This is a genomic window from Cucumibacter marinus DSM 18995 (assembly GCF_000429865.1).
GTDB classification, from domain to species: Bacteria; Pseudomonadota; Alphaproteobacteria; order Rhizobiales; family Devosiaceae; genus Cucumibacter; species Cucumibacter marinus.
Map to the genome: position 1 here is coordinate 1 of NZ_AUCR01000009.1, position 55,876 is coordinate 55,876.

The following is a 55,876-nucleotide window of genomic DNA, read 5'->3' on the forward strand; positions in this document are numbered from 1 at the left end:
TACTCGACGATTTTGGAGACGACGCCGGACCCGACGGTGCGGCCGCCTTCACGGATAGCGAAGCGCAGCTTCTCTTCCATGGCGATCGGCACGATCAGCTCGACATTGATCTCCACATTGTCGCCCGGCATCACCATCTCGACGCCGTCCTTCAGCGTCACAACACCGGTCACATCGGTGGTGCGGAAGTAGAACTGCGGACGATAATTGGTGAAGAACGGGGTGTGACGGCCACCTTCATCCTTGGTCAGGATGTAGGCTTCGGCCACGAACTTGGTGTGCGGGGTCACCGTGCCGGGCTTGCAAAGAACCTGGCCACGCTCGACCTGCTCGCGGTCAACACCGCGGATCAGCGCACCGATATTGTCCCCCGCTTCGCCCTGATCGAGCAGCTTGCGGAACATCTCGACGCCAGTCACCGTGGTCTTCTGGGTGTCCTTGATGCCGACAATCTCGACTTCCTCACCCACCTTGATCACGCCACGTTCCACACGGCCGGTCACAACCGTGCCGCGGCCCGAGATCGAGAACACGTCTTCGATCGGCATCAGGAACGGCTGGTCCTTCGGACGCGCCGGGGTCGGGATGTAGGCGTCAACAGCCTTCATCAGCTCGAGGATCGCATCATGGCCGATCTTGGCATCGCCGTCTTCGATCGCAGCAAGCGCCGAGCCCTTCACAACCGGAATGTCGTCGCCCGGGAACTCATAGGACGAAAGCAGCTCGCGCACTTCCATCTCGACAAGCTCCAGAAGCTCCTCGTCATCGACCTGGTCGACCTTATTGAGGAACACAACAATCGCCGGAACGCCAACCTGACGGGCAAGCAGAATGTGCTCGCGGGTCTGCGGCATCGGGCCATCGGCAGCCGAAACCACCAGGATCGCGCCGTCCATCTGCGCCGCACCGGTGATCATGTTCTTCACATAGTCAGCGTGACCCGGGCAATCGACGTGAGCGTAGTGACGCTCCTCGGTCTCATACTCAACGTGTGCCGTCGAAATCGTGATCCCGCGCGCCTTCTCTTCAGGCGCCTTGTCGATCTGGTCATAAGCCTGGGCAGTCGCACCGCCAGTCTCCGCCAATACCTTCGTAATCGCTGCCGTCAAAGTCGTCTTGCCGTGGTCAACGTGACCAATCGTGCCAATGTTCACATGCGGCTTCGAACGATCAAACTTTACCTTCGCCATGTTTCCCGTGCCGGTTTGGGGTCAAAAACAACGCGCCGTTTACAATTTTGGTCCGGTCTAGACAAGCCCAAAGAGACGCCGAGACCCGCCCGGAACTGCCCGGACGCCTGATCGGGTTCAGCGCCCCACCCGATCCGATATCTCCTCGACTGCCGAGATGATTGCCTGCGGCGCATCGATATGCATGTTGTGCCCGGTTTCGGGTACAACCACGCGCTCACCGCGCGTCGAAAGCGCCGCCTGGCGTTCCTGTGATGCAAAGATGGCCGCCGCGACAGCGTCGTCTCCAGCAGGTTCGGCGCTGAGCATGATGAGCGGCAGATCGCCGAGCGGATAATCACCCTCGCGCGCATCCAGCACCTCTTGTGTGCTTTCGGTCACGGCTTCGATCTCGGCGATCGCCGAATCCCAATGCGCCGACCGCTGTACCAGCGTCATGTACTCATCCGAGAGCTCGGGCAGCGCCGCGGCCACCGGAGGCAAGGCCTGATCGCCGGCAATTGGTGCCAAGACCCGCATGATGCCGGAGCCGATCACGGTCTTCATGACCGTGTAAAACCCGATACTGCCTTGAAGACCCGCGACGAAGTCCGGATTGCTCCCGAGATCCGGCGCCGGGCTGTCTACGAGAATGAGGCCGGCCACGTCCTCGGGATAGCGCAAGGCGTAAAGCTCCGCATGCCAGCCGCCCAGAGAGTGTCCGACAAGGATCACCGGTCCCAGCGACAGGGCCTCGACAAGCGCCCGCAATTCGCTGACCGCCTGATCGGCATCACGTGGCATTTTGCCCGCATCGCTTTGTCCATAACCCGCTCGGTCATAAACACAGACGCGATGGGTTGCCGACAGTTGCTGCTGTATGGGCCGCCACTCGGTCGACAGCGAGCCGTTCCCCGTCTCGATCAGCACCGTTGGCCTGCCGGCCTGTGCGTCGCCCCGGCAGTCCACATAGACCTCCCGCCCCTCGATCTCGATGATCGAGCCCGGGCGCTCCAGCGCTGCCAGTTCGGCCCTTGCGGCCATGCTCTGATAGGTCGCCAGAGCGGCAAAAAGCCCGATGATCACAACGATCACCATGGCCAGGGTGATGAGAAGCCGGACAGTGCGTCCGCGCCGGGAAGTCAGTGCATTCACGGGGAATCAGTCTCCGGTGGGTTCGGTCACGCAGCCGCAAATGATGCAGCCGCTCTACAACGAACCAGCGGTATATCCCGGATTGTGTGACGAAATCATGCCCGCGTGTCCCGACCGGAGATTTGGAGCGGGTGAAGGGAATCGAACCCTCGTCGTCAGCTTGGAAGGCTGCTGCTCTACCATTGAGCTACACCCGCATGCCGCCTGTGCGGCTTGGGCATTCGTGCCGCCTGTGCGGCTTGGGCATTCACGTTCTGGAACAGGCTGGTGGAGGGGGCTGGATTCGAACCAGCGTACGCGTTAGCGGCCAGATTTACAGTCTGGTGGATTTAACCACTCTCCCACCCCTCCTTGGCCAGTCCCGGCACCGCGACACGGCGGAGCCGCTCCAAAAGCAAGCGGAGCAACAGGCGCGGTTTATCGTCATCTCAAAGCGCCCTGTCAACCGCCAAGTGCCATACCAAGTGCACAAGTTTCAAATGTTTCTTCTTGCCCATGCCGCTCATCGCTCTTGCCCGCCCTTGAGCCAGCGGTTACGCAGTCTGCATGAACAAGCGCCCTCGCCCCGGCGGCAAGCCGAACCACCGGTCGAACCGTCACAAATCGCAGCCGCCCGAGCGTCATTTCATCTATGGCTTGCACGCGGTAAGGGCGGCGCTCGACAATCCAAGGCGCCAGAAACGCAAGTTCATGGCGACCCCGAACGCCCTGCGCAGGCTGACCGAGGATGCTCCCCTTCCCGCAGGCACCCCCGAACTGGAAGACACGACGCCGCGGCAGCTCGACAAGCTGCTGGGCGCGGATGCCGTGCATCAGGGCGTGGCGCTCGAGGTCGAACCGCTCGACCGCGAACCGTTATCATCCTTCAGGGACGGAAGGCTGATCGTCATTCTCGATCAGGTCACCGATCCGCATAATGTCGGCGCGATCCTGCGCACCGCCTGCGCCTTTGGCGCCGACGCCTTGCTCACCACGGCCCGCCACGCCCCGCGCGAAACCGGTGTCATGGCCAAATCGGCCTCGGGCGCGCTCGATATCGTGCCCTTCATAGAGGTGCGCAATCTCGGGGACGCCATGGAGGAATTGCAGGCCCTGGGTTTCCGCTGCATTGGCTTTGATTCCGAGGCCGCCGAGGAACTGGCCGCCGGCGGCGCAAGTGAGCGCACAGCCATCGTTCTGGGTGCCGAAGGCAAGGGCCTGCGGCAGAAGACCCGCAGCCTTTGTGACCGCCTCGTGCGCCTCGACATGCCCGGCCCGATCAAGTCGCTCAACGTCTCCAATGCCGCCGCAATTGCCCTGTTCGCGGTGACCCGGGGATAATAGTGGACCGTGCTGGCACCGACGGATTCAATCAGCTAATTAACGTGTTCAATAGTTTTGGTCTGTGCCCCGCCCTTGTCCAGGCAAGGGACCGACACAACACTGGCCGCCGACAGAATACCAAGGAGCATTCCTGTGAAGGTTCTCGAAATCAACGACCTCAAGATCCTCGCCCAGCGCCGCGTTCCCCGGATGATCTTCGGATATGCGGATTCGGGATCCTTCACCGAAAGCACCTATCGCGCCAATGAAGACGATTTCCAGAAAATCAAGCTGAGGCAGCGCGTTGGCAAGGATATCTCCGGTCGTAGCTTAAGAACCACCATGCTCGGCCAGGACTACGCCATGCCCTTGGCCATTTCGCCCACCGGCTCGGCCGGCATGAACTATCCCGACGGGGAGATGCTGGCGGCGAAGGTCTGCGAGACCATGGGAATCCCCTATACGCTGTCGACCATGAGCATCTGCTCGATCGAGGATGTCGCCTCGGTCACCAAGGCGCCGTTCTGGTTCCAGCTCTATGTCACCAAGGACTTGGATTTCACCTATGGCCTGATCGACCGCGCCAAGGCTGCGGGCTGTGGCGCGCTGGTGCTCACCCTCGATCTCACTGTGCTCGGCCAGCGCCACAAGGATCTCCGCAACCAGCTCTCGGCTCCGCTCAAGATCACACCGTCAACGGTCATGCAGTTCGCAACCAGGCCGCGCTGGTGCCTTGATATGCTCACCACCAAGCGCCGCACCTTCGGCAATGTGGTGGGGCACGCCAAGGACGTCACCGATCTCGGTACCCTGGCGAGCTGGACCGAAGCCCAGTTCGACCCGAGCCTGAGCTTCAAGGATGTCGAGTGGATCAAGAAACGCTGGGGCGGCAAGATCATCCTCAAGGGCATTCTCGATCCCGAGGATGCACAGGCAGCCTATGACGCGGGCGCCGATGCCATTGTGGTCTCCAACCATGGCGGAAGGCAGCTCGATGGCGCCCCCTCTTCCATCGCCTCCCTGCCAAAGGTTGTTGACGCGGTCGGCAGCAAGCTTGAAGTGCATATGGACAGTGGCGTGCGCTCAGGCCAGGACGTGTTCAAGGCCCGGGCCTTGGGCGCGCAGGGTGTGTTTATCGGCCGCCCCTATCTCTACGGGCTTGGCGCCATGGGCAAGAAGGGCGTCGAACTGGCCCTCAAGATCATCCGCAAGGAGCTCGACATCACCATGGGGCTGTGCGGCGAGACCGACATCAATGATGTCGGCCGTCACAACCTGATCGAGAAAAGTCTCGATTCGCTGATCGCCTAATCGAGGCCCCAGGGCCCGTGATGGGCGCCCTCTGCATCGATCCGCTCGAAGGAATGCGCACCGAAGAAATCGCGCTGTGCCTGGATGAGGTTCGCCGTACCCCGGCCCTGCCGGTAGCCATCGAAATAGGCAAGCGCCGCCGATAGCGCCGGCACGGCAATACCCGCTTTCACGGCGGTCGAAACGATGTGACGCAACGAAGGATGGGCACTCTTCATCATCGCCACGAAATCCGGCGCCATCAGCAGATTGGACAGATCCCGGTCTTTTTCGAAAGACGCGGCGATATCATCGAGAAACTGCGACCGGATGATGCAGCCAGCCCGCCAGATCTTCGCAATCGTGTCCATGGGCAGGTTCCAGCCGAACTCATCGGAGGCCGCCGCCATCACCGCGAAGCCCTGCGCATAGGCGCTGATCTTGCCGGCGAACAGCGCCAGTTCGAGATCGTCGATCAGTTCGTCACGGTCGAGCAGGTCCAGCGCCCCGCGGCCCGCCCCGTAAACATCTTCCGCCGCTTCACGTTCGGCCTTGGCCGCCGACAGTGAGCGGGCCGCCACAGCCGCCTCGATCACGGTGGCGGGCACGCCCATCTGCTGGGCCTCGATCACCGACCAGCGGCCCGTGCCCTTTTGCCCGGCGCGATCGAGAATGATGTCAGGCACCGGCTGGCCGGTTTCGGGGTCCGTCGCCTTGAGCACCTTGGCTGTGATTTCGGTCAGGTAGGAATCAAGGCGACCATTATCCCAGCGCGCGAACACGTCGCCGATCTCAGGCGCCGTCATGCCGACCCCGTCCCGCAGCACGCCATAGACCTCGGCGATCATCTGCATGTCGGCATATTCGATGCCGTTATGGATCGTCTTGACGAAATGCCCTGCCCCGTCGGTGCCGAGATAAGCCGAACAGGGCTGGCCCTTGTATTTGGCCGAAATCGCATCGAGCATTTCAGAAACACGGTCATAGCTTTCGGGCGTTCCCCCGACCATGATCGAGGGGCCGTGCCGTGCACCCTCTTCGCCGCCCGAGACACCCATGCCGATAAAGGTCAGGCCACTATCCTTGAGGTCGTCGAACCGACGTTGCGTGTCCCGGAAATTGGCATTGCCTGCATCAATAATGATGTCGTTGGCCTCAAGCAGCTCCTTGAGCGCCGCTATCTGCTGATCAACCGGGTCCCCGGCCTTCACCATGATGATGATCGGACGCGGCGGCCGGATCGCCGCCACCAATGCCTCGAAGCTCTCGCAGGGCACGATCTTGTCTTGCAAATCCCCCGCTTCGGCGTAGAAGGCCTCGGTCTTTTCTGTGGTGCGATTGTAAACCGCGATCGGAAACCCGTTTTCCGCGATATTGAGCGCCAGATTGGCGCCCATGACCCCGAGCCCGATGAGCCCGACTTCCGCCTGTGCCATTTCCTGTTCACCTGATTTGCCCTGATGTGACCAGAGCTTAGACGCTGCGCGTCACCTCCGGCAAGCGGCAGGACAACCGGATCGGTCAGCACATTGTGATCAGCGGGTCAGTGACCCTGCGCAACGCCCCGGACCTCGGACGGCGACAGGCCGAAATGCTCCTTGAAGGAGCGCGAGAAATACGCCTGGCTGTTGAAACCCCAACGGTAGGAAATCTCCGCCATTGTGTCATGGCGAGACACGGACTGCTCGATATCCCGGCGCGCGCGTTCCAGTCGTTGGGCGATGATCATCGATTTGATCGACTTGCCTTCAAGCGCCAGCAATCGGTTGAGATGCCGAACGCTCATCCCCACTTCCTGCGCGACCATTTCGGCCGAAAGGTCGGCCTTGGAAAGGTTGGCGCCGATAAACTTTTTCGCCCGGATCAGCGCACCAAGATGATAGGCGCTGATATCGGTGTGCCCGTTGATGATGCCATAGGCGCTTTCGAGCGCCGCCCAGACTTCATCGACAAGTGTCGGATCGGGTGCCAGATATTTGCGCGACAACACCTTGGAGAACGTACTTCTGAGCGCTTGCGCAATCGAGATTCCCGGCCCGCTCGAACCGTTCAGCCGAACCGTCTCGAACAACTGCCAGCTTGGAAAGCGGGCCCGGAACTCATCACCCGGCAGATCGAAAATCACATGACGCATGGCCGTCGGGAAGCCGTGCATATAGGGCTTGTTGGTGTCGTAAAGAACGCAATCGCCCTGATTGACCAACACGCATTGATTGGCGCGGTTCACGAATGACGAGCCGTGCATGAGAATCGCGAAGAAAACCGAATCCTTCTCGCGGGTGCGTACGAATTCCGGCGGGCGCTCGATGACGTGCTGTTTGCCCTCGATGTCGAATACCGAGAACGAGCCGAAATCGAAATGGTCGAAGCGGGCCTGAAAGCCCTCCTCTTCCATGCTTGAACAGGAAAGGCCGACCACGTCGGCCGAGCACTTTTCTTCCCAGAAATCCAGCCGGTGCCGCCTGGGAACGCTGCGGGTATCGAAGGTCGTCTTGAGCGCTTCCTGCATTTCAAACATTCACCCCTCCCACGCATCGCCATTGTGATGCCCGTTGTCGGGCGCGATTTATTTCACGCGTTAATTATCTCTCAACGGCATCACACTGTAAAGCGCAGCGGGTCGTTACGCAAACATATCACTAATGTCGCAAATTATATTTCTATATTAGCAATACTGAGTAACGCTGCCATCCGCCATCAAATAGCAAAATCCCGCCCCGGCTAGACCGGGACGGGATCAAACACTGTTCAGGAATGCGAAATGAGCGGGTTATTCGGCCGCTTCGTCCGCTAGATAGGCGCTGTGCAGGATGTCCGGCCGTTCCTTGAGTTCGGCCGACGAGCCCTGATAGACCATGCGTCCGCGTTCCATCACCAGCGCGTTCTTGGCCAGATCGAGCGCCAGATGGGCGAACTGCTCGATCAAGAGCACACCGATCCCTTCGTCCGCAGCCACTTTCAGCGCATCGGCAAGGCGATGCACCACCGTTGGCGCAAGACCGAGTGAAAGCTCATCCACCAGCATGAAGTCCGAGCGGGCGATAAAGGCCTGCGATACGGCGACCATCTGCTTCTGCCCGCCGGACAGATCGGAGGCACGCTGTTTGAGCCGTTCCTTGAGTTCGGGAAAAATCGACAGCGCATGCTCGACATGCCCGTCGATCTCGGCCTGCGTTTTGCCCATAGAGGCGACCCGCAGATTGTCATGGACCGACAACCCGCCCAGCACCCTGTGCCCTTCCGGAACCAGGGCCACACCGCGCTGCCGCACCATGTCCGGCGACAGGCCGACCAGGCTCTGGCCATTGACCTCGATCGTGCCGCTGTCAGGCTTGAGCACCCCGGCCAGGGTGAGCACCGTCGAGGATTTGCCGGCACCATTGGCGCCCAGCAGCGTGGTGATCTCCCCCTTGGGCACCGAGAAGCCGATGCTGTGGAGCACCTTCTTGCCGCCTCGGCTCACCACCAGGTCTTTGACTTCGATCGTCGCGTTGCTCATCTCACAACTCCCCGAGATAGGCCTGGCGAACGCTATCGCTTTCAAGCACTTGCGCGGTGGGCCCGAGGGCCAGCATCTTGCCGTAGTCGAGCACCAGCGTCTGTTCGCACATCGCCCGGATCAAGTCGACATCGTGGTCGATGACCAGCACCTGCGCCCGGAATTGCTCCGGGATGCCCAGGATGATGCGCTGCAGCTGCTCGCCTTCCTCGTTGGAAAGCCCGGCCCCAGGCTCGTCAAGCAGCACCAGCTTGGGCTCGCCCACCAGGCATTTAGCAATCTCAACGAGGCGCCGCTGGAACAGATTGAGCGAACCGCCCAGTTCGTCCCGCACGCTTTCGAGCCCGGTATACTGCAGGGCTTGTGCAACGCTGGACCGGGCCGACGACCCGAGCGCCAGGTGATCGGCGATCGCCTGAACGTTTTGCACCACCGTGAGATCTTCCACCACCTGCTCGGTCTGGAAGCTCCGGCGCAGGCCACCACGCACACGCTCGACCGGGGAAAGGCCGACAAAGCTCTTGCCATCGATGGTCACCGAGCCGCTCTCGGGCCGCACGAAACCGGAGATGACGTTCAAAAGCGTTGTCTTCCCTGCCCCGTTCGGACCGATCAGCCCCGCCACGGGCGCATCGATCCGCGCGGTCAGCCCGTCGATCGGACGCACCGAACCGAACCGGACCGTAAGGCCTTCAGTTTCAATCACGAGCGCCTCCCTCGGACATGGCATTTTGTGGGGTGGACTTCTGGGGCATGAGCTTCTTGCGGAACCAGCCAAGGATTAGCGAAAGCCGCCCGGCGACGCCGGTAGGCTCCATGGCCAGCGCCTGGAACAGTGCGGCACCGAAGATGCCGACACTCAAATAGGCGCCGAAATCCTGCAGGGCAGCCGGCAGGAACCTGAGCGCCAGACCGGCGATCAATGCGCCATACCAGTTGAAAACACCGCCAACCACGGCAAGCGCGAACAGGTTCAGGCTTTCCGATGCGCCGAAAGAGCGCGAATCGAGCTGCCCGGCAACGCCCGCCAGAAGGCCGCCCGCCACACCGGCAAGGAAACCGGCGAGCGCGAAAGCCCACAGCTTGTACAAAAGGATATTGACCCCGGATGCGAGCGCGGTGGTCTGGCCCTTGCGGATCAGTGCCCAGGCCCTGCCCGGCTTTGCGTTGCGGTGCCACTGCGCCAGCATGTATCCAAGCGTCACGATGATCACCACATAATAGAAATAGGCGATCGGGGTCGGTGCCAGGCTCGGCTTCTCGAGAATCTGGCGACCGGCGCCCGCAGCACGGCCAATGAAGCCGTCACCTCCATCGGGAAAGTTCCAGGCCGTGATGATGACCTGAAAGATCCCGGCCAGCATCAGGGTCACGAGCGCTAGGTAAAGCCCCCGCAGGCGAAGTGCCGGCAGGCCGAAAATGATACCTACGATCGAGGCCCCGATCCCGGCGATCAGCAGATTGAGCTCATAGGGCAGATCGAAACCGTGGCCGAGCCGCAGCGTGATCCAGCCGCCAACACCCACCAGCGCAAACTGGCACAGCGAAACCAGGCCCAGCTGGCCGTAAAGGATCGCCAGTCCGGTGATCGAGAGTGAAATGGCAACCCCCGATGTGGCCGCGGTCAAATAAAAGGAGTTGGCGAAATTGCCCATGATCAGGGCAAAGATCGCCATCACCACTGGAATCGCCAGGATCTGGAGCCGCGAAGCGCGCAGCGCTGCAGCCATCGGATTGGCTTGAGAGAATGAGGTTTGTGCGATATCGGCCATGTCAGCGATCCTTCGCGCTGGCAGAGCCAAGGAAGCTCAATGCCATCACCGCCAGCACCGCAATCAGATACGGCGCCATGGTGCGATAGTTGGAAACCGGCTGAACCACGGTGAGAACGGCCTCGACAATGCCGACACCAAAGCCGGCAATCAGCGTCACCCAAAGCGAGCGAAGCTGCCCGAGCACTGCAGCCGCGATGGCCGGGATTACCATGAAGGTCAGGAACACGGCTTCAACCCGCAGCAGGTCGGCCAGCAGCAGGCCTGCAAAACCGGCAAACAGCCCGGTCATCACCCAGGCCGCGGTTTCGGTCTTGAGCACCGGCACGCCGAGGATCGAACTCAGATCGCGGTCATTGGCGAGCGAGCGCATGTAGAGCCCGAGCCGCGTCGTGGTGAGCAGCGTTGTCACCCCGATGACCATGGCCAGGGCGAGCGCAATCGCGATGATACGGGTATAGGTGAAGCGGACCCCGAACAAATCGAGGAACATCCGGTCCGTGGGGAAAGTCATGCGCTTGGGCACGTTCCCCCAAATCAGGCCGATGGCGCCCATCAGCACCATGGCCAGCGCCAGCGTGCCGACCGCCCGGACAACCGGGTCGCGATAGGCCAGCAGCGGCGCCAGGAAGCGACCGTAGAGGAAACTGATCAGCGTGGAGACGCCCACGCCGGCGATAATGGCCACTGCCAGCGGCCAGTCCATATCCATCAGTTGCCAGCCGACAAAGGCTCCGGCAGCGCCGATGGCACCGAACGCGAAATTCAGGACACCGGTCGCCCGGTAAAGGATAACCAGCCCGACGCCGGACAGCGCATACACTGCCCCGATCCCCAGCCCCGAAATGATAAACGGCAGGTACAGGTTGATATTCATTATGCGCCCCTCCAAAGGGCGGCTTGTGCGGCTAAAGGGCGGCCCTCGCGGCGATGATACCGCGAAGGCCGGAGTTCTTGTTGCTGTTTGTGGCGCCGATTACATCGCGCCGAGGCCGTTTTCGGCCTCATAGGCCCGCACATCGTCGAGCTGCGGGTCCGGAGACGGCGCACACTCGGAGATCACGGTCCATTCGCCGCCATCCGCAACGGCCATCCGGGTATGCCAGTTGGCGTTGTTGCGGCCGAGACCGTCAGCGAAGTACCAGGGAGTGCAGAAGATGTCGCTTTCGAAACCTTCCACGCCCTGCACCGCTGCAGTCACGTTGTCACGGTTGATGGCATCGGCCTCAAGAGTATTGAGAGCCTGTTCGGCGATGCGGGCCGCCAGATAGCCGGCCTGCGCAAAGGTGTCGCGCGGGTCGTCTGCATTGGCATAGGCATCCATCACGGCCAGCCAGTTCTGGTTGTCTTCGCCATCCGAATTCAGATCGTTGAATTCCATGTTGGCGTAGAAAGCCTTGTCCCAGCCTTCGCCGATGGTGTCGGGAACGGTCAGGTCATAGGCCGAGGCAGCACTGGTCCAGTTGATCGACTGGTTGAGGCCCTGCTCTTCGGCAGCCGCCAGGATCGGAATGGTCAGACCTTTGGGGAAGCCGAGAACAACAGTGTCCGGACCGTAAGAAGCGGCCTGCAGGACAACCGAGGTGAAGTCGCCGGTCGCCGGATCCATCAGGATCGAGTTGGAGGTAATCCCCAGCTCTTCGGCAGCGGCTTCGAGACCTTCACACGACCAGTCGCCGGCGCCCGGAATATTGGTGGTCATGCAGACCACGTTTTCCGCACCCAACTCGTCGATCGCATAACCGAGCGCACCCACCATGGACACGCGCGGGCCGGCATTGGTCGGTGCGATATGCGAGGCAAAGAAGCACTCGCGCGGCACACCCACGCCTGCCAGATCGATGATGTTGTTATCCGCAAAGAACTGCGCATTGGCCCCGCACGAGACAAAGCTCGCCGAACCAACCAGCATCACGGCATTGTCGTCATTGACGAGCTTGGCCGCGAGCTGAGACGCGATTTCCGGATTCCACTGGTCGTCTTCGATGATGTACTCGATTGGACGGCCATGAATGCCGCCATTCGCGTTCACGCAATCGAAATAGGCCTTGGCCCCTTTGGTGGACGCAGAAAAGTCGTCCGGGCCGGTCTGACCGGTGATGGCACCGATGATGATGGGCTCGCCAGTCGCGGCGTTGCCCGAGTTGTCGCCGCAAGACTGCGCCATGGCGCCGCTCGCGGTAAACATTGCAAGGGTCAGAGCCCCTGCGAATGCAGCTAACTTCAGTTTCATGCCTAGTCCTCCCGTTGGCTTAGAAGTCAACATGTCCTGGTCCGCCGAACTAGCCATTCGGCGAAACAAGGATCTTCACCGCTCCTCCCTTGGGATCGAGCAGGCGTTCAAAGCCCATCTCGACCACACGGGAGAGGTCGGTTTTCGCAGTCACGATGCGCGAAGGATCGAAAAGCCGATCCGCCACCATCGCGATCAGATCCGGATAGATGTTGCGGTAGCCGACCGCAGAGATCACATCGATCTCGCGCCCGACCAATGCCGCCGCATCGATCCTTGGATGAGTGTCGAATTGCCCCACAAGCACCAGCCGGCCGCCCTTGCGCAGCCCCATCAGTGCCTCGTCGAGCGAGGATTGCAGTCCCACGGTTTCGAAGGCGATATCGACGCCCCGCCCGTCCGTGGCTTCCGCCGCCGCTTCCCCAAGGCTCTCCTTGGTGACATCGACCGCACGTGTCGCGCCCAGCTCACCGGCCAGCGCCAGCCGTTTCGGCGTCACATCCGAAACGATGATCTCGCGGGCGCCGGCCACCTTGGCCAGTTGGACGAGCAAGAGACCCATCGGGCCCGCACCGGCGATCAGGCAGGTTTCTCCCGCCGAGAGCCGTCCGCGCCTCAAGGCATGCAGGCACCCCGCGGCCGGCTCGATCACCGCCGCCTGTTCGTCACTGACCGAATCCGGCAGCGCATGAACCATATAGGCGGGCACGACCGCCTCGTCGGCCATTCCGCCATGCCCGGTCAGGCCGGCAAAGCCCGTATGCTGGCACAGATTATAGTCGCCCCGGCGGCAGGCATCGCAGCGCATGCAGCGATATTCCGGCTCGATCACCACGCGCTGCCCCTGGACAAAATCGTGAACATCGTCTCCCGCCTCCAGCACCCGGCCGCAAAACTCGTGACCAAGGATGATCGGCGCCTGCACCCGCGAGACCGGATGCGGCGCATAGATCGGAATGGCATGAGGACCGGAGGCATATTCATTCAGGTCGCTGCCGCAGATGGCGCAATAGGTCACAGCGATCCGGATGTGATCGGCAGGCAAGGCAAGCCGAGCGCGTGTCTCCACTCGCACATCCCTCGCTCCGTACCAGACCGCTGCTCGCATCGCGCCTCCCCCGGTTCCGTCTCTACCGGAACAGCTTGTCGACGTAGTCCGCGCCAATCCCGACCTGGTCGTAATGGCGGCGGCACATCTCGATATATTTGTGGACGTCGAAATACCCGTCGGGCTCGCCATCTTCATCGAGCCAGATCAGCGGACCATGCACCTGGAAGAACACCTTCATCGGCTGTTCGTGCTCATAGGCCACAAGCGTGTGGCCCTCGCCCGGCGTCTCATAGATGAAATCGCCCGCCGTGGCGGTCCAGTCGTGCTCGAGATAGCCCCACTTGCCCGAGATGGTGTAGGCGAACACTTCATGCGGATGGTAGTGCCGGTTCACCAGCCCCGCCTTCTTCGCATAAAGCACGTCGCACCATTTGTTCTGCTGCGGCGAAATCCAGAGCGGACGCGAGGACACCGTCTCGGTGAACGGCACGTAGTACCGCTCGTCATCGGTGGCGATGTTGGGCATATACACTTCCGGCAGGGCGTCCGGCTGGAACACCTTGTCGATCGGTTTGATGTCCTTCCAGAATTCAGATTCCGCGGCTTCGGGCATGACCTCTCCATCAGTCTTTGTCCGCACGGGCCTACTCTCGCGCGGATCATCTCGACCCGGACGCTATCAGGCCCTTTGAACCGCGTTTTTCCGGAACAGGACAAATGCGTTGCATTTTTCGGCCATCCGCCATGCCGAAACCGCATGGATCGCAAAACCCACGCTCAACACATTGAAAATGAATTGGTTTTTGGGCACCAGCAAGCGCCGAGGCAAGCGGGAACCCCGAAAACAAATGCTTCAGCCCGTTTTCGGCGCCCCGCAAACCGCCCGCATCAACCCGCTTGCATCAAAAGGGGGCCAGTGCTAGCTAGCGCCCGGCGCCGGCTTAGCTCAGTTGGTAGAGCAACTGATTTGTAATCAGTGGGTCGCGGGTTCAAATCCTGCAGCCGGCACCAGTTTTCCCGAACACCTCACACCGAGATCGTCGCCCGTCCAGGAGCGTGCCCCCTCACCCGGACAAGAGCCACAGGCTTGACCGTGCGCCGAAGCCCTAGTGCGCGCCGCCCCGGAACAACACCGCGCCGACCGTCTTGAACAGGATCAGGAGATCGAGGTCCAGGGACAGGTGCTTGATGTAATAGAGGTCGTAAGAGAGTTTTTCGATTTCCTCTTCGGGGCTCGCGGCATAGCGGAACTGAACCTGCGCCCAGCCGGTTATGCCCGGCAGCACGAGCGTGCGAAGGGCGTATTTGGGGTCCAGGGCCTCGCTGTCGTGAGCAATGTATTCCGCGACCGGACGCGGGCCGACAAGACTCATCTCACCACGCAGGATGTTCACCAATTGCGGAAGCTCATCGAGGCGCAGCTTTCGGATGATGCGGCAACCCGGCATGATCCGCTTGTCCTGACGCCGCGTTGCACCGCCCGAACTGCCTTTGTACATGGTGCGGAACTTGAACATCCGGAACGGCTTGCCGCGATAACCCCGCCGGTCCTGCACGAACAACACCGGGCCGCCGTCGAGAATGCGGATGTAAAGGGCAACCAGGCCCCCGATTGGCAATGTCAGCGGTAGCGTGACAATGACGGCAAGGACGTCGAGCCAACGCTTGATACGGGCGTAGAGAAGCTGACTGGGGCTGTAAGCGATGTGTGAGACATCGAAACTCGCCACATCAAGCCGCCCCGTTTGCACTTCCTGATATCGGGTCCAGGGCAGGATCTCGATGCCCCGCAAATAGCATTGAGCAAGAAGGGGCGACCACTCCTCCCGATGGTGCTCGACCGGATCGATAAGCAGCGACTCGATATCGTCGATCCTGGCCTTTGGCCCCTCGATGATCGGTATGCCGCCCAACGCCTCGGAAACCGCCCGGGCGCGTGAAAACGGCGCAAGGGAGGAGCGGGCGAACAGCCTTTGGCGAAAACGAATATTCGCATAGACCATGAGAACCATGGTCGCCGGCAGGCAGAGGGACAGGGCAAAATAGCTCACCGGGATACGCAGTGCCGACAAGGTGCTGATCGCGACGCTGAACAGGGCCACGCTCACCACACTGGCGACGATGATCGGCGCCTCATTGTGCCGGAAGCCCGTCAGGACGGCCGCGGAGACGATGGGCACGAAGGCCAGCACGCCGACGACGAGGGCGATGTTCTCCCAGTCTGTCCGGCCGGCCTGGGCCAGAATCGAGCCGTAAATCAAGGTCTGTACGATTACGGCTAGAACCACCGGGCCGGCGAAACGGCGAATATCACCCAGATATCGATGCTGACGGAGCCTGCCGCCGCGCGCCGTGACATAGGTGAGATCCCGAGCCAGATGGGCCGGCTGTTCGCGGCGTCGCGGTTGTCTTGCCGGCATATCCATAAATCAATTCCGCGAAATACCGGGGCCCGTTACGATTCAGTTACTTCTACTGGTTTGATTTTGCTTACAAACCCATGATCTTCATCATGCGTGCATTGACTTTATGCACGTCGAAGCGCTCTTGCGCAAGAATACGGCTCTCACGCCCCATGTCCATAACCAGATTAGGCTCAAGAACAAACTTTCTCATTGCATCGGCCAAAGCCCCTGCATCCCGGGGCGGTACAAGAAAACCATTCCGGCCCTCGATCACCGTTTCCCGGCATCCCGGCGCATCGGTCGTGATGATAGGCCGCGCAGAAGCCATGGCTTCCTGGATCGAGCGGGGCACACCCTCACGGTAGTAGGACGGCAAGACGAACACACTCACTTCGGCGAGCCATGGACGCACGGGAACGTGTCCCGGCCACTCCAGGACCCCCTCGGCGACCCACCCCTCCACTTCGGCCCTTTTGATGCCGTCGGGATTTGAATCGAGACCGCCGAGAAGCACGAAACGCACGTCCGGGTGTTCGGCCTTGATGATCCTTGCTGCCTCGACATACTGACGGATACCTTTCTCCGCCAGCAGCCGGGCCGCGAGGACAAAGGTGATCGGCTTGACCATCGTCGGATGGGCCACCCAATCATCCAGATCTACGCCGGTCCCGTTGACACCGACGATCTTGTCGCGGCCAACGATGCCGAGGTCCACGAAATCATTGGCATCGTCAGGATTCTGCATGAAAACCGCATTCGCCTGCGACAGTGCCGTGCGATAGAGCATGCGAGCCGCATGGTGCACTGCCCTGCTCCGAAAGCTGGATCGGGCGCCGTCACCAAAGGCATAGCCGAGCCCTGCGATCAGGGCATAACGGTGCTTCACACCGGCCATGCGGGCAGCAAGCGTGCCATAGATCACGGGCTTGATGGCAAAGGACAGGACACAGTCGAGCTCCAACCCGCGCAAAGCGCGCACCAGCGAGACAATGTCGATTGCATCACGGACGGGATTCAGACCGGTGCGCGAGAGCGAGATATCCACCGGGGTTACGCCCAGTGCGACCAACTCGTCACGAATGTGAGCATCGAAATCCGGAGCAAGGGCGAACACGGTATGTCCACGCTCTGCAATCTCGGAAAGCAGCGGCCCCCGAAAGTTGAGGACCGAAAAGGCGTTGTTACCAATCAGGGCGAAGCGCATAGGACCTATGTGCTGCCCCCAAGCTGCTCAATCAGCAGGGCGCGCTCGGCCTCAGTTGGTCCAGGCGTGCGTTGGGACCTGCTGCTCCCCCCGAAAAACACGCGCCGAAGCCCCGCTGCCTTGGCGGCATTGATCAGGCCATATAGGCCCAATCCACGCAACCCGTAGGACAGCCTGCGACCAAGCTTCGCGGCGAAATAGGATGGTGGCACCGCTCCCATGTTGCTTTCACGCAAAAGCGCCTCTGGCACCGGCAAATAAGGAATAGAGAGCACGTCACAAAGCTCTCTGACATAACCGTCGCTATCTGACTTCAACAGGTCGAGATTCAATTCGTGGATTAGTGCATCCGGCAGAACGTCGCGCCATCGGGCGATTTGCTGGTCATATTGGCTGGCCGCTATGATTGCGGGGAAATCGCCAATGGCCTCGGCCAAGGGCTTCTGCGTATATCCGTAACGTCGAAGATGCATGTAGTGCGACCATGAGCGCGCAATGGGATCACGACGCGCCACAATAAGCGGTATCTGCCCGAGCTCTCGCTTGATCCTGCCAGGTGCTTCCGCAGAGTGAAACAGACTGGGAGCAACCTCAACCCTGATCCGATGTCGGTCTGGATCGAATTGGCGGAAGTGATCCTCGTACCAGTCAAGCCCCTTGTCGTGGTAACGGTCGAAATAGAATGTTTCCTTCACACCCAAAGGCAGGCACACGTCACCGCGCGCGGCAAGGTAGTCGTGCATCCAGGTGGTCCCGGCTTTCATGGGGCCGATGATCAGCATCCTAGGTTGCATCACCAGACACATTCCTTGAAAAGGTCCGAAACCTTCGACAATAAGGTGTCGATTCCCTGCGCAAAGCCAGACACAAATCAAGCTACTACCGAACAGTCAACCTATATATGGCAGAAGCATGAAGACAGAAGATTTCTATAAACACAACGATGGGAAAAGCTACCACAGCAAGCGCTTGGTACCGGAGAAATCTCTGCCTCGAATCTACAAGACTCGATCAAAAAAATTCCAAAAATACATAGATCCAAGAGACACTGTATTTGAATACGGGTGCGGTAGCGGCTGGAATTTGGCAGACCTCCAAGTTGCTAGAGCAATCGGCTTTGACATTTCGCCCATTGTGGAACGAGATGTTGTTCGCTGCGGCATCGAATGGTGCGCCGATTCAAAAGAAATACCCAATGAAACTGCCGACGTTGTCATTTGCCACCACGTCCTTGAACACGTTCCCAATCCTGCCGCAACACTTGAAGAAATCCATCGTATTTCCAAGAAGGATGGATCACTATTGCTCGTAGTACCGTTGGAAAAGGGAAAGAGAACTCGGACATTTGTGCGCGGCGAGAAAAACCATCACGTATACAGTTGGACAGTACAGACCATCGGGAACTTGATCGAAGATTGTGGCTATCGCATCGATACCATCACAGTTCAAGCTGGAGGATTTGATCGAATTGCTGCGGTTTCCACAAACCGCCTTCCCGAGTCTATATATAAATTTGCTCTTTGGATGCTTCAGACATTCGGCGGACGTCCCGAAATATTTGTTAAGGCGAACGCCATCGAGTGAACCACATCTTCCCCTGACTGATTACGTAAATGACAAGACAAGCAAAAATGTAAAACACTCCAATTACAAAATCTTCAAACACAAAATACCCCCTGATGCTTGCCGTACCAAGCACCCAGACCACCGATAAATAAAGTGGAACTGAAGCAAGTCCAAGCACTCTTGCCTTGACAAAATATCGCCAGGTAACGGCCGAACACGCTCCCATTGCAGCTCCACCAATCATAATTCCTGGATACAGGAAGTTCATGTAGAGGTCCCCCGCTTTGGTGGGAGGGAACCCCACGTGCACCTCCTTCAAACCAAGCAAGGAGCGCATGAATTCTTCCCGCGTTGATGCGCCTCCATCAAAGCCCAAATCATCCAGAATGGCGTTGACCCAGCCAGCGCCACCTAACATGTTTTCGCTCGAGTACATCTGCAAGGCGGACACTAGGTTGTAGAGCCCATCAAAATTTCGACCATTAGCTGGACTGAAGACTAGAAGGATTCTCTCAAACCCTTCCCCCCCTTGAAACATTCCATCAAGCGCCAAAGCAAGCGTCAGAACAAATCCGCCAACGATTGCGGCATTTAATAGTGAAATTCGCTTAAAGTTATAGTGAAATGCAAACACAGCACCAAACAAAGGCATTAGTGCACGCTCTCGCCCCCCCATCTGCCAAAGAACGAGTGAGAGTAAGGCGCCCAAACCAATCAAGACTACCGTTGAGTATAATAGCCTGTGGCTTGTATTCTCAGGCTTAGCGACACGCCATTCCGCAGCGACGGCGCAACAGAACACCCAAAAAGTCACTATTGAAAACACGACACACGAGAACAGTAACTTTCCATGCAAACCAGTAGTCAGCTGACTTCTTGGTCCCCGCTGATACAGCGGATGACTTAATATCAAAAAATGGAGAGCAACAATGCCAATAAGAAGAGATATCACATAGAACCAAAAATTGAATTTTGCATTTTCATGCATATCATTCTGTATTGTATCTGGGCACCTCAATCGCCCCCGAAATAAGAAATACGATACATACCAACATAACAAATATAGAGAAGAAACGAAAAATCCGAATAATAGAGATTCTCGACTCATTGCCAACGGCAGGAATATATTTACTTCATTAATGTTGATATTTGCATATATGTATACCGAAACAATATCTAGTGCAAAGTACAGTATTATTAGAATTGCCGGAGATAGTGCATCGATACGAATATTATTTTGATTGGAATTTCTTTTAGTTCCCAAGATCGAAAATCTCATTGATCTATCTATTATATTCTACATCGTTGGTGAAAAATACTAGGTAGCCGGCTAGAATAGCTGACCATCCAATCTGAGTGATCAAGAATGCATTGGCCGCGCCGGTTAGTCCGAAGTGAGGTACCAACACGATAGCTAAGATTACGTGCAGGCTACCAGCAACGATAGCACAATTAAGTGCCGCCGTCTGTCGGTCTGTCATAGTTAGATATATTGCCAGCAACCCACCCAGGCCGTTAGCCATTTGACCTGCTGAGATCAATAATATCGGAAAATACGCGGTTGCGTAGTTATTTCCGAACGCGACACTAACGATTTTATCTCCATAGATTACGTATATTATAAGTATTATTAGGGCCGCGCACTGAGTGGCAGAAAATAATATTAAGAGAAGCACTTTTAACTTGCGATGTTCATTTCTGGCATGCAAGCGGGCAATGAATGGTGAAGCAAAGGAATTTGCTATGATCAATCCTATTCCAGTGAGCGAGCCAACTTGGATTGCGATCCTGAATATGCCGGCCTCTTCCGTTGCGGCCAGTAACCCTAGTGTCACGACACCTAGGTGCTGGTTCAGTAGCTTCATCCCCTCAATCATCCCAAGCGGCAAGGCACTCTTCAACCACGCCCCGGGCCGGGTTTCCGAGGCTGCCGCCTCCCGCAACTCCCCCGGCCTTGCCCTCAGCAGCATCCAGGCGCCGATGGCGAAGGCGGCGAGGCTGGCGATGGCGTGGAGCAGCATCGCATCAGAGGCCGTGACTGTTCTCGCTGAGAGCCCGAAATGCATACCGAGGACGAGCACGATCAGGAAGGCCGGGCGCAGGATGAATTCGGGCAGCTGCCCCTGCACCACATGCCTCAGCCCCCTCAGCGCGGCGCCGCGCAGGTTTCCGAGCGCGATCAGCGGCACCAGGACCAGGCCCCAATAGAAGACGGCGAGACCGCCTTCGGGCAATTGCGCGGCAAAGATCCAGGCCGCGGCGGCGCCAACTGCCATCAGCGCGACCGACATCGCCAGCGCCATCAGCGTCGACCAGCGCCACAACCCCTTCATCAGGGCCCAGTCGCCATTGGCCTGGGCCTTGGCCGTCTCCCGCACGACGAGGTTCGGCAGCCCCATCTGCGCGGGAATGGCCATGATGGTGATCAGGGCGAAAACGAATGAATAGACCCCGAAGCCTTCCACCCCGAGCGTGCGCGCCAGCACGATCGCCAGCAGGACATTGATCAGGGTCGAGCCGATCTTGACCGCGATCGAGCCCACGCCGCCGCGCAGCAGCTGGCCCTTGAGCCCCTCGCCTGTCCTGAGCGCGTCGATCGCGCCGCTGATCGCCTTCACGGCGCTGCCTCGCGGGTTATCGGGAATCGCCATAAAAGCTCGTATACCATTGCGCGAACTTGCGCACCCCTTCGCGCATCGGCGTTGCGGGCGCATAGCCGGTGGCGCGGGTCAGTTCCGTCGTATCGGCGCAGGTATCGAGGATGTCGCCCGGCTGCAGCGGTTTCATCTCGCGGATCGCCTTGCGGCCCAGGGCCTGTTCGAGCGCGTCGATATAGTCGCCCAGCCGCACGGGCTGCGAATTGCCGATATTGAAGATCCTGAAAGGAGCGCTTGACGAGGCCGGGTCCGGCGCCTCGGCGTTCCATTCGGGATCGGGCGTTGCCGGCCGGTCGGACGTGCGGATCACGCCCTCGACGATATCGTCGATATAGGTGAAGTCGCGGGTGTGGTCGCCATTGTTGAAGACCTCTATGGGCTCGCCAGCGAGGATCTTCCGGGTGAAGGTGAACAGCGCCATATCGGGGCGTCCCCAGGGGCCATAGACCGTGAAAAAGCGCAGCCCCGTCGTCGGCAGGCCGAACAGATGCGAATAGGAATGCGCCATCAGCTCATTGGCGCGCTTGGTTGCCGCATAAAGCTGCAGGGGATGATCGGCCCCGTCATGCTCGGAATAGGGCAGATGCGCATTGGCGCCGTAGACCGAAGAGGTCGAGGCATAAGTCAGATGGGCGACGCTGTTGTGCCGGCAGGCTTCGAGAATATTGGTGAAGCCCACAAGGTTCGCGGTCACATAGTCGCGCGGCGCCTCAAGGCTGTGGCGGATGCCGGCCTGGGCCGCGAGGTGGATCACATGGTCGAACCCGTGCTGCGCGAAAACCTTGTCCACCGCGGCATGGTCGGCCAGGTCGGCCTGGACGAAGCCGTAGCGCGCGCCCTGCCGCTTTGCCAGCGCATCGAGCTCGGCCAGGCGAGCCTGTTTGAGGGCCGGATCGTAATAGTCGTTGATGCAATCGAAGCCGACGACCTCGTCGCCGCGCTCGATCAGGCGCCTTGCGACATGAAAGCCGATGAACCCGGCATTGCCCGTGACCAGGACCTTCACGAGGCGGCCTCTTTTCCGCGTTCCCCGGAGATCATCGGGGCCCGTCCGATGCTGACATAGCTCCAGCCGTCGTGCCGCAACCGGTCGGGCGCATAAATATTGCGGCCGTCGAAGATCAGGGGCGTGTTGAGCCTGCGTTTCATCTCGGCGAAATCGGGCACGCGAAACTGCCGCCATTCGGTGCAGATCGCCAGCGCGTCGGCACCATCCAGGCAGCCATACTGCGTATCGACCAAGTCGAGATCATCTCGCTCACCGTATATGCGCTTCATCTCGTCCAGAGCGACCGGATCATAGGCCCGTACCCTGGCCCCGGCGTCCCAGAGCGCTTCGATCAGCGCGCGTGACGGCGCCTCGCGCATGTCATCGGTGTTGGGCTTGAAGGCCAGGCCCCAGACCGCAATCGTCAGGCCCGACAGTCCGCCATTGTCGCTGAAATAGGCCTCGATCTTGTCGAACAGAACGGTCTTCTGCCGGGCATTGACGGCCTCGACCGCCTCGATCAGCGGTGCCTCATAGCCCACATCGGCCGCCGTGCGCACCAAAGCCTGAACATCCTTGGGGAAACAGGATCCGCCATAGCCGAGACCCGGGTAGATGAAGTCATACCCAATGCGAGGGTCCGACCCGATTCCCTGGCGTACATTCTCGATATTGGCACCAAGACGCTCGGCCAGGTTGGCGATCTCGTTCATGAAGCTGATTTTCGTGGCCAGCATGGCGTTCGCCGCATATTTGGTCAGCTCGGCAGAGCGCACATCCATGAACAACATGCGGTCATGGTTCCGGTTGAAGGGCTCGTAGACCTCTTGCAACACTGCCCTGGCTCGTTCCGACACGGCTCCCACGATGATCCGGTCCGGCTTCTGAAAATCTCCAACCGCCGCGCCTTCCTTGAGGAATTCTGGATTCGAAACGAGATCGACAGAGTGACCGGCCTGCCGGGACGTCAACACCTGTGTCATCGCATCCCGCACCTGGTCGCTGGTCCCCACCGGCACCGTCGACTTGACGACCACGATCTTGTCATCGGTCATACGGGTCGCAATGTCCTTCGCCACAGCCAGGACGTATTGCAGGTCTGCAGCGCCGCTCTCGTCCGGAGGAGTACCGACAGCGATCATTTGAACTGTCGCGTGCGATACCGCCGCGTCCGGATCGGTGGTGAAGGACAGGGTGCCCATTCTCAGCGCTCGCGAGACGATAGCCTCGAGACCGGGCTCGTAAATGGGGATGTGTCCGGCGAGGAGCGCCTCTATCTTTTTGGCATCCACGTCCATGCAGACAACGGAATGACCCGAATCGGCAAGACACGCCCCGGTCACCAACCCCACATAACCGGTGCCAAAAATCGATACTCTCATTCGAGGTTCCCCGCGCTTGGACGCCGCCTACCTATCGACGCTGGGGCAATGTCACAAGACCTGTTCAAAGACTTTGGAGGTATATCTCAACTTTGATACCGCAATGACACTGACCATCAAGGCAACAGGAATGTCACAGCCCCCCTGCCCGGGATGCGGTGCAGCGATCGGAAAGTATCTGGAACCACATGCGCTTAGATAAGAATCGGACGCGCAAGACAAGCACGGAATGACCATGGCATGTTGCCGCGCAGGCCATGGCAGCCTCCGCTCACGCCTCGATTTCGAACAGTCCCGCCGCGCCCTGCCCGCCGCCAACGCACATCGAAACAACAGCATGGCGCACGCGGCGCCGGCGTCCCTCGATCAGGGCGTGCCCGGCCATGCGCGCGCCTGACATACCATAGGGATGGCCGATCGAGATCGCGCCGCCATTCACGTTGAGCCGGTCATCGGGAATGCCCAGCCGGTCACGGACATGAAGGAGCTGGGAGGCGAAGGCCTCATTGATCTCCCACAGCCCGATATCCTCGATGCCCAGCCCATGACGCTCGAGCAGACGGGGAATGGCAACGACAGGACCGATACCCATTTCGTCCGGCGCGACACCGGCCACAGCGAAGCCGCGGACCACGCCGAGAGGAGAAAGCCCCCGCCGCGCGGCCTCCCCGCGTTCCATCATCACCATGGCCGAACCGCCATCCGAGAGCTGGCTGGCATTCCCCGCGGTGATGCTGGTCTCTGGTCCGAGAACAGGCTTGAGCCCGGCAAGGCCTTCAAGCGTGGTCGAAGGGCGATTGCACTCGTCGGCCTCGATCCGCACCGGCACCTTGCTGGTTTCGCCGCTCTGCTTATCCGTGACCAGCTTGACCGCGTCGACCGGAACGATTTCGTCCGCGAAGCGCCCCGCATCCTGCGCTGCGGCCGTCCGCTGCTGGCTTTGCAGGGCATAGGCGTCCTGCGCCTCACGCGACACGCCATAGCGCTTCGCCACGATCTCGGCAGTCTGGAGCATGGACAGGTAATAGGCTTCGGTCACCCCCGGGCTGTGATAGCGGGAGCCGTTCCAGCTTTCATTCTGGACAAGCGAAATGCTCTCGAGCCCGCCAGCCAGAGCAATATTCACGCCCTCGGCGATGATCATATGGGCCGCATTGGCGATTGCATTGAGCCCTGACGCGCATTGCCGGTCTATCGTGGCGGCCGCCACGCTGTCGGGCAAACCCGAGGCCAGCACGACATGCCGCGCCGTGTTGACCCCTGTTGTTCCCTGGGTCAGGGCAGCGCCGAACACCGCTTCTTCGATCTCGCCCCCGTCGAGCCCGGCCCGGCTGACCGCCGCGCGCACAGCATGCGCCGCCATCACTGGCCCTTCGAGATCGTTGAACGCCCCGCGATAGGCCTTGCCGATCGGCGTGCGGGCGGTTGAGACGATGACAGCTTCACGCATGGTTTGTCCTAAAGATCCTCGAGCCCGCACCAATCGGCGATGAATAGTGCCGTCGCCTGTGTGACGCGGCGGACGCTTTCGAGATCGACCCGCTCATTGAACCCGTGAATGGCTTCGGCCCGCGGGCCATAAACAAGCGCGGGCGTATCCGCATAGAGCCCGAAAAAGCGGGCATCGGTGGTCGCGGTGATGGCGATCTGGTCGAGTTCGCTTTGATTGATCGACCGGTGAGCATCGGCCAGCGTACTGATCGCCTGTCTTGCCGTGGTCCCGGTGTCCTCGGAAAGCGCATAGCCTTCGGCCTGAAAGCCGACAAAGGTAATTTCGGGCATGTTGTTGCGCAGGAAATTGTTGCGCTGCGCGGCCTCTCTCAGAACCTCCGCGATCTCGGATTTGGCAGCCGCCATGTCCTGGCCGGGATAGAGGCCCATGCGCACATCGAACACGCACCAGGCCGGCACCGAGCTTGTCCAGTCGCCGCCGGCGATCTTCCCGACATTCAAGTTGAGCGGGTGGTCCACATGAGCGTAGTCGGGATGCCGCCCCTCCGCCGCGTTCCAGCGCTCTTCCATCTCTCTGAGAGCCGCGACCAGCGGGATCGCCGCCTCGATGGCATTGGCACCGCTTCCGGCATAGGCCACATGGGTCGGCAACCCTTTGAGGTGCACCTGGAACCACAACACGCCGACCTGAGCGGTGACGAGGTTCTCGGCGAATGGCTCCGGGAGCAACGCGGCATCGGCCCGGTAGCCGCGCTGGAGACAGGCCAGCGCGCCATTGCCTGTGCACTCCTCTTCCACCACCGATTGCACGAATACATCGGCCGCCGGAGCAACACCGCACTCTCGCAATGCGTCGAGCGCAAACAGGTTCGAGGCGAGCCCCGCCTTCATGTCCCCGGCACCCCGGCCATACATCCAGCCGCCATCGATCCGCGGCGCATAGGGCGGCGTGTCCCACATATCGTGCGGCCCTTCCGGCACCACATCCACATGGCCATTCAGGATCAGCGAGCGGCCCTTTCCGGTCCGGCTTCGATGGCTGCCCACGATGTTGACCGCATCCTCGTAATTGCCGGCAACCGGCGAGAAGCCTGGCATGTCCCGGATGTCTTCGACATCGATCTGCCAGCGGTCGACTGCCAATCCACGCTCTTCGAACGCCAACGCCATCAGGTCCTGCGCGCCTTGTTCATGGCCGCGGGTGGAGGCGTGGGACGTCAGTTCGGCCAGGAACGCGAGCTGTTTGTCGAACAGCGCGTCGACCGCATGAAGGATGGCGGTTTTGTCGGTCTCGCTCACAATCTGCCTCAATAAACCGGAATATCGCCATCCGGCACGGTCAGCGGCGCACCGGTGGCCTCCTCGACTTCACGCACACCCACGCCGTCCGCGAGTTCCCGGAGCGCAAACCCCTGCGGCGTCACATCGATCACCGCCATATCGGTGATGATGCGGTTGACGCAGCCCCGCGCGGTCAACGGCAGGGTGCATGTCTTCACAAGTTTGGGGTTGCCCTGCCGGTCGGTATGGGTCGACAGAACGACAACCCGCAGCGCCTTTTGCGCCAGTTCGATGCCGCCGCCGACGCCCGGGGAGAACTTGCCCGGGATCTTCCAATTGGCCAGATCCCCGGTCTCGGCGACTTCGAACGCCCCGAGCATCGTCAGGTCGAGCCGCCCGCTGCGCACCAGCGCAAACGATGTGGAGCTATCGAAAAACGCACTGCCGGGGATAGTCGACACATAGCTGCCACCCGCATCGATCAGGTTTCGGTCAGCCGCCTCGAACGGAACGGAGGGCCCGATTCCGGCCAGCCCGTTCTCCGAATGCAGGCATACCGGGAAATCGCTCGAAAGGTGATCGACAACCCTGGTCGGCAGGCCGATGCCCAGATTGACCACCAGTCCGGGCGCAATCTCACCGGCCGCGCGGGCAACCATCCTGTCTCTAGCGCCGGACAACCTGATACTCCTCGCTCAACGCCTCAAGTCCCACCACATGATCGACGAACGGTCCCGGTGTGTGCACCGCATCGGGCGCCAGCCCGCCGAGCGGCAGCACCGTCTCGGCCTCGGCGATCACGCGGTCCGCCGCCATGGCCATCATCGGATTGAAGTTCCGCGCCACCGCCGCGTAACCCAGATTGCCGAACACGTCGGACCGGTCCGCATGCACCAGTGCCACATCCGCTCTGAGCGCGGTTTCGATCACCGCCGCCTCGCCATCGATCTCGACACGCGGTTTGCCGGCGGTGAGCTCGGTCGCCAGCCCGATGTCGGTGACAATCGCCTTCAGCCCCGCTCCGCCCGCATGGATGCGTTCGGCCAGAATGCCCTGGGCGCAGAACTCGACCTCGATGCGCCCGGCATTGAGCAGTTCGATCGCCCGCCGGTTGAGCCCGATATGCGTGCTGATCAGCTTGCGCACCTGGCCGCTGACCAGCAAATGGTCGATCCCCATATCCTGCTCATTGGCGTCGTTTTTGATCACCGTCAGCCCGGTCTGCCCTTGCCGCACCAACTCCCGGATCAGGGTGAAGGGCGTGCCCGGCACACCGAACCCGCCGACCATGATGGTGGCGCCGTCGCGAATATGGGCGACAGCTTCTTCAAGACGCGTTGTCTTGTCGGGCAGTCTCATGCGGCCCCGCCGGTTTCAAGGCCGGCCTCAGCGGCAAACTGGTCGAGGGACGCGCGCAGGCCATCCATGATCTCGTCAATGCCCTCTTCGGTCACGATCATGGGCGGGCAGACCATGAAATGATCGCCTTCGGTGCCGCCCCGCGTGCGCCGCGAATAGATGATCAGCCCCTTGTCATAGGCAATGTCCACCAGACGCTGGAACGCGTTCAGCCCCTTGGGCAGTGGCGCCTGCGTGGCGCGGTCTGAAACCAGCTCGAACGCCAGCAGCAGCCCCTTGCCGCGTACGTCACCAATAAAGGGATAGCGGTTCATCAAGCCCTTGAGCCGGGATTTGAGCAGTCCGCCCATCTGCGCAGCGTTGGCAATCAACCCTTGCCGCTCGATCTCCTCGACCACGGCAACCCCTGCCGCGCAGGCCAGCGGATTGCCGGCATAGGTGTGCCCGTGCAGGAAACCGCCGGCATCGAGAACCGCCTCGACGATGTCGTCGCGCGCGACCATGGCACCGAGCGGCACATAGCCGCCGCCAAACCCCTTTGAGATTGCGATCAGGTCCGGCACCACGTCCCAATGTTCCGCGCCCCAGAACCGGCCGGTGCGTCCGCCACCCGACATCACTTCGTCGTGGATCAACAGAACGCCATACTGGTCGCAGATCTCCCGGATCCGCTGCATGTAGCCCGCCGGCGGCACGAGCGCGCCGGTTGAGGCGCCGCCCACCGGTTCAACGATGAAGGCCAGCACCGTCTCCGGTCCTTCCGAGAGGATCTTGTCTTCCAGCATGTCGGCATAGTGCCGCCCGGTCGCGGGATCGTCCGCATCGAGACCGTCGAGATAGGCGCGCGGCGCCGGGATTTTCGGCATGCCTTCCATCATCGGGTCAAAGGGCACCGACAGCGGGTCATAGCCGGTAACCGCCAGCGCCCCGAGCGTCGAGCCGTGATAGGACGGCATGCGCGAAATGGTCTTGTAGCGCTGCCCCTGCCCCATCGCGATGGCATATTGGCGGGCCAGCTTGAGCGTGCTTTCCACGGCCTCCGATCCGCCGGACACAAAGAACACCTTGTTCATGCCTTCCGGGCTGAGTTCCGCCGTTTTGGCGGCCAGCGCTTCGGACGCCTCGGTTTCGAAATGCAATCGGTAGCCGAAGGTCGAGCGGTCCATCTGGCGCCGCATCGCCTCGAGCACCGCGGGATTGGAATGGCCGATATTGGAGACCATCGCCCCTGACGATCCGTCGAGATAGCGCTTACCCGACTGGTCCCACATATAGATGCCTTCGGCACGATCGAGCGCCGGCCTCGCAAGCCGGGACTGGTAGAAAAGATGCGACATGTTCAGTGACCGTTTGCGCCTTCGAGATGCTTGCGCAGGAAGCCGCGCGTGCGCTCGTTCTGCGGGTTGCGGAAAATCACGTCGGGCGGCCCTTCTTCCACAACGACCCCCTGATCCATGAACAGCACCCTGTCGCACACGCTTTGCGCGAAGCCCATCTCATGCGTGACGATGATCATCGTCATGTGCTCCTCGGCGAGCTTCTTCATGACAAGGTTCACCTCCTCTACCAGTTCCGGGTCGAGCGCTGAGGTCGCCTCGTCGAACAGCATCACCTTCGGGTTCATCGCCAGCGCCCGGGCAATCGCGACACGTTGTTTCTGCCCGCCGGAAAGCCGCGAGGGGTAATATTCGATACGATCGATCATCCCCACCTTCTCGAGCTGCTCTTCCGCCAGCTTGTTCGCCGCTTCGTCCGACAGTCCCTTGAGCATTTTGGGCGCCATGGTGATGTTCTCGCGCACGGTGAGATGCGGAAACAGGTTGAAGTGCTGGAACACCATACCGATCTGCTGGCGCACCTGGTTGATGTGCTTTTCGTACTGGCGGTGCGGCAGCTTCTTGTTGACCTGAACGTCTTCCAGCCACACCTCGCCGCCCGTCAGCGGATCGAGGTCGTTGATGGCGCGCAAAAGCGTACTTTTGCCGGAGCCTGACGGGCCGATGATCGCCACGATCTGGCCGCGCTGGACGCTGAGATCGATGTCCTTGAGCACCTCCAGATCGCCATAGCTTTTCTGGGCGTGCCGGATATCGACGAAAGGTTTGGGATCGGACATGTGCGTGTTCCTTCCTCGGGTCAGCGCGCCGCCTGCACGCGGGCTTCAATGCGGCGCAGAACAGCTTCCATGCCGAGGTTGATGATGTAGTAGACAAGTGCGGCCAGCACGTAGAACTCGAAGGGCCGGTAGGTCCGGCCAATGGCCAACTGCGCCGAAAGCGTCAGCTCCGAAACCCCGATGACCGAAACCAGCGCGGAGTCCTTCAAAAGCGCAATCATGTTGTTGCCGATCGGGGGGATGACATCGCGCACGGCCTGCGGGATGACCACCTTGCGCAGTGCCTGCCCACGGCTCAGTCCCAGCGTGCGGGCCGCTTCCATCTGTCCCTTGTCGACCGCCAGGATCGAAGACTGGATGAGTTCGGAATTATAGACCGCGAAATGCAGCCCCAGCCCGATCACGCCGGCAACGAAAGCCGGCAGGTCGATGCCGATCTGCACGAGGCCGAAATAAATCAGGAACAGCTGCAACAACAGCGGTGTCCCCATGAACAGCCACTCGAAGGCGCGAAACGGCAGCCGTACGATCCGCGGCGCATAGAGCGCGATCACCGCGAAGAAGATCCCGCCGAAAAAGCTCAACAGCGCCGAAGCCACGGTAATGGCGATGGTCCACAGCGCGCCGAGCAGCACGACGTCCAGGTATTTCGGGATGACGGTGAAATCCAGGCCCATGGTCAGTCTCCCCCTCGTCGGCCGGTCATACGATCCGGACCTTGCGGTCCAGATATGCCACGCCGCGCCCGGTGACATAGATGATGATCATGTAGAGAACGCCCGCGAGCAGGAACATCTCGAACGGCCGGTAGGTCGACCCGATATAGCGCTGGGCCGTGTAAGTCAGTTCGATCACCGAGATCGCCGCAACCAGCGCCGTCCCCTTGATCAGCGCATTGATATTGACCCCCAGCGGACGGACCATCAGCCGCATGGCCTGCGGCAGCACGACCTTGCGCATCGCCTGGAACTTGCTCAGCCCCAGCGTCCGCGCCGCCTCCATCTGTCCCTTGTCGACCGCGACGATCGCCCCGCGAATGGTCTCGGTCATATAGGCACCGATATTCACCCCGAGGCCGATCACCCCTGCCTGGAAGGCATTCAGCTGAATGCCGATCTGTGGCCCCCCGAAATAGAGAATGAAGAGCTGGATCAGCGCCGGTGTTCCCCGAAACACGCTGACATAGGCGGCACCGATAAACCGCAGGATGGCGTGCCGTGACAGGCGCGCCGCGGCACCAAGCGAACCGCAGGTCAGGCCGAGAATTGCGGTAAGCACGGAAAGGACGATCGTGACCCATGCTGCCTGCAGGAAGAAGGGATAGACCCTCCACATGAGTTCGAAATCCATGACCTGCGCCCTGTCCTAGTGGTGATCTTCGCGCTGCAAGATTGGCAGCGCCCTGATTTCGCGTATCAGGGCCGTCGTTTCTTCGACTGCGGCCCTCAGGAATTTCTCGCCCGTTTCCGCGTTGGAGACCGTGGGGTCGCCCATCGTGCCATCAGGCGACACTTCCGACCACCAACGCATCAGCATGGCCTTGCCGCCACCTTTGGCCAGGTCGAGATTGAAGAACTTGGTGTCCGGGTTGTGCAGATTCTGCTCCGCGGACTTGTCGAGATCCACATGTTCGGGGTGCAGATGCATGTACATTGCTGCCTCGAACTCCCCGGCATGCGCGATACCGCCGACATCCGAACGCCGGATCTCGTTGATCCGGTCCGCGCACAGATTCCAATAGGACGCCGAGACGCAAATTACCCCGGTTTCAATCACCGTCTTGCGCGCCGCCAGGTCCAGCACTGGATGGTTGGAACCGTGCGAATTCAGTAACAGGATCCGCCTGAACCCGTGATGCGCCAGAGACCGCGTCACATCGGTGATGAAGGCAATCAGCGTTTCCGGGCCGATCCAGATCACGCCTGGAAAGTCCTTGTGGTGCTCGTTGAACCCGTAAGGAATGGCAGGCATCACGAAGACTTCGTCCGGCGCCATCTCGGCCACGCCATTGGCAACCGCCATGCCCAACACCGTATCCGTATCGAGCGGCATGTGCGGACCGTGGTCCTCGGTCGCGGAGACATTGAGGATCACAACGCGGTCCTTGTCTGCGTCGCGGACCTGCTCCCAGGTCAGCTTGCCGTATTCCGTCGTCATATCATGTGTACTTTGCCATGGGAGGGCCGCAGAGAGTTCCGCGGCCCCAGGGAGAGGACTAGCGGATGTCGCCGCCGACCCATTCATTGGCGATTTCGAGATAGGTTCCGTCTTCCATCAGATCGTCGAGTGCGTTCTGCATGGCTTCGTGCAACTCGGGATTGCCCTGGCGGATCGCGATGCCGGCACCGATCGCCTCGGTTTCGAGATCGTCGAGCATAACATATTCATAGCCATTTTCGTTCATCGCCAGGATCGCGGCGATGGAATCGTTGACGATCACGTCAACGCGGCCGTTCTGCAGTTCGAGCAGCAACTCAGGCAGACCCTTGTAGGTGCGTACATTGTAGCCCCGGTCGCGCGCCCACTCTTCATGGGTTTCGCCAAGGGTCACGCCGACCCGCACATCGTCGAGCTGCGAGACACTGGTGATCCCGGAATCCGGCTTGGTGAACACCGCCCGTTTGGTGGTGTAATAAGGCCCGACGAAATCGACCACTTCGGCGCGTTCCTCGGTAATCGACATCGAGCCGACAACCGCGTCGTATTTGTTGGCCAGAAGCCCGCCGATGATGCCGTCCCATGCGGTGGTGATGATTTCGACCTCTAGACCCATGCGCTTGGCGATCTCGGTGCCGATGGCAGGGTCGAATCCGACCACTTCATTGGATTCGTTGACGAAGTTGAACGGCGGATAGGCCCCGCTCATGGCGATACGCAGCACGCCTTTTTCGGTGATGGTATCAAGCTCATCGGCCACGGCCACTCCGGCCACGCCAAGGCCAGCGCAGGCGGCGATGCCGGCGGCGGCCACCGTCTTGATCAGTATTCTGCGATTAGTCATCCCTGTCTCCCTGTCAGTCTGTTGTCGTTCCGGACGGCCGACCAGACGCTCCCGCCCGTAGGGGGCAAACGGTTGCACGGGGTAAATCATTGTGCAAATAAATATTCAGGATGATCAATATTGAGAAAATCTATGAGGCGGCCATACGAACAGCGGTTTTCATGGAAGCTCGACTGGAATCTTTTGCGCACCTTCATGGTGGTTGTCGAGCAGCGCAGCGTCTCTAAAGCCGCCGATTTCCTGGGCCTCAAACAACCCACCATCAGCGGCGCGCTCAAACGCCTGGAAGAGACCACGGGGCACCAGCTCATCGAGCGCAAGCCCAACCGTTTTCATGTCACCAAGGCCGGCAAGGCGCTCTATAACGAGTGCGTCACCATCTTCACCTCTGTTTCCCAGCTCCCCGCGCTCATCTCGGCTGGCGAGGAAGAGCTCGCCGGTCATGTCGCGCTGATCTGTGCGAGCCATGTGATCTCGCCACATCTCGACCGCGTGCTGGACGAGTTTGCGCAGCGCTATCCGCGCGTCACCTATTCGATGGTGGTGGCCGAAAGCGGAGAGGTCGTCAGCCGCATCCGTGAAAACCAGGCCAGCCTCGGTATCTGCCTTCTCAACGACCAGCCGAAGAATCTCGACTGCCGCGTGCTGTTCCGGGAGTATTTCGGGCTCTATTGCGGGCCGCGTCACCGGCTCTTCGGGAAAACGGACATCGCCCCATCCGAACTCAAAGGGGAGTCTTCGGTATCCTTTCAGACCGAGACCGAGCGGGGGCCGCTCGATTCAGTAGCCCGTTTGCGTGTGCGCGCGGGCCTCTCGCCGGGCCCAAGGGGCGTGTCCTCCAATCTCAACGAGGTCCGCCGCATGATCGGCGCCAATATCGGCATCGGCGCCCTTCCCGTTCACATCGCCCGCCAGGACGTCGAGAATGGCAAGCTCTGGCAACTGCCGCCCTATTCACGCCTGCCCAAGGTCGAGATTTTTCTTGTGACCAATCCCAGGCGCAATCCTTCGGCGCCGGAGGCCGCCCTCATCGAGGCCCTGCATGCCATGATCGATGAAACGCCGATGGCCGAACGGACCTATTCATAGGCCGGAAAACGACCATGCGTGCCACCCCCCGGGGTCGTGCCATCTGGTCTAGATTGCGCCGCCATGCTACCGAGCATCTCCCGCAACGGGTTCCGACACAACGGAGAAGCCGGTGAACGCCTATTCCACCGACAAGATCCATTTCGTCACCAGCGGCACGCCCGAAGCCGAAGCCGCGCGCGAGACCCTGACCGCGCGCTATGGCGCCTGTGCCCGCGAAGACGCCGAAATGATCGTCGCGCTTGGGGGTGACGGGCTGATGCTCGAAACCCTGCACTCGGTCATGGATACCGAAGTGCCGGTCTTCGGCATGAATTTCGGCTCCGTGGGCTTTCTGATGAATGAATTCGCCCCCGAAGGCCTGACCGGCCGCCTCAAGGCCGCCGAAAAGGCCACCATTCATCCGCTTGCCATGAAAGCGACGGACAAGGCGGGCGACACCCATCATGCGCTGGCGCTCAACGAGGTTTCCCTGTTCCGGGCCAGCTTTCAGGCGGCCAAGATCGAGATCCTCATCGACGGCAAAACACGGATGCACGAACTCGTCTGTGATGGCGTGCTGGTTTCGACTCCTGCGGGCTCGACAGCTTATAATCTCTCGGCACATGGGCCGATCCTGCCCATCGATGCGCCCTTGCTGGCGCTGACACCGATTTCGCCCTTCCGGCCACGGCGCTGGCGCGGCGCCATCGTTTCGAACTCGGCCCAGCTCGGCTTTCATGTCATCGAACCGGGCAAGCGCCCCATTCACGCGGCCGCCGACAATGTCGAGTTCAAGCATGTGGTTGAGGTCGAGGTGCGCGAAGACCGTTCCCACTCGGTAAACCTGCTATTCGATCCGGGGCACAGCCTCGACGAACGCGTGCTCAACGAGCAGTTCCGCTACTAACCGCGCTTTCCCTTCAGGCCGCGGGCAAGGCCCGGCGATGATCGCGCAGCGATGACAGCTGCATCGAGCGGTCGGACCCGCCCTGATCGATGAAGCTGCGCATCACGCCCCGCGCCGCCTTTCGGGCGAGAGTGACGTTCTGCTCGTTGAGATAGGAGAACACGGCTCTCAGATCTTCAGGCACATCACCTTCATGCTCGACGATCAGCTCCTCGATGATCCCCGCGACCAGCCCATGCCGGCCCGCCAGGTCATGCGCAAGATCGACATGCCGTGCGTTGAGGATGATCCGGATCAGGACGTTGCGCATCGCCGGCACGAATGAACATTTGGCCAGCAGCGCATTCAGCGAATGCCGCCCACCCGATTCGAGCACCGAGGCGACGCGGCGGCGCGAAACACCGGACATCCGCGACACAAGTGCCACGAAAACCAGCACCCGGCCGGACACCAGCGTGTGCAGCATCAACCTTGTGTTCACCCGGCCACTATCGATCAGCACATCGAGAAACTGTTCCTGGCCCTCATCGAGTTCGAATTCGGCCAGCGCCGCCTTGGCGTCGTCCATCAGATCGCGCATGAACCGCTTGAGACGCCCCGGTGCGATCGACCCCTTGACCATCCGCAATTCCGCCAGTTCCTCGCTCACCTTTTCGGCAAGCAGGTAGCGCGCGACCGCCGGCAGGTCGTCGCGGTCGAGCAGCAGGCCGCGAAACACCGCGTCTTCGGTCCAACGCTCGGAAAGCTCAAGAAGCTGATAGTCCGCGATATCCGAATGCTGTTTGCGCACGATCATCAGATCGATCGCCCGTTCCTGCCGCTCGATCAGCGCACCCACTACCCGTCGGGATAGCTTTTCGCGGCGCGCCGCCGCATGAACGAGTTCATCGTCCGCCTGTTTGATCACGAACATCAGGTCGGTGTCGGTCAGGACCGGCGAATATTGCAGCACGGCAGAAGCGATGATCGGCGCGTCCTGCGCCAGCGCGAACATGATCGGGCGCGGGGCGTCGCTGGCATGGAGCAGCTCATAGGCGAGCGCGGCGCGGACGCGGACAGAAGGATCGTCCAGATAGCTCAGGAGACCGGCATAAAGTGCGGCATGTTCGCTTTGCGGCCCGTCATGCTCCAGATAGGCCCGCGCAACGATCCGGGCGGCTTGCGCCCGCTTGTCGCTATCCGCGGACGCCTGCAACGCGGCATACTCCTGATACTCGACCATCACACACCCTCTACGCCAGCAAACTACTGATCGCACAGGCTAACGGTGAACACTTAAGGAAGCGTTCACCATAATTTCCCGGACTGATTTCCGGCAGGCTAGTTGGTGAAAAGACGCGAGAAGAATTGCTCGAAAACCGCCTGGTCGGGTGGCTGATCCGGTTGCTGAATCTCGGTGCGCTGGGCCGGTTGAGCCGCCGCTTGCTGCCTTGGGGTCGCCTGGTACATATCGACAAAGGACATGCGCACATTGGGCAGCATGACTTCGACCGGGCTGCCTTGCGGGCGTGTCTGGGCGGGGTTGGCACTCGCCATCTGCTGCACGGCGAGTGCAGCCTCTGCCGTTGACGCCTGACCGGTGTTCTCGTGTTTGCGCACCAGCACCTGATAGACTTCCCGCACGGTGCGGGGCCGGCCATTCTCGTAAAAGATCGGCCGGTTTGCCGCCGCCTGCCGCGGAAAATGCTCCGCGGCGACGGCATCTGCGTTCTTCAGCCCGAGCGCAAAGAATTGCTCAGCGCCCCGCGCACCCATGAAATGTGCGATGTAGAGTTCACCGGGGCTCGGATTGCGCCCGAATTTCTCGGCCAGATAGGTGCCATTCCGACGCGTGAACGCGGCCGCCATATCCGCGGCCATGCCCGGATCTTCACGCAGAGCCAGGATCTTGGCCCGCTGCGCCGGATCAGGAACCGAATAGCCGCCATCCGAATCGTGCCGGATCTGGCGCGCCAGCTCGCCATAGCCAAGCGCGGGCCCCTCCTCCTTGATGACCTCGAGCCACGTTCCTTCCAGAAACTGAAACAGCCCGACCGCAGAAGAGGTTGCCGCCTTTGCTTGTGGATCCAGTGAGCTTTCCCGCATAGCCGTCTGCAACAAATACGAAAAATCCACGCCATTGCGCTGGCTGGCGCGGGTCAGCGCCTGCTCCAGTCGGGGCGGCAATGTTGCGGCAGTCACCGGCATGCTTCGGGTCCGTGCTTCGGTATGGTTAATAAAACCCAAATGCCGTTAAGCTCGGGTTAACTTCCCGATCACCCCTGCCAGCGATGGACCACACTCCCCAGATCCGGGCGATCCCTGTCCCCCGGCACGATCTCAGGCGTGCCGATATGCACGAACCCGGCGAAGATCTGCCCTTCATCCGCGCCCAGCAGCTGCGCAGCTTCGGAATCGAAGGCGAACCAGCGCGTCACCCAATGCCCTGCGAACCCAAGCCCATGGGCACCATGCAGTAAATTGAAACACACATTTGCCGCGGACAGGGTCTGCTCGATTTCGGGGATTTTGGGGTGTATCGCCGCTGTTGAAACAACCCCGATGGTCAGGGGCGCTGGCAGAAACCGGTTCCGTTCCTCTGCCAGCCGTTCTTCGGTGGCATCCGGTTCGCGTCTTTTCACGATCTCGGCCAGCTTTTGACCGGCCATTGCACGGTTCTCGCCTTCGAAGATGATCAGCTTCCACGCCGCCAGCTTGCCGTGATCGGGCACACGCGTGGCGATCTTCAACAGCGTTTCAAGCTGCGCCGGATCGGGCCCGGGATCCTTGAGGAAGGGCAAGGTCACCGACCTGCGGGTCAAAAGGTGGTTCACAAGCTCAGGATTGCTCGGCATAAAAGCCCCCTTTCCACGTTTTGGCCGGTTATGACACAGCTTCTCCCCATTCGCAGCGCAAACCGGTCCTTGCGCAAATCCGTCGGGGATTGTTTGGGCGGAACGCGAAACGGCACAGGCGGGCACATGCGGCTGATCAGTATTGCGTTGTTGGTTTTCGGTTTGATCCTGGGCGGTGCATCGCCGCTCATGGCGCAGGATGGCACCGCCGCTGCTGCCGGAGACGACGAAGAACTGGTTGCCCCGATTCCCCGCCCTCGGCCACCGGAACTGGGCGGCGATCCGCTTCCGGAAGGCGCGGAATCACAGGGCACAGGCGACGATGTCACCGCCGAACCGGCCGAGCCCGAAGAAATGAGCATGGACGAGGCTTTCGCAGCGGTCGCCTCGGTCACCCCGCAGCCGGTGGCCCTCACCGCCCGGGTTTCCGAAGGTGGCCCACAGATCACCGAGGGGCTGACCTGGCGTGTCTTCGACACCAAGCCCGACGCCAATGGCAACCTCTCGATTCTCAAGCGCTCAGATCAGGCCAATGCCGATTTCGCGCTGCCGCCGGGCGAGTATGTCGTGCATGTCGCCTATGGCCGGGCCCAGATCACCGACTCGCTCACAGTCGAGCCCGGCCCCAACCAGAAATCGCTGATTCTCGAAGCCGGCGCTCTCACGCTGAACGCCTCGATTGTCGGCGATGTTCCGATTCCCGCCGAGACCCTGCGCTTCACGGTCTATTCCAACAATGATCTGTCCGGCGAACAAACCCTGGTGGCCGAGAACGTCCAGCCCGGCGAGATGATGTATCTCAATGCCGGTGTCTACAAAGTCGAATCGCAATATGGCCGTGTGAACGCAACGGTTCGGGCCGATATCCGCGTCGAACCCGCGCAATTGACCGAAGCAACGCTTTATCATCGCGCAGCCGAAATCACCCTCAAGCTCGTCTCCGAGCCCGGCGGCGAGGCGATCGCCGACACCGAATGGAAAGTCACCGATCTCGACGGCACGGAGATCTACACCGCCATCGGCGCTTTCGGCTCCATGGTGCTGGCCGAGGGTGAATACACCGCCATCGCCCAGCATGGCGGCCGGGCATACAATCTCGATTTCGAGGTCAAGGCCGGGCTGCCGCGCGAGGTCGAGGTCGTCACCAGCTTCAACTGACCCCCAAAACAAAACGGCCCCCGCCGGAGCAGAGGCCGTTCTCGATCGGAGTTGCGCCTGATCAGATCAGATCGGGCGGGGTCGCTTCGGCCTTGAGCATGGCGATCGCTTCATCCGCGCTCATGACCTTCTGGCCCTGCTCGCCGAGCCGGCGCACCGACACGGTGCCCTCCTCGGCCTCACGCTTGCCCAGCACCAGGATCACCGGAACCTTCTGCAAGGAATGCTCGCGCACCTTGTAGTTGATCTTCTCGTTCCGATAATCGGTCTCGACCCGGATACCAGCGGCGCGCAGCTTCTCAACGATCTTCTCGGCTGCCTCGTCGGCATCCGACACGATGGTCGCGACAACCGCCTGGGTCGGCGCCAGCCAGGTCGGGAACCGGCCGGCATAGTGCTCTATGGCCAGGCCAATGAACCGCTCGAAGGTGCCGAACACCGCGCGGTGCAGCATCACGGGCCGCTGCTTGGAGCCATCCGCATCGATATAGGTCGCATCCAGCCGCTCGGGCAGCACATAGTCGAGCTGGAACGTACCGCACTGCCAGCTCCGCCCGATCGCATCGGTCAGGTGAAACTCGAGCTTCGGACCATAGAACGCCCCTTCGCCTTCGGCATATTCGAAGTCGATGCCGGAAGCGGTCAAGGCATCTGCCAGCGCCTTCTCGGCGCGGTCCCAGGTGGCGTCTTCCCCGGCCCGCACTTCTGGGCGGGTCGCCAGCTTGTAGGAAATGCTGGTCATGCCCATGTCGCCATAGACCTTGGCGAACAGCTTGAGGAACCGCTCGGTCTCCGCCGTGATCTGGTCTTCCCGGCAGAAGATATGGGCATCGTCCTGGGTCATCTGCCTGACGCGCATCAGCCCGTGCAGGGCCCCATGTGCCTCGTTGCGATGGCAGCATCCGAACTCGGCCATACGGATCGGCAGATCGCGATAGGACTTGATCCCCTGCTTGAAGATCTGCACGTGGGCCGGGCAGTTCATCGGCTTGAGCGCCAGCAGATTGGCGTCGCCGGTGATGACCGGTGCATCGTCTTCAGTCGAGGGGATTTCGTCCGGCACCACGAACATGTTCTCGCGGAACTTGCCCCAGTGGCCGGACTGCTCCCAGAGCTTGTTGTCGAGCAGCTGCGGGGTCTTCACCTCGTCATAGCCATCCGCATCGAGCTGCCGTCGGATATAGGCTTCGAGCGCACGCCAGATGCGGAAACCCTTGGGATGCCAGAACACCGAGCCCTGGGCCTCGTCCTGCAGGTGGAACAGGTCCATCTCGCGGCCCAGCTTGCGGTGATCGCGCTTCTCGGCCTCTTCCAGCATGGTGAGGTAGTCATCGAGCTGCTGCTTGGTCGCCCACGCGGTTCCATAAATACGGCTGAGCATCGCGTTGTCGCTGTCGCCACGCCAATAGGCGCCGGCCACCTTGGTCAGCTTGAACGCCCCGCCCACATCCTTGGTCGAGCGCATATGGGGGCCGCGGCAGAGATCGAACCACTGCCCCTGCTTGTAGATCTTCACGTCCTGGTCGGCAGGAATCGCGTCGATCAGTTCGACCTTGTATTCCTCGCCCTTGGACTTGAAGACGCGCTTGGCCTCGTCGCGGTCCCAGACTTCCTTGGTGAAGGGCGCATCGCTCGAAATGATCTCGGCCATCTTCTTCTCGATGGCGCGCAGATCGTCCTCGGAGAAAGGCTCTTCCCGGGCGAAGTCGTAATAAAAGCCATTGTCGATGACCGGGCCGATGGTGACTTGGGTCGAGGGCCACAGCTCCTGCACCGCTTCGGCAAGAACATGCGCGGCATCATGCCGGATCAGCTCTAGCGCTGCCGGGTCATCCCGCTTGATGAATTCGAGGGTAACCCCGTCATGCACCAGGTCGGAGAGATCGCTCAGCACGCCGTCGGCCCGCATCGCCACGGTCGCCTTGGCCAGCGACTTGGAGATCGATTCGACGACGGTGGTGCCGGTGGTGCCCTCAGCGTATTCACGCGTGGCGCCATCGGGGAATTTCACCGTAATCATCGTTCCGTCTCCAGAAATTGCATTGAAAAAGCCGGGACCATTCCCGGCAGCGAGCCCGTTTACCACCGCAAATCCCAAAGGGGAAGGCTTGGCAGGCCCTTCGCTAAGGTTTGAGGGCGTCCCGGGTCTGCAGGAACCCCATTCTCTCGATTCGCCACGAAGTTTTTCCTCCGTGCGGCGGCTGGCCGTCAGCGCCAGCGCCCGTAACGCCAGGGTAGGTACCAGCGGCCGGTCAGGGGAAGCTCCTCGGGCACCGGGTCATAGCCGTCGGTCCCGCCCGGCCGGCAGCGGAACAGACGCGCGGCGCCCATCCAGCCTCCCGGCCAGAAACCGAAACGCCAGATTGCATCGCGGGTAAATTCCGAACAGGTGGGCAAATGCCGGCATGTGCGGCCCGTAAAGGCCGACAGCGTGTAGCGGTAGATGGTGATCAGAATGTAAGAAACGACCTTGAACGGCCAATCGATCACCGTCCAGAACGTCAGCCAGAAGCCGCGCATCACCCCGCCTTCTGCATCTCGATCTGGTCGAGACAGTCGACAACGGCCTCGAACACCAGGAGTGTTGAGGTGTGCCGCGGTTTGAAGGCCTTCACCGGCTCGAGATATTTGAGATCCGACCATTTGTCGCCCGGCGGCGGCCCGTCCGCTTTCAGCATTGCCACCATCTGCGTTCGCAGCGTGCGCAATTCGTCTGGCGTTGAACCGACAATATGCTGCGCCATGATCGAGGCAGAGGTCTGCCCCAGGGCACAGGCCTTCACCTCATGGGCATAATCACTGACGATGCCGTCATCGAGCGATAGATCGACCTCGACCGAAGACCCGCAGACTCGGGACACCCGGCGCGCGCTGGCGTCCGGCGCTTCGAGCCGCTCGGTCACCGGCAGATTGCCCGCGATTTCGATGATCTTGTCCGAGTAGAGATCAGTCAGTTCCATGTCGGTACCCGCCATGTCAGCAAGCCGATCCGCTCGCGCGATCGTTGCTTGTTTTGCCTTCTAGCTCACTTATATAGTGGCCGCGCGCGGTCCTGTCAGCGGAACCGCAGAATTTTGACCGCCGCAATGGTCCGGCCCGGTAGTTCGCACGTATCGAACTTGCCGTACGGAGAACGCTCATGGATGCCCCCGTTAACAAGTCAATCGCCGCAGCCGCAAAGCCCGTGAAGCCCAAGGCAACACGCCCCAGCCGTGCTGAGGCCGAAGAGGCAGTGCGCACCCTTCTTGCTTGGGCGGGCGACGATCCCGACCGTGAAGGTCTGATCGACACGCCGCGCCGCGTCGCCGCAGCCTATGAAGAGCTATTCGCGGGCTATTCGCTTTCACCCGCAGAAGTTCTCGACAGGCGATTCGAGGAGGTCGGCGGTTATGACGATGTGGTCCTCGTCCGTGACATCCCGTTCTTTTCGCATTGCGAACACCATGTGGTGCCCTTCTTCGGCAAGGTCCATATCGCCTATCTGCCGACCGACGGGGTTGTGGGCCTTTCCAAGCTGGCGCGCTTGACCGACATTTTCGCCAAGCGCCTGCAAACCCAGGAAAACCTGACCGCCCAGATCCTCGATGCTGTCAATGAGCACATCAATCCGCGCGGTGCAGCCGTGATGATCGAGGCCGAGCACATGTGCATGTCGATGCGCGGGGTGCAGAAATCCGGCGTCTCGACGGTAACCCACCGGTTTACCGGCATCTTCGCCGAGGAAATCGAGCAGCAGCAGCGCTTCTTCTCGCTGGTTCGCCAGGGGCAGCCCCGCTAACTGTGGCCTGCCAAACCGCGAGCCCATTGCAGCCGGGGCTTCTCCCCGGCCGAACCCGGCTCTATAAGCGGGCATGACCCAAAGCTTCATCGACCCTGCGACCCTCGACAAGACCGCCCTCGAACACGGCGCAGATTTCGCGCCGCGATTCGATGGCAATGGCCTGATCATGGCCGTCACCACGGATGCAGCGTCCGGCACGGTGCTCATGGTTGCCTATATGAACGCCGAGGCTCTGGAACTCACCCTGTCGACTGGTCTGGTCCATTACTATTCGCGGTCGCGGCAATCGCTCTGGAAGAAGGGCGAGAGCTCGGGCGAAATGCAGCAACTCGTCGAAATCCGTACCGATTGCGACCAGGACGTCCTGTTGGTGCGGGTCAACCAGACCGGCCGCGGCGCGGCCTGCCACACCGGCAAGCGGTCATGCTTTTATCGCTCTGTCGAAATCCGGGACGGTTCGCCGGTCCTCGTCACCAATGACGAGCCTCAGATTTTCGATCCCGAAGAAGTTTACTGAGCAAGAAGCGGTCTACTGGGCCGAAGGCCGAGGCCGGCGCTCAAGCAGCGGTACCAGTACGAAGCCCGCCGCAAATCCCGCCAGATGCGCCTGCCAGGCGATATAGCCACCTCCCTCGCTGAACAGGCTCGCCAGCCCGACTGCAAGGTTGATCGCAATCCAGATCCCTGAAAAAGCAAGGGCCCGCCGGTTCTGGATCACTTCGCGAAGGCTCGCCAGCTTGCGGCCCAGAACGATTCGTTCCCCGGTTTCGGGGTGAACCGCCACCTGCACCGGCTGGAACACGAACCGCATCGCGGCCCCCATATAGCCGGAGATGGCACCTGAGGCGCCGATGAGAATCGCACCGAATACGGTGTTGAACACGGCGAATCCCGCCGCCCCCGCGATCGCGCCCGCCAGCCCCAGAATGGCAAACCCGCCAATACCGTAGCGCCGCGTCACCGGCGTACCGAAGACCGCGAGCCAGGCCACGTTGAAAAACAGATGCATCCAGTCCCCGTGCAACAGGGCGTGAGTGACGACCGTCCAGACCAGGGGCAAGGCCCCACCCGGCACCAGATCCGGGTTTGTCAGCCGGTCGGGAATGAAACCGAACCAGGTATAGAGAAAAGTTGAAGCATTCGAATCGAGCACCAGGGTCTTGGCAATATGAATCGCAACAAGCAACCCGCCCAGAGCCAGGACCGCCGGCGGCAGATTGGTCATCGGCACAGGCGCGGATCCCCCGCCCTGTGGCGCACCGCGGTCGCCCTGGTCCTGTTCACTCATGCCGATTCTGGCCTCCGGTTAAGAAGGCTTTATGCCCGCTAAACGTTTCCTTTTCCACATCACCCCCGAAACATTAACCTTAATGATTGATTAAACGGGATTTTGCCCTGTCCCTGTTCCATGGTCGGTCCGGCTCACCCGAGAGCTTGTCACCCACTCACGACTAGGCAGCCGCGGCGATACGCGCTGAGGGACAAACCGACAATGCAAAGACGATCCACGCTCGACCTGTTCAGCTATTGGAACGACCTCCGCGGCACGCGGAGTGCGCCCGAGCGTCGCGATATCGATCCGACTCGCATTCGCAATGCCCTCGCCTACACCTTCATCCTGCAGGCCCAGGACGAAGATTTCGAGTTTCGCCTCGCCGGATCGCATATCTGCGCCGCCTATTGCCGCGAACTCAAGCAGCGCTCCTTCACCGGTCTGTGGCAGCAAAAGGACCGTGACGCGGTCGATACGCTGATCAAGGCGGTCACCGACGATCACGCTGTCGCCCTGCTCAAATTCAACGCAACGGCGGAATACGGCAATTCGGTCGACTTCGAGACGATGCTTTTGCCGCTGCGTCACAACGGCGCCACCAACACCCGCATGATCGGGTCGATGACGGCGCTGGAAGATCCCTACTGGCTCGGCCACCGTCCGATTCTGGAGCAGCGCATCACCGGGCTTCGCCTGATCTGGCCCGACGATCATCTTTCAGATCTCGCCGGCCGTGACCTAGAAACCGGTGTCGAGACCGGAATCGGCATCCGGCCAGAGGTCGTTGGCGAAGGATTTGAAGGTGGCATGCCCGACGGACACCGCCGCTATGCGCACCTTGCGGTGATCGACGGCGGAAAACGTTAAGAAAAATGCCGGGGCTTACCTTGAGTTAACCAACCCGGCTTAGGCTGGGACCCAACCAAAATATTTTGTGCTTGGGCTCCCCGCGCTGATGCTTACCGAAAGTCTTGCAGAAGAACTCGAACAGACCGAGAAGCGCGCCGAGCACCGCCGCTTCCAAAGGGTCAAGGTTTCCGTTCTCGGACGCTATATGCTGGCCGACCGGCGCGAGTTCCCGTGCCAGGTGATCGAGATGTCCCCGGGGGACGCAAAGATCATCGCGCCGGTTTCCGGCGAAGTCGGTGAGCGCGTCATCGCCTATCTCGATCACATCGGGCGTGTCGAAGGCGTGATTTCCCGCGTGATCGACGGCGGTTTCGCCATCGAGATCAACGCTTCCATGCGCAAGCGCGACAAGATGGCGGCCCAGCTCACCTGGCTCGCCAACAAGGATGTGCTGAGTTTGCCAGAGGATCGCCGCCACGAACGTGTGGTCCCCGACATACGGCATTCGAACATCATTCTCGAGGATGGCCGCCGCTATAACTGCAAGATCATCGACATCTCGCTGTCCGGTGCCGCTGTCGAAATCGATGTCCGCCCTGCCATGGGCACGCCGATCACCCTCGGGCGTATGCGCGCTCGAGTGGTCCGCCATTTCGATGACGGCATTGCGGTCGAATTCGCCTCGGTCCAGGAGATGCTGACAGTGGTGCAGCAGAACCTCAGGATCAACTGAGGACGCTCGCCTGCCGGGGTGGTTAATCACCCCTCAATCGACACCTCTTCATTTGAATAAAAACTAGTCGGCATTCTTCGCGGGCCGGAAAACTGCGTTGCCTATCGTGTTCTCGTCAGGGAGAACACGAATGAACATCATCGCGATCAAAAAAACTGTTGCCGGCATCACAGCCGGGATCATGATGACCGCCACCGCGGGCGCCATGCTGGCGACCATCGGCCTCGCCGACGCACGCGCCGCCTCGGTCATCGACGCTTTTGCTGTTGAAAGCGGCATCACCAGCATTCCCGTCGGCCACGCGCAGTTCTGCGCCCAGAACCCCGAGGAATGCCAGCCCAATGCGCATGTGGTCGAAAAGACCACGCTGACCGAACAGAACTGGCAGCAGCTTCTCGAGGTCAATTCCCGGTTCAATACCGAAGTGCAGCCGGTCACCGACATGGCGCTCTACAAGACTGAGGAATACTGGACCTATCCGCGCGGCTATGGCGATTGCGAGGATTACGTCCTGGCCAAGCGCCGCGCCCTGATCCAGCTCGGCTGGGCGCCCTCTACCCTTCTGGTCACCGTTGTTCGCGAAGCCGATGGCGGCGGGCATGCCGTGCTGACCGCCCGCACCGACCGCGGCGACCTGGTGCTCGATAATCAGGAAGCACTGATCAAGCTGTGGAGCGAGACCCCCTATCGCTTCGTCAAGCGCCAGTCCCAGCGTCATGCCGGGGTTTGGGTGAACCTTGTCGACGCCCGCCCGATCACGGTCGCACACCGCTAGAAGTCACAGGAACATTTTGACCGGCGCTTTCGCATCCCCCTGATGCCGGTCAAAAAGCGAGGGCCAGCCGTGAGGCTGGCCCTTTTGCGTCGCTGACGTGGATACGGCCCGTGACGGCCGGGACTCCTAGTGACCGAGGGCGGCCATATAGGAGCCAAGAAGCAGGAGCCCAACGATAAAGCTCCAGCCAAAAGCGATAAAAGACGACAAGAGTGCCGACCCGATCGAAATCGTGTCGTCAGGCTCCTGCTGCCAACCCAATTGCAGCATGATGTACGGTCCACACAGGAAACTCATCATCAGGTGCCCCAGCGTTGCCAGGTAGTTGCGGCCATCGAAGCGCAACGCCGCGCGCTCACGCCACACAGCCTGATAGAGATGTGTTCCCGCCGCGGCGAAGCTCAGTCCAACCGCGATAATAAATAAGGTCAGTACAATGTCGTTCGACATGCTCCGCCCTCTGTTCGACGTTCCCCTGAGGGCCGGATTGCCTCCGGCTCCTTTACTGTTTGTTAAACATAAGGGCCCACCAATCGTTTGTCATTCGAACGCGAGCAAACTGGTTAATGGCCATGGCTTCCGCCGCCGGCGCCACCAAATCCCTGCCCCGGAACTTCGGCTACAATGTCGGACTGATCCTGATTGTGGTCGCCCTGGCCGGTCTGGGCGCTGCCTATTTGCTCGTGGATTTCACCCGCACCATTGGTGATGGCATGCCCGAGCAGCCCGGTGATATCCGTTCGCTGACGGTGGGCGGCACCGCGGTCAACGTTCCGACAAACTGGATGCTCGATGATCTGTCGGATTCTGGCTTCAGGGATTCCCTCGACCTTGTCATTCCTGTTGCGATCGAAGGCCTCGATCGCCGGGTGCGGGCTGCGGTCACGCTGGTCCCGCGCAGCCGTGCTCCCTTGAGTGCCACACTGCTCGACACGCTCTACATCCACCGCTTCGCCTCCGGTCAGGCCCAGGGGCCGCGCGGGCTTGTCGGAAAGCCCCTGCGCGCCGAATCCGGATATCAGGATGAAACGGTCTGGTACGACCCGCTCTCGCCCCGCCCCTATGTCGCCAAATGCCTTGAGATCGACACGGTGGACGGCAAGGCGCTCGAATGCCTGCGCACGATAGCTGTCGGCGACCGCCTGTCTGCGATCATCCGTTACGGCGAGGAAGGGCACGCCAACTGGCGCGCCTTCGACACCCGATTGCGCGCTGCTCTGGAAGCGATGGTGAAGGTCTAGTCCGGGCCTGCGGCCCGAAAAGCCTAGCTGACCTCGTCGAGGTCGATATCGAGAATTGCCATCTGGAAATTGTAGCTACGGTCTTCATCTTCATCATCGAGGAAGATGACGCCGATGAATTCCTCGCCCAGGTAGACCTCGGCCGAATCGGATTTCTGCGGCCGCGCCCGTACTTCGAAGGCCGGGTTGGCGAATTTCATGCGCAGGTAGGCCTGCAGCTTGCCGAGTTCCTCTTTATCCAAGGTTTCTCGCTCCGTCTTGAATGGTGTTGCGGGCCGGTCGGATCGGCGGCGCCTTTGGCGGGCACCATATAGCGCCCGGCCACAGGCTCAATCCCCGAAGCGGCATTTTTGTTTGAGGCTGTGGAACGGGGTGGCCGGATCGATTCCGCCGCCACCTGCCGGTCAGTCCTGGCTATCGCCCAGCAGCATCTGATCCATCTGCGCGGCGGGCTGATCGCAGCCTGCCTCTCCGACGATCTTTGCCGGCACACCAGCGACTGTCTTGCAGTCGGGCACTTCCTTGAGCACCACCGAACCGGCGGCCACGCGCGAGCAGTTTCCGATGCGGATATTGCCGAGGATCTTCGCCCCCGCACCGATCAGCACGCCGGACCCGATTTTCGGGTGCCGGTCGCCATCGACTTTGCCGGTGCCGCCAAGGGTCACGCCCTGAAGGATCGAAACGTGATCACCAATCTCGGCTGTCTCACCAACAACGACACCGGTACCGTGGTCGATCATGATGCCGCGGCCGACCTTGACCGCCGGATTGATATCGACCTGGAAGACCTGGCTCGAGCGGCTTTGCAGATAAAGCGCCATATCGTGCCGTCCGGCGTTGTTGAGCGAATGCGCGAAGCGGTGCGTCTGGATCGCCTGGAAACCTTTAAAATAAAGCAGCGGCTCGATCGCCCGCCTGCAGGCCGGATCGCGTTCCAGCGTCGCGGCCAGATCGGCCCGCGCCGCTTCCCCGATAGCGGGAACCTCCTCGATCACGTCTTCGAACGCCTGCCGGATCAGATCGGCGGAAACGTCTGCATGGTCCAGCCTTTCGGCCAGCCGGTGGATCAGCGAATCCTCGAACCGGTCATGGTTGAGGACCGTCGCCACCACGAAGCTCGAGAGCGAAGGCTCCTCGGCAAGAATGACCTCGGCCTCCCCGCGGATACGCTCCCAGATGGGGTCAACGGCCCGCAGATGGCCTTTGCTGCCGGCCTGCGCCGTACGTTCGCTCTGGTCAGTCATCGGACTGTCTCCTTGAGTGAGACGGGGAATGTAGACCCCGCCAATGGCGCTTTCAACTCACGCACGGTTTTGTGCGGGGTAATGGTTTCCCAAAAATTCATGCACCGCTTCCTTGAACCGCTTGTCCCCGGTTGCGCGCATGTGGTCGCGTTTCGGGATCACAAATCCATGCCCCTGCGGGATATGGCGGGCCAGCACCATCGGATCGCCGCCCTCTTCATCGAGTTCGCCAACGGCTACCAACACCGGCACGTCGATCTTCGCCACATCCTCTTCGGTGATGCGCTGCCGTGAGGATTCCATGCAATTGGCCAGCGCCTCGAGGTCGGACCCGGTATGCTCTGCAAACAGCCTGAACTGTCGCCCGCGCGGATGCTTGACATCATCAAGCGTGGCCGCCCGCATCGCCTCGGCGATTTCAGTGGACCCTGGCAAGCCGGTGATCATGGTGCTCCCGAGCCCCCCGAAGATCGCACAGGCCACCTGCCCTTCGGATCGCAAACAGGCAAAGGCGGATATCCGCGCACCCATCGAGTAACCCAAAAGCGCTGCTGGCCCTGCATCGAGGTGATCGATCAGGTTGATCGCATCCTTGGCCATTTCGTCCGACGGGTAGGCCGCCGTGTCATAGATTTTTTCCGAAGCGCCATGACCGCGATTGTCGATGGTGACCACCCGGTATCCGGCATCCGTCAGCGTTTCGACCCAGCCGGTATTGAGCCAGTTGACCTGGCCGTTCGAAGCGAAGCCGTGAATGGCAAGAATAAGCGGACCTTCGCCGTAGGATTCATAGGCGATGTCGTACCCTTCGGAGGTGAAATGCGGCATGGTCTCTTCCTGCGTGTGGAGCCGCTGCATAACAGCCCGTTCCGCCGCGGCAAAGGGCTGGTCATCGCCAAAACCTCGATATATGGTCCGCCCGCCGCACATCTGGGCTGCCGCCGCGCCGGCTGCCCGAAGCGTCAATCAGACAGGAAGTCCGCAACATGGCTCACAACTCCACTCCGCATTTCCACAATACCGGCGGCGTCGCGCGCATCGAGATCGGCGCCAGGGAGTTCAAATGCGTGGGCGCGCTGCCGCCTTACGACCATCCCCACGTCTTCCTCGACATGGGCGACGAAAACGAGATCGTCTGCCCCTATTGCTCGACCCATTATGTCTATAATGCCGAACTCGACAGCCATGCGGCCAAGCCCGCTGAAGCTGTGTTCGAGCCCGAGCGCGCCTGACCCCTTGAGACGGAGCACAGCGCGGTGACCGAGAACGGCAGCCGCATTGTTTATGTCGTCGGCGCAGGGATCGCCGGGCTGTCGCTCGCGCTGTTTCTCGAGCGCGCAGGCTTCACGGTGCTTGTGTTGGAGCGTGCCCGCTCGATCGATCCCATAGGCACCGGCATCCAGCTCAGCCCCAATGCCAGCCGGCTGCTTGAACGTCTGGGGCTTGAGCCCGCGCTTGCCCGCGCCGGCTTCGAGCCAGAGGCCATCGACGTCTATGGCTTTGGCCACAAGAAGCCCCTTGCCGAAGTCACCCTGGGCCAGACCGCCCGCCAGCGTTTCGGCGCCGCCTACCGGGTCATCCATCGCGGGGACCTCGCACAGATCCTCTATGAGGCAGCGCGCAAACGCTCCCGCATCGAAATTGCCCTGGGCGCCCGCAACATCGACATGGTGCGCCACAGCCGCGGGCTGACCGTCAGCGCCGAACTCGGCGATGGTTCAATTCACACCGGCCGCCCCTATGCCCTGATCGGCGCCGATGGCGTTCATTCCGAGATCCGCCGCAAATTCATGGATGGACCGGAAGCGCGTTATTCGGGCTATGTGGCCTGGCGGGCAACCCTTGGGGAAGCGCAGCTCGCCGCCCATCTTTCGCTCGATCACACCAGCCTTTGCTTCGGACCTGGCTTTCACGGAGTGTTCTATCCCCTCGCCGCGCGCCAGCTCCTCAATGTCGTGCTATCGACCAAGATGCCGGCCAAGCGCGCCTTCGCGGATACCCCGCCGACCCGGCCGAAGATCGACCCCTATTACCTCAAGCGCAGCGCGCTGTTCGGTGCCCTGATGAAGCTGATGGGCGACAAATGGACCTTCTGGCCCCTCAATGCTGTCGAGACGCAGCGCTGGCATGACGGCCAGTTCCTTGCCCTGGTCGGTGACGCGGCACACGCCATGCTGCCCTTTCAGGCCCAGGGCGCGGCCATGGGCATCGAGGACGCTGCCGTCATGGCGCGCCAGCTCGCCGGCGCCGATTCGCCCGGCATGGCCTTTGAAGGCTATGAAAGCGAGCGCCGGCGGCGGGTTTCGGAGGTTCAGGCCCTGTCGCGGCGCAATGGCATGATCTTTCACATGCCCTTCCCCTTCTCCATCGCCCGAAACGCAGGCGCAGCAAGGCGCGGCGGCACCGCCCAGCTCGACGATCTCGCCTGGATCTACGGCTTCGACGCCGATCAGCCACCGCGCCGCATACCCGGATAGCGCCGCAGAGGTTTCTCGGCAAAATCCTCGACCTTGCCTTTTCACCTTCCTATATGGCATTGGCAAAGCCCCACCCCGTCCGAGGACAGTTCATGCCGGCAGCCAAGAGTACGCGCTTGTCGTTGATCTTTATTCTGATCACGGTACTGATCGACGTCATCGGCGTAGGCATCATCATCCCGGTTCTGCCGCACCTCATCGAAGAGTTGATTGCGCTGCGCCCGAATACCGAGGGCACGCTGGCGCAGGCCGCCAACTGGGGCGGCTGGATTCTTTTCGTCTATGCCTTGATGCAGTTCCTGTTCTCGCCGGTGCTGGGCAATCTGTCCGACCGCTTCGGGCGCCGGCCCGTGCTCCTGCTCTCACTGCTCGGTCTGACCGTCGATTACCTCTTGATGGGCTTCGCCTGGTCGATCTGGGTACTCTTTGTCGGCCGCATCCTGTCGGGGATCATGGGCGCGGCGATCTCCACGGCCACTGCCTACATCGCCGACATTTCACCCAAGGAAGACCGGGCCCGAAATTTCGGTCTGATCGGCGCCGCCTTCGGGCTGGGGCTGATCCTGGGGCCGGTTGTCGGTGGGCAACTGGGTGAGTTTGGCTCCCGTGTCCCGTTCTTTGCCGCCGCCGTCCTCGCCTTCGGCAACTTCATTTTCGGCATGTTCGTCCTGCCTGAGAGCCTGCCCAAGCGCCACCGCCGCCGCTTCGAGCTCAAGCGCGCCAATCCCCTCGGCGCCTTGCAGTCGGTCCGCAAGGTTCCCTTCGTTCTGCTGTTCCTGGTCTCGCTCGGGCTCTTCACCCTCGCCAATCACGTCTACCCCTCGATCTGGACCTTCTTCACCATCGAGCAATTCGACTGGACACCCGGACAGATCGGCATATCGCTCGGTGTGTTCGGAGCCATGTTCGCGCTTGTACAGGCTGTGCTCATCGGGCCGGCCATGCGGATACTGGGCGAACTCTGGGCGGGCATCGTCGGTCTCAGTTTCGCCGCTATCGGCTTTTTCGGCCTCGCCTTTATCGGCACGCCGGTCGGGCTCTATTTCTTTCTTGTGCCCGGCGCGCTGGGCGGTCTGTTCGTCCCAGCCATCAATGGCATGATGGCCAACCGCATTTCGGATCGCTCACAAGGTGAGCTGCAAGGCGCGGTCAACGCGGTCAATTCGATCGCCTCGATCCTCGGCCCGCTTGCCGCCACCCAGCTGTTTTCTTTCTTCACCGCCTCCCCGCGTGCGCCAACCTATTTCCCGGGGGTGCCGTTTTTCGGGGCGGGAATTCTCATTCTGGCGTCGATCGGCATTCTCACCTACGCCTCGATCCGCCTCCGTCAGCGCGGCGAGCACGTCAATCCGCCTCATGAAGAGGTGGAGGCCGCCGAACAGGCAAAGCCACCTCCACAAGCCTAAGGGTCAGGCAAGACTGGGGATCAGGCAAGACTGGGGATCAGGTCCCGCGAAGGTGGCTCAGAACGGCCTCACCCCGCGGTGAGAGCCGGTAGCCTGTCTCAAGGCTCTCGGTGAGCCCAAGCGCCTTCAGCCTGGTGACCTTGGCTTTGAACTTCGTCTTTTCGAGCCCGATCTCGCGGCCTAGCTCTTCGGCCAGCCGTCCCGGATGGGCCTCGATCAGTTCGAGCGTTTGCCGCGTCCATGGCGCCTTGCCATCGAGCTTGATGAGCGCCTTCTCCGCCTCCCGAAGCGCGTCAGCGCCCGGATTGCCGTCATTCGCCAGCGCGATGAGCGGGTCCTCGCCCACGTAACAGACCTCGATCCGATCGAGTTCGCCCGGTTTCATCGTCTTGAGCCAGGCAAAGAAATCCTCAAGATCGCTGAACCCCGCGCGCTTCGCATCGGCCAGGGTGACGTCTTCCGGTTCGAGCCGGGTAATCTCGCCAATACCGAGAATGCCGACCCGGGTCTTGAGCGTGCCGCCCGGCTTCACCGTGCGCCGCATCCAGCGCCGGAATTGCAGATCGATCTCACCCGCCTTGATGGCGTCGAGCACCTCTTTCTTGATCAGCATCTTGCCCCTCCGGTCTGCACGGAACGGACGTTACGGCGATTCTTGGAACTGGCAAGGATCGCCCTGCCCTGAGCCGATCCTTCCCCCGATTTCCGTCACCCCAGATTCCGTCACCGCAATTTTTGTCGAAAGGCCATTTCATCCCCGCCACCACCACCATATGCAAGGCGGGCCTCTGCTGGCGCCAGACCTTTGTGAGTGCTTCACCCACGCGGGTAAACCTGCCCGAGGAGGCCGGCCTTGCAGCGGCGATACGCGATCAGCTCGGCAGCCCCCGGCGGGACAGTGTGACCAGCAGACCCTCGTACCGTCTGATCTCGTCCTTGAGATAGAGCCGGCGGCGTTTGAGCTTCTTGAGGATTGAGCTGTCGCGCCAAGTCCGTTTCTGTTCCGTCGAAACCTGTTCGTCGATTTGCCGGTGGCGCGTACGCAGAGAGGCAATGCGTGCCGCGATTGTCGAACGGCTGAACCGTGTGTTGGTCATGATCGCAAATCCTTACGGTGTTCTTGCTTGATGTCGGTAGTGAGCGTCCGGGATTGGAAACCATTCCGTCCCCGAACCTGCCAGCTGCCGCAGGCTGGTCGAACAGCGTCTACGCGGCCACCACGCCGGCATCGGCCATCTCGAGCTCGATCTCCGCGACAAGCTGATTTGGCAGGGCGAGCGCCCTCGACAGCTTGTCCAGATGCGCCTTTTCGAGCGGATGGTTGGGATCGATTGCTGTGCGGGACACGATGTAAAGCTCGCTCGCCTGTTCGATACCGTTCGCATAGCTGGCAATGGTCAGTGCGTCCGGCGGATTCTGGAGCGCCTCGAAGATCGCAGCCTTGTCGGCAGCGTCCAACGGCAATTCTCCGACCGCACCGAAGATCTTCGCCTGTTCGTTCTGGTCAACGTGCCCGTCAGCATGGGCCGCCGAGATCATGGCTTCGATCAAGGCGATCTGAAACGGTTTCCCGTTGCGGGCCTGCTTGCTGGATGGATCGAAGCTCTCGGGCGGTATAAGGCCTGCATGACCGCTTCCGCTGCCCTGAGGGTCCAACGTCGTACCCTTCTGCCCTTGCCATCGGCGGTAGGCACCATAGGCGATCGCGCCGAGCGCAGCGGCCCCACCGACCGCGACAGCGCCGGTTGCAACTTTCCCGGCGCTCTTTCGCAGCTTCTTGTTGCCGGCGATCAAGCCGACAAGCCCGCCAGCAGCGAGCCCACCGATCAGACCGCCGGGAATACCGCCGACCGTACCGGCGGGACGATCCGGCGCACCGTTCCCGGCGGATTGGCCGCCCAGGAACTGGTCGAGGACTTGGTTGAGATTCATGGCGAAACTCTCCTTCACGTTCGCGCTGTCTGCGAGAAATGATGTGGGATCTGGCGCATGAATGGTCGAATAGATGATCAGCGTATTTCTGATAGAAATTATCTATCGAAAACGCTGGAAACATCCCCATATGGACAATCGCAAATGTTTGAGGTCCACACGGAGGAAAAAGAGCTGTGACAACGTTAAGGCAATTAAACTATCTCGTTGCCCTGTCGCAGGAATTGCACTTTCGCCGTGCCGCTGAACGCATGCGCGTCACCCAGCCAACCCTGAGCGCGCAAATCCAGCAGCTCGAGCGCCATTTGGATGCCCGCCTGGTCGAAAGGGGCACGTCCCGGGTCACGCTGACGCCACTTGGCCGCGAGATAGCGGATCGCGCGCGCCGGATTGTCGCTGACGTTCAGGACATCGTCGATCTCGCAGCATCCTCGCAGCATGGTTTCGATGGCACCATCAGACTTGGCGTGCCGCCGACGCTAGGCCCCTATCTCCTGCCCCATATCGTGTCGGACCTTCACACGAAATATCCGCGCTTGAAACTCTATGTCCGCGAAGGAAAGCCTGCCGAACTCCAGGAAGAGCTTCACACGGGCGCGTTTGACCTCGTCATTTCGCCATTGCCGATCCATCATTCCGAGTTCGAGGTCGAGCGGCTTTTCCGCGAACCGCTACAATTGGCGGTCGCAGACGATCATCCGCTTGCAAAAAAGGCAAAGATCGAGCGCTCCGACCTCCTCGGCCAGCATGTTCTGGCGATCGAAAAGGGCCATCAACTCCATGAACAAGTCAGCCAGCTCTGCGATGACCTCAATGCCGTCCTGTTGCGGGACTATGAAGGGACCAGTCTCGATACAATCAGACTAATGGCCGGGATGGGTGTCGGTGTCACATTCTTGCCGGCACTCTACGTCCGATCAGAAATCGCGAGCCGGCGCGGCCTCACGGTCCTGGAAATCGGCGTTCCCAACCTCTACCGTCAGATCGGATTGGCCTGGCGAAAGCGGTCGGTCCACGCGACCATGTTCAAGGAAGTTGCCGAACTGATCCGCACCACGGCCGAGGATCGCCTGCCTGAAATCACCGTTATTCGGTAGCCTCGTCGCAAGGAAACGTGGAATGGCCCTGGATTAAACGGCCACCGCCGCGATCTGGCTCCGGCTCAAGCGTGACTCTCATCACTTCCCTGCCGACATGGGAATCAATGAACCTCTGAAGAGATCGGCAGCCTCTGTCCGATCTGATCAATCTCGTCTTCGAGCTCTGCAAGTCACTGTCTGATCCGGTTGATGTAACATCGACCGCGCGCC

The 55,876-nt window shown here is 60.9% G+C and carries 58 protein-coding genes and 3 tRNA genes; 17 read left to right on the top strand and 44 right to left on the bottom strand.

The features are described 5' to 3' along the window. From tuf to G489_RS0106005, 4 genes are all read right to left on the bottom strand, one after another. On the bottom strand, positions 1–1,190 hold a 1,190-nt coding region (gene tuf / locus G489_RS0105990; RefSeq protein WP_029040774.1), incomplete at its 3' end, for an elongation factor Tu. A 117-nt stretch (positions 1,191–1,307) separates the two neighbouring features. After that, positions 1,308–2,324: an alpha/beta fold hydrolase gene (locus tag G489_RS0105995; RefSeq protein WP_029040775.1), complete on the bottom strand. Its 1,017-nt coding sequence runs from the start codon at positions 2,322–2,324 to the stop codon at positions 1,308–1,310. Between the two features lie 123 nt (positions 2,325–2,447). Next, positions 2,448–2,521: transfer RNA gene (locus G489_RS0106000), tRNA-Gly, on the bottom strand. A gap of 68 nt (positions 2,522–2,589) precedes the next feature. Next, a tRNA-Tyr gene (locus tag G489_RS0106005) sits at positions 2,590–2,675 on the bottom strand. 195 nt (positions 2,676–2,870) lie between these two features. On the opposite strand from G489_RS0106005, the gene rlmB reads away from it, so the two are divergent. Both rlmB and G489_RS0106015 read left to right on the top strand, forming a co-directional pair. Beyond that, positions 2,871–3,644: a 23S rRNA (guanosine(2251)-2'-O)-methyltransferase RlmB gene (gene rlmB / locus G489_RS19320; protein ID WP_081691428.1), complete on the top strand. Its 774-nt coding sequence runs from the start codon at positions 2,871–2,873 to the stop codon at positions 3,642–3,644. A 135-nt stretch (positions 3,645–3,779) separates the two neighbouring features. After that, positions 3,780–4,937: an alpha-hydroxy acid oxidase gene (locus G489_RS0106015; RefSeq protein WP_407059823.1), complete on the top strand. Its 1,158-nt coding sequence runs from the start codon at positions 3,780–3,782 to the stop codon at positions 4,935–4,937. On the opposite strand, the gene gndA is transcribed toward G489_RS0106015, so the two are convergent. From gndA to G489_RS0106060, 9 genes are all read right to left on the bottom strand, one after another. Further along, a complete protein-coding gene (gndA, locus tag G489_RS0106020) occupies positions 4,934–6,352 on the bottom strand; it encodes an NADP-dependent phosphogluconate dehydrogenase (RefSeq protein WP_029040777.1) in 1,419 nt (472 codons plus the stop codon). The two genes, G489_RS0106015 and gndA, sit on opposite strands and share 4 nt — an antisense overlap. Positions 6,353–6,459: 107 nt before the next feature. Then, positions 6,460–7,434, bottom strand: a complete 975-nt coding sequence (locus tag G489_RS0106025; RefSeq protein ID WP_029040778.1) for a helix-turn-helix domain-containing protein — start codon at positions 7,432–7,434, stop codon at positions 6,460–6,462. 252 nt (positions 7,435–7,686) lie between these two features. After that, complete coding sequence (locus tag G489_RS0106030) at positions 7,687–8,415, bottom strand: ABC transporter ATP-binding protein (protein ID WP_029040779.1); 729 nt, start codon at positions 8,413–8,415, stop codon at positions 7,687–7,689. Position 8,416: 1 nt separating this feature from the next. Continuing rightward, positions 8,417–9,121, bottom strand: coding sequence for an ABC transporter ATP-binding protein (locus G489_RS0106035; protein ID WP_029040780.1), 705 nt, complete (start codon positions 9,119–9,121; stop codon positions 8,417–8,419). After that, positions 9,114–10,187, bottom strand: coding sequence for a branched-chain amino acid ABC transporter permease (locus G489_RS19325; RefSeq protein WP_051332370.1), 1,074 nt, complete (start codon positions 10,185–10,187; stop codon positions 9,114–9,116). The genes G489_RS0106035 and G489_RS19325 overlap by 8 nt, the downstream gene beginning before the upstream one ends. A 1-nt stretch (position 10,188) precedes the next feature. Then, positions 10,189–11,064 carry a branched-chain amino acid ABC transporter permease gene (locus G489_RS0106045; protein ID WP_029040781.1) on the bottom strand — a complete coding sequence of 292 codons (876 nt, stop codon included), beginning with the start codon at positions 11,062–11,064 and terminating at the stop codon, positions 10,189–10,191. Between the two features lie 99 nt (positions 11,065–11,163). Then, positions 11,164–12,420, bottom strand: coding sequence for an ABC transporter substrate-binding protein (locus tag G489_RS0106050; RefSeq protein WP_029040782.1), 1,257 nt, complete (start codon positions 12,418–12,420; stop codon positions 11,164–11,166). 49 nt (positions 12,421–12,469) lie between these two features. After that, positions 12,470–13,489 (bottom strand): zinc-binding dehydrogenase, encoded by a 1,020-nt coding sequence (locus G489_RS0106055; RefSeq protein WP_210162584.1) that lies wholly within the window; start codon positions 13,487–13,489, stop codon positions 12,470–12,472. A gap of 61 nt (positions 13,490–13,550) precedes the next feature. Continuing rightward, positions 13,551–14,084 carry a 2,4'-dihydroxyacetophenone dioxygenase family protein gene (locus G489_RS0106060; RefSeq protein WP_029040784.1) on the bottom strand — a complete coding sequence of 178 codons (534 nt, stop codon included), beginning with the start codon at positions 14,082–14,084 and terminating at the stop codon, positions 13,551–13,553. 322 nt (positions 14,085–14,406) lie between these two features. Here G489_RS0106060 and G489_RS0106070 point away from each other — a divergent pair. Next, positions 14,407–14,482 (top strand) — tRNA-Thr (locus G489_RS0106070). A 95-nt stretch (positions 14,483–14,577) separates the two neighbouring features. On the opposite strand, the gene G489_RS19335 is transcribed toward G489_RS0106070, so the two are convergent. From G489_RS19335 to G489_RS0106085, 3 genes are all read right to left on the bottom strand, one after another. Then, positions 14,578–15,897 carry a sugar transferase gene (locus G489_RS19335; protein WP_245578829.1) on the bottom strand — a complete coding sequence of 440 codons (1,320 nt, stop codon included), beginning with the start codon at positions 15,895–15,897 and terminating at the stop codon, positions 14,578–14,580. Positions 15,898–15,961: 64 nt separating this feature from the next. Further along, on the bottom strand, positions 15,962–17,080 hold the full coding sequence (locus tag G489_RS0106080) for a glycosyltransferase family 4 protein (protein ID WP_029040785.1): 1,119 nt from the start codon (positions 17,078–17,080) through the stop codon (positions 15,962–15,964). A 5-nt stretch (positions 17,081–17,085) separates the two neighbouring features. Continuing rightward, a complete protein-coding gene (locus tag G489_RS0106085; RefSeq protein WP_029040786.1) occupies positions 17,086–17,862 on the bottom strand; it encodes a sulfotransferase family protein in 777 nt (258 codons plus the stop codon). A gap of 130 nt (positions 17,863–17,992) precedes the next feature. On the opposite strand from G489_RS0106085, the gene G489_RS22210 reads away from it, so the two are divergent. Next, positions 17,993–18,664, top strand: coding sequence for a class I SAM-dependent methyltransferase (locus G489_RS22210; RefSeq protein ID WP_081691429.1), 672 nt, complete (start codon positions 17,993–17,995; stop codon positions 18,662–18,664). Here the strand turns inward: G489_RS22210 and G489_RS22395 are convergent. From G489_RS22395 to G489_RS0106160, 14 genes are all read right to left on the bottom strand, one after another. Further along, complete coding sequence (locus G489_RS22395) at positions 18,642–19,925, bottom strand: hypothetical protein (RefSeq protein WP_155889327.1); 1,284 nt, start codon at positions 19,923–19,925, stop codon at positions 18,642–18,644. The genes G489_RS22210 and G489_RS22395 overlap by 23 nt on opposite strands. Positions 19,926–19,929: 4 nt before the next feature. Then, positions 19,930–21,297: an oligosaccharide flippase family protein gene (locus tag G489_RS19340; protein WP_162142410.1), complete on the bottom strand. Its 1,368-nt coding sequence runs from the start codon at positions 21,295–21,297 to the stop codon at positions 19,930–19,932. Continuing rightward, positions 21,281–22,309 (bottom strand): NAD-dependent epimerase, encoded by a 1,029-nt coding sequence (locus G489_RS0106105; RefSeq protein ID WP_029040788.1) that lies wholly within the window; start codon positions 22,307–22,309, stop codon positions 21,281–21,283. Before G489_RS0106105 ends, G489_RS19340 begins: the two co-directional genes overlap by 17 nt. Then, entirely contained in the window at positions 22,306–23,673 is a 1,368-nt protein-coding gene (locus G489_RS0106110; RefSeq protein WP_029040789.1) for a UDP-glucose dehydrogenase family protein, read from the bottom strand. The genes G489_RS0106105 and G489_RS0106110 overlap by 4 nt, the downstream gene beginning before the upstream one ends. 271 nt (positions 23,674–23,944) lie before the next feature. Then, positions 23,945–25,123, bottom strand: a complete 1,179-nt coding sequence (locus G489_RS0106115; RefSeq protein WP_029040790.1) for an acetyl-CoA C-acyltransferase — start codon at positions 25,121–25,123, stop codon at positions 23,945–23,947. Positions 25,124–25,131: 8 nt separating this feature from the next. Continuing rightward, positions 25,132–26,424, bottom strand: coding sequence for an ArgE/DapE family deacylase (locus G489_RS0106120; protein ID WP_029040791.1), 1,293 nt, complete (start codon positions 26,422–26,424; stop codon positions 25,132–25,134). An 8-nt stretch (positions 26,425–26,432) separates the two neighbouring features. Next, the gene (locus tag G489_RS0106125; protein WP_155889328.1) at positions 26,433–27,086 is read right to left on the bottom strand and encodes a 3-oxoacid CoA-transferase subunit B; all 654 of its coding nucleotides are present in this window, start codon (positions 27,084–27,086) and stop codon (positions 26,433–26,435) included. Then, positions 27,073–27,765: a CoA transferase subunit A gene (locus tag G489_RS0106130; protein ID WP_029040793.1), complete on the bottom strand. Its 693-nt coding sequence runs from the start codon at positions 27,763–27,765 to the stop codon at positions 27,073–27,075. The genes G489_RS0106125 and G489_RS0106130 overlap by 14 nt, the downstream gene beginning before the upstream one ends. Then, complete coding sequence (locus G489_RS0106135; RefSeq protein ID WP_029040794.1) at positions 27,762–29,102, bottom strand: aminotransferase family protein; 1,341 nt, start codon at positions 29,100–29,102, stop codon at positions 27,762–27,764. The genes G489_RS0106130 and G489_RS0106135 overlap by 4 nt, the downstream gene beginning before the upstream one ends. 2 nt (positions 29,103–29,104) lie before the next feature. After that, positions 29,105–29,881, bottom strand: a complete 777-nt coding sequence (locus G489_RS0106140) for an amino acid ABC transporter ATP-binding protein (protein WP_029040795.1) — start codon at positions 29,879–29,881, stop codon at positions 29,105–29,107. A gap of 20 nt (positions 29,882–29,901) precedes the next feature. Beyond that, positions 29,902–30,558 (bottom strand): amino acid ABC transporter permease, encoded by a 657-nt coding sequence (locus G489_RS0106145; protein ID WP_029040796.1) that lies wholly within the window; start codon positions 30,556–30,558, stop codon positions 29,902–29,904. A gap of 25 nt (positions 30,559–30,583) precedes the next feature. Beyond that, positions 30,584–31,231 carry an amino acid ABC transporter permease gene (locus tag G489_RS0106150; RefSeq protein WP_029040797.1) on the bottom strand — a complete coding sequence of 216 codons (648 nt, stop codon included), beginning with the start codon at positions 31,229–31,231 and terminating at the stop codon, positions 30,584–30,586. A gap of 15 nt (positions 31,232–31,246) precedes the next feature. Beyond that, positions 31,247–32,038 carry a creatininase family protein gene (locus G489_RS19345; RefSeq protein WP_051332372.1) on the bottom strand — a complete coding sequence of 264 codons (792 nt, stop codon included), beginning with the start codon at positions 32,036–32,038 and terminating at the stop codon, positions 31,247–31,249. Positions 32,039–32,096: 58 nt separating this feature from the next. Then, positions 32,097–32,882 carry a transporter substrate-binding domain-containing protein gene (locus G489_RS0106160; protein WP_029040798.1) on the bottom strand — a complete coding sequence of 262 codons (786 nt, stop codon included), beginning with the start codon at positions 32,880–32,882 and terminating at the stop codon, positions 32,097–32,099. A 132-nt stretch (positions 32,883–33,014) separates the two neighbouring features. Between G489_RS0106160 and G489_RS0106165 the strand changes: the two genes are divergently transcribed. Continuing rightward, positions 33,015–33,971 (top strand): LysR family transcriptional regulator, encoded by a 957-nt coding sequence (locus G489_RS0106165; protein ID WP_029040799.1) that lies wholly within the window; start codon positions 33,015–33,017, stop codon positions 33,969–33,971. A gap of 112 nt (positions 33,972–34,083) precedes the next feature. Beyond that, the gene (locus G489_RS0106170; RefSeq protein ID WP_029040800.1) at positions 34,084–34,860 is read left to right on the top strand and encodes an NAD kinase; all 777 of its coding nucleotides are present in this window, start codon (positions 34,084–34,086) and stop codon (positions 34,858–34,860) included. 13 nt (positions 34,861–34,873) lie between these two features. On the opposite strand, the gene G489_RS0106175 is transcribed toward G489_RS0106170, so the two are convergent. From G489_RS0106175 to G489_RS0106185, 3 genes are all read right to left on the bottom strand, one after another. Beyond that, entirely contained in the window at positions 34,874–36,082 is a 1,209-nt protein-coding gene (locus G489_RS0106175) for a DUF2336 domain-containing protein (protein WP_029040801.1), read from the bottom strand. 98 nt (positions 36,083–36,180) lie between these two features. Further along, positions 36,181–37,047, bottom strand: coding sequence for a transglycosylase SLT domain-containing protein (locus tag G489_RS19350; protein WP_051332373.1), 867 nt, complete (start codon positions 37,045–37,047; stop codon positions 36,181–36,183). 68 nt (positions 37,048–37,115) lie between these two features. After that, the gene (locus tag G489_RS0106185; RefSeq protein WP_029040802.1) at positions 37,116–37,694 is read right to left on the bottom strand and encodes a nitroreductase family protein; all 579 of its coding nucleotides are present in this window, start codon (positions 37,692–37,694) and stop codon (positions 37,116–37,118) included. Between the two features lie 126 nt (positions 37,695–37,820). Here G489_RS0106185 and G489_RS19355 point away from each other — a divergent pair, with 126 nt between their 5' ends. Beyond that, complete coding sequence (locus tag G489_RS19355; RefSeq protein WP_051332374.1) at positions 37,821–38,852, top strand: hypothetical protein; 1,032 nt, start codon at positions 37,821–37,823, stop codon at positions 38,850–38,852. A 61-nt stretch (positions 38,853–38,913) separates the two neighbouring features. Here G489_RS19355 and thrS read toward each other — a convergent pair whose 3' ends face one another. The 3 genes from thrS to G489_RS0106205 all read right to left on the bottom strand — a co-directional run bounded on the left by thrS (position 38,914) and on the right by G489_RS0106205 (position 41,827). Then, entirely contained in the window at positions 38,914–40,872 is a 1,959-nt protein-coding gene (gene thrS, locus G489_RS0106195) for a threonine--tRNA ligase (protein ID WP_029040803.1), read from the bottom strand. A 188-nt stretch (positions 40,873–41,060) separates the two neighbouring features. After that, positions 41,061–41,372 carry a membrane protein insertion efficiency factor YidD gene (gene yidD / locus G489_RS0106200; protein ID WP_051332375.1) on the bottom strand — a complete coding sequence of 104 codons (312 nt, stop codon included), beginning with the start codon at positions 41,370–41,372 and terminating at the stop codon, positions 41,061–41,063. Then, positions 41,372–41,827 carry an iron-sulfur cluster assembly scaffold protein gene (locus tag G489_RS0106205; RefSeq protein WP_245578830.1) on the bottom strand — a complete coding sequence of 152 codons (456 nt, stop codon included), beginning with the start codon at positions 41,825–41,827 and terminating at the stop codon, positions 41,372–41,374. The genes yidD and G489_RS0106205 overlap by 1 nt, the downstream gene beginning before the upstream one ends. Positions 41,828–41,991: 164 nt before the next feature. Between G489_RS0106205 and folE the strand changes: the two genes are divergently transcribed. Next, positions 41,992–42,630, top strand: coding sequence for a GTP cyclohydrolase I FolE (folE, locus tag G489_RS0106210; protein ID WP_029040806.1), 639 nt, complete (start codon positions 41,992–41,994; stop codon positions 42,628–42,630). A gap of 73 nt (positions 42,631–42,703) precedes the next feature. Continuing rightward, complete coding sequence (hisI, locus tag G489_RS0106215; protein ID WP_029040807.1) at positions 42,704–43,150, top strand: phosphoribosyl-AMP cyclohydrolase; 447 nt, start codon at positions 42,704–42,706, stop codon at positions 43,148–43,150. 12 nt (positions 43,151–43,162) lie between these two features. Here hisI and G489_RS19360 read toward each other — a convergent pair whose 3' ends face one another. Further along, positions 43,163–43,921, bottom strand: a complete 759-nt coding sequence (locus tag G489_RS19360) for a rhomboid family intramembrane serine protease (RefSeq protein WP_051332376.1) — start codon at positions 43,919–43,921, stop codon at positions 43,163–43,165. A gap of 204 nt (positions 43,922–44,125) precedes the next feature. On the opposite strand from G489_RS19360, the gene G489_RS0106225 reads away from it, so the two are divergent. From G489_RS0106225 to G489_RS0106235, 3 genes are all read left to right on the top strand, one after another. Continuing rightward, positions 44,126–44,773, top strand: a complete 648-nt coding sequence (locus tag G489_RS0106225) for a PAS domain-containing protein (RefSeq protein ID WP_029040808.1) — start codon at positions 44,126–44,128, stop codon at positions 44,771–44,773. An 88-nt stretch (positions 44,774–44,861) separates the two neighbouring features. Beyond that, positions 44,862–45,488 (top strand): PilZ domain-containing protein, encoded by a 627-nt coding sequence (locus tag G489_RS19365; protein WP_051332394.1) that lies wholly within the window; start codon positions 44,862–44,864, stop codon positions 45,486–45,488. 130 nt (positions 45,489–45,618) lie between these two features. After that, the gene (locus tag G489_RS0106235; RefSeq protein ID WP_081691433.1) at positions 45,619–46,263 is read left to right on the top strand and encodes a transglutaminase-like cysteine peptidase; all 645 of its coding nucleotides are present in this window, start codon (positions 45,619–45,621) and stop codon (positions 46,261–46,263) included. 126 nt (positions 46,264–46,389) lie between these two features. On the opposite strand, the gene G489_RS0106240 is transcribed toward G489_RS0106235, so the two are convergent. Further along, positions 46,390–46,713, bottom strand: a complete 324-nt coding sequence (locus tag G489_RS0106240) for a DUF6949 family protein (RefSeq protein ID WP_029040810.1) — start codon at positions 46,711–46,713, stop codon at positions 46,390–46,392. A gap of 116 nt (positions 46,714–46,829) precedes the next feature. Between G489_RS0106240 and G489_RS0106245 the strand changes: the two genes are divergently transcribed. Continuing rightward, positions 46,830–47,504: a hypothetical protein gene (locus G489_RS0106245; RefSeq protein ID WP_029040811.1), complete on the top strand. Its 675-nt coding sequence runs from the start codon at positions 46,830–46,832 to the stop codon at positions 47,502–47,504. Positions 47,505–47,527: 23 nt separating this feature from the next. Here the strand turns inward: G489_RS0106245 and G489_RS0106250 are convergent, their stop codons facing one another. From G489_RS0106250 to G489_RS0106260, 3 genes are all read right to left on the bottom strand, one after another. Then, positions 47,528–47,746, bottom strand: coding sequence for a DUF3126 family protein (locus G489_RS0106250; protein ID WP_029040812.1), 219 nt, complete (start codon positions 47,744–47,746; stop codon positions 47,528–47,530). 162 nt (positions 47,747–47,908) lie between these two features. Next, positions 47,909–48,751, bottom strand: a complete 843-nt coding sequence (cysE, locus tag G489_RS0106255) for a serine O-acetyltransferase (RefSeq protein ID WP_051332377.1) — start codon at positions 48,749–48,751, stop codon at positions 47,909–47,911. A gap of 57 nt (positions 48,752–48,808) precedes the next feature. Further along, the gene (locus G489_RS0106260; protein ID WP_029040814.1) at positions 48,809–49,579 is read right to left on the bottom strand and encodes an alpha/beta fold hydrolase; all 771 of its coding nucleotides are present in this window, start codon (positions 49,577–49,579) and stop codon (positions 48,809–48,811) included. Positions 49,580–49,737: 158 nt separating this feature from the next. On the opposite strand from G489_RS0106260, the gene G489_RS0106265 reads away from it, so the two are divergent. The 3 genes from G489_RS0106265 to G489_RS19370 all read left to right on the top strand — a co-directional run bounded on the left by G489_RS0106265 (position 49,738) and on the right by G489_RS19370 (position 52,634). Further along, entirely contained in the window at positions 49,738–49,983 is a 246-nt protein-coding gene (locus G489_RS0106265; RefSeq protein ID WP_029040815.1) for a zinc-finger domain-containing protein, read from the top strand. Positions 49,984–50,007: 24 nt separating this feature from the next. Continuing rightward, positions 50,008–51,228, top strand: coding sequence for an FAD-dependent monooxygenase (locus G489_RS0106270; protein ID WP_029040816.1), 1,221 nt, complete (start codon positions 50,008–50,010; stop codon positions 51,226–51,228). 116 nt (positions 51,229–51,344) lie between these two features. Beyond that, entirely contained in the window at positions 51,345–52,634 is a 1,290-nt protein-coding gene (locus G489_RS19370; protein ID WP_210162585.1) for a TCR/Tet family MFS transporter, read from the top strand. A 37-nt stretch (positions 52,635–52,671) separates the two neighbouring features. Here G489_RS19370 and G489_RS0106280 read toward each other — a convergent pair whose 3' ends face one another. From G489_RS0106280 to G489_RS0106290, 3 genes are all read right to left on the bottom strand, one after another. Further along, entirely contained in the window at positions 52,672–53,247 is a 576-nt protein-coding gene (locus tag G489_RS0106280; RefSeq protein ID WP_029040817.1) for an ASCH domain-containing protein, read from the bottom strand. Between the two features lie 259 nt (positions 53,248–53,506). Continuing rightward, positions 53,507–53,731: a YdcH family protein gene (locus G489_RS19375; RefSeq protein ID WP_035871802.1), complete on the bottom strand. Its 225-nt coding sequence runs from the start codon at positions 53,729–53,731 to the stop codon at positions 53,507–53,509. Between the two features lie 109 nt (positions 53,732–53,840). After that, positions 53,841–54,566: a tellurite resistance TerB family protein gene (locus G489_RS0106290; protein WP_029040818.1), complete on the bottom strand. Its 726-nt coding sequence runs from the start codon at positions 54,564–54,566 to the stop codon at positions 53,841–53,843. Positions 54,567–54,742: 176 nt separating this feature from the next. Between G489_RS0106290 and G489_RS19380 the strand changes: the two genes are divergently transcribed. Then, positions 54,743–55,663: a hydrogen peroxide-inducible genes activator gene (locus G489_RS19380; RefSeq protein WP_035871803.1), complete on the top strand. Its 921-nt coding sequence runs from the start codon at positions 54,743–54,745 to the stop codon at positions 55,661–55,663. Positions 55,664–55,876: the final 213 nt, after the last annotated feature.

What these genes read in the sequence shown, in the direction of transcription:
- G489_RS0106130 (WP_029040793.1), bottom strand. Translation starts at nt 27,765, where the DNA reads ATGAGACTGCCCGACAAGACAACGCGTCTTGAAGAAGCTGTCGCCCAT.
- G489_RS19325 (WP_051332370.1), bottom strand. Translation starts at nt 10,187, where the DNA reads ATGGCCGATATCGCACAAACCTCATTCTCTCAAGCCAATCCGATGGCT.
- G489_RS0106225 (WP_029040808.1), top strand. Translation starts at nt 44,126, where the DNA reads ATGCAAAGACGATCCACGCTCGACCTGTTCAGCTATTGGAACGACCTC.
- G489_RS19345 (WP_051332372.1), bottom strand. Translation starts at nt 32,038, where the DNA reads ATGACGACGGAATACGGCAAGCTGACCTGGGAGCAGGTCCGCGACGCA.
- rlmB (WP_081691428.1), top strand. Translation starts at nt 2,871, where the DNA reads ATGAACAAGCGCCCTCGCCCCGGCGGCAAGCCGAACCACCGGTCGAAC.
- G489_RS0106085 (WP_029040786.1), bottom strand. Translation starts at nt 17,862, where the DNA reads ATGCTGATCATCGGCCCCATGAAAGCCGGGACCACCTGGATGCACGAC.
- G489_RS0106135 (WP_029040794.1), bottom strand. Translation starts at nt 29,102, where the DNA reads ATGTCGCATCTTTTCTACCAGTCCCGGCTTGCGAGGCCGGCGCTCGAT.
- G489_RS22210 (WP_081691429.1), top strand. Translation starts at nt 17,993, where the DNA reads ATGAAGACAGAAGATTTCTATAAACACAACGATGGGAAAAGCTACCAC.
- G489_RS0106110 (WP_029040789.1), bottom strand. Translation starts at nt 23,673, where the DNA reads ATGAGAGTATCGATTTTTGGCACCGGTTATGTGGGGTTGGTGACCGGG.
- G489_RS0106265 (WP_029040815.1), top strand. Translation starts at nt 49,738, where the DNA reads ATGGCTCACAACTCCACTCCGCATTTCCACAATACCGGCGGCGTCGCG.
- G489_RS0106240 (WP_029040810.1), bottom strand. Translation starts at nt 46,713, where the DNA reads ATGTCGAACGACATTGTACTGACCTTATTTATTATCGCGGTTGGACTG.
- G489_RS19365 (WP_051332394.1), top strand. Translation starts at nt 44,862, where the DNA reads ATGCTTACCGAAAGTCTTGCAGAAGAACTCGAACAGACCGAGAAGCGC.
- G489_RS0106175 (WP_029040801.1), bottom strand. Translation starts at nt 36,082, where the DNA reads ATGGTCGAGTATCAGGAGTATGCCGCGTTGCAGGCGTCCGCGGATAGC.
- G489_RS0106165 (WP_029040799.1), top strand. Translation starts at nt 33,015, where the DNA reads ATGAGGCGGCCATACGAACAGCGGTTTTCATGGAAGCTCGACTGGAAT.
- G489_RS0106150 (WP_029040797.1), bottom strand. Translation starts at nt 31,231, where the DNA reads ATGGATTTCGAACTCATGTGGAGGGTCTATCCCTTCTTCCTGCAGGCA.
- hisI (WP_029040807.1), top strand. Translation starts at nt 42,704, where the DNA reads ATGACCCAAAGCTTCATCGACCCTGCGACCCTCGACAAGACCGCCCTC.
- G489_RS0106205 (WP_245578830.1), bottom strand. Translation starts at nt 41,827, where the DNA reads ATGGCGGGTACCGACATGGAACTGACTGATCTCTACTCGGACAAGATC.
- G489_RS22395 (WP_155889327.1), bottom strand. Translation starts at nt 19,925, where the DNA reads ATGAGATTTTCGATCTTGGGAACTAAAAGAAATTCCAATCAAAATAAT.
- G489_RS0106140 (WP_029040795.1), bottom strand. Translation starts at nt 29,881, where the DNA reads ATGTCCGATCCCAAACCTTTCGTCGATATCCGGCACGCCCAGAAAAGC.
- G489_RS0106145 (WP_029040796.1), bottom strand. Translation starts at nt 30,558, where the DNA reads ATGGGCCTGGATTTCACCGTCATCCCGAAATACCTGGACGTCGTGCTG.
- G489_RS0106290 (WP_029040818.1), bottom strand. Translation starts at nt 54,566, where the DNA reads ATGAATCTCAACCAAGTCCTCGACCAGTTCCTGGGCGGCCAATCCGCC.
- G489_RS0106185 (WP_029040802.1), bottom strand. Translation starts at nt 37,694, where the DNA reads ATGCCGAGCAATCCTGAGCTTGTGAACCACCTTTTGACCCGCAGGTCG.
- G489_RS19375 (WP_035871802.1), bottom strand. Translation starts at nt 53,731, where the DNA reads ATGACCAACACACGGTTCAGCCGTTCGACAATCGCGGCACGCATTGCC.
- G489_RS19340 (WP_162142410.1), bottom strand. Translation starts at nt 21,297, where the DNA reads ATGGCGATTCCCGATAACCCGCGAGGCAGCGCCGTGAAGGCGATCAGC.
- G489_RS0106025 (WP_029040778.1), bottom strand. Translation starts at nt 7,434, where the DNA reads ATGTTTGAAATGCAGGAAGCGCTCAAGACGACCTTCGATACCCGCAGC.
- yidD (WP_051332375.1), bottom strand. Translation starts at nt 41,372, where the DNA reads ATGCGCGGCTTCTGGCTGACGTTCTGGACGGTGATCGATTGGCCGTTC.
- G489_RS0106045 (WP_029040781.1), bottom strand. Translation starts at nt 11,064, where the DNA reads ATGAATATCAACCTGTACCTGCCGTTTATCATTTCGGGGCTGGGGATC.
- G489_RS0106080 (WP_029040785.1), bottom strand. Translation starts at nt 17,080, where the DNA reads ATGCGCTTCGCCCTGATTGGTAACAACGCCTTTTCGGTCCTCAACTTT.
- G489_RS19355 (WP_051332374.1), top strand. Translation starts at nt 37,821, where the DNA reads ATGCGGCTGATCAGTATTGCGTTGTTGGTTTTCGGTTTGATCCTGGGC.
- gndA (WP_029040777.1), bottom strand. Translation starts at nt 6,352, where the DNA reads ATGGCACAGGCGGAAGTCGGGCTCATCGGGCTCGGGGTCATGGGCGCC.
- G489_RS0106245 (WP_029040811.1), top strand. Translation starts at nt 46,830, where the DNA reads ATGGCCATGGCTTCCGCCGCCGGCGCCACCAAATCCCTGCCCCGGAAC.
- G489_RS19350 (WP_051332373.1), bottom strand. Translation starts at nt 37,047, where the DNA reads ATGCCGGTGACTGCCGCAACATTGCCGCCCCGACTGGAGCAGGCGCTG.
- G489_RS0106260 (WP_029040814.1), bottom strand. Translation starts at nt 49,579, where the DNA reads ATGCCGCATTTCACCTCCGAAGGGTACGACATCGCCTATGAATCCTAC.
- G489_RS0106030 (WP_029040779.1), bottom strand. Translation starts at nt 8,415, where the DNA reads ATGAGCAACGCGACGATCGAAGTCAAAGACCTGGTGGTGAGCCGAGGC.
- G489_RS0106050 (WP_029040782.1), bottom strand. Translation starts at nt 12,420, where the DNA reads ATGAAACTGAAGTTAGCTGCATTCGCAGGGGCTCTGACCCTTGCAATG.
- G489_RS0106160 (WP_029040798.1), bottom strand. Translation starts at nt 32,882, where the DNA reads ATGACTAATCGCAGAATACTGATCAAGACGGTGGCCGCCGCCGGCATC.
- folE (WP_029040806.1), top strand. Translation starts at nt 41,992, where the DNA reads ATGGATGCCCCCGTTAACAAGTCAATCGCCGCAGCCGCAAAGCCCGTG.
- G489_RS0106060 (WP_029040784.1), bottom strand. Translation starts at nt 14,084, where the DNA reads ATGCCCGAAGCCGCGGAATCTGAATTCTGGAAGGACATCAAACCGATC.
- cysE (WP_051332377.1), bottom strand. Translation starts at nt 48,751, where the DNA reads ATGACTGACCAGAGCGAACGTACGGCGCAGGCCGGCAGCAAAGGCCAT.
- G489_RS0106280 (WP_029040817.1), bottom strand. Translation starts at nt 53,247, where the DNA reads ATGCTGATCAAGAAAGAGGTGCTCGACGCCATCAAGGCGGGTGAGATC.
- G489_RS19335 (WP_245578829.1), bottom strand. Translation starts at nt 15,897, where the DNA reads ATGGATATGCCGGCAAGACAACCGCGACGCCGCGAACAGCCGGCCCAT.
- G489_RS0106235 (WP_081691433.1), top strand. Translation starts at nt 45,619, where the DNA reads ATGAACATCATCGCGATCAAAAAAACTGTTGCCGGCATCACAGCCGGG.
- G489_RS19360 (WP_051332376.1), bottom strand. Translation starts at nt 43,921, where the DNA reads ATGAGTGAACAGGACCAGGGCGACCGCGGTGCGCCACAGGGCGGGGGA.
- G489_RS0106115 (WP_029040790.1), bottom strand. Translation starts at nt 25,123, where the DNA reads ATGCGTGAAGCTGTCATCGTCTCAACCGCCCGCACGCCGATCGGCAAG.
- thrS (WP_029040803.1), bottom strand. Translation starts at nt 40,872, where the DNA reads ATGATTACGGTGAAATTCCCCGATGGCGCCACGCGTGAATACGCTGAG.